Source organism: Nanhaiella sioensis (assembly GCF_046557775.1).
GTDB classification, from domain to species: Bacteria; Bacillota; Bacilli; order Bacillales; family SM2101; genus Nanhaiella; species Nanhaiella sioensis.
In genome coordinates this window covers 922,745-980,415 of sequence record NZ_JBKAEG010000001.1, presented here as the reverse complement: position 1 = coordinate 980,415, position 57,671 = coordinate 922,745, and the positions used below count along the sequence as shown (strand labels likewise).

Below are 57,671 nucleotides of genomic sequence, written 5' to 3'. Positions count from 1 at the left end.
AAACTGGGGATCAACAAAGGGGAACGTGTTGGAACGTTTGCGTGGAACCACCATCGCCATCTTGAAGCGTATTTTGGCATACCTGGGATTGGAGCTGTTCTTCATACAATTAATATTCGCCTAGCTCCTGAACATATTGTCTATATTATTAATCATGCGGAGGACAAAGTTTTATTAATTGATGAGGATTTGCTTCCGCTTATTGAAAAAATTAAAGATGAGCTTCCAACTGTTCGAGCTTATATCATTATGACAGATAAAGAAGACATTCCTGAAACAATACTTGAACCGGTTTTCCACTATGAAAAAATGCTTGCTGATGCTGACCCAACTTTTCCATTTGACAATAATATGGATGAAAATGACCCAGCAGGTATATGTTATACATCAGCAACAACAGGGAACCCAAAAGGTGTTGTTTATTCTCACAGGGCAATTGTTCTACACAGTTTTGCATTAGGATTGGCCGACAGTGCAGCAATTTCTGAGAGTGATGTATCATTAGCAGTTGTACCGATGTTTCATGCTAATGCTTGGGGATTACCTTTTGCGGGGGTATGGTTTGGAACAACCATGGTTATGCCAGGACCTTCTTTTACTCCAAAGATATTAGCACAATTAATGGAGTCAGAAAAAGTGACAATAGCAGCTGGTGTTCCTACGATTTGGTTAGGGTTATTACAGGTTCTTGAACAAGGAGACTACAATTTAAAGAGTGTAACTAGGATTTTATGTGGTGGTTCTGCTGCACCAAAAGGAATGATAAAAGCATTTGAATCAAAATATGGCATCCCATTTATTCATGCATATGGAATGACTGAAACGAGCCCACTTGTTGTTTTGTCTAGATTAAAAAGCTATCAAACTAACTTATCAGAGGAAGAGCGTTTAGAAATTCGGTCTAAGCAAGGTTATCTTGTGCCGGGTGTTGAAATGAAAGTGATCGGTAAAGATGGCGAAGTAACATGGAACGGAACAGAAATGGGTGAGCTCTGTTTACGAGGTCCGTGGGTAGCAGAAGAATATTATCATGATGATAGAAGTAAAGATGCATTTCGTGATGGCTGGCTCCATACAGGTGATGTAGTAACAGTGGACCAAGAAGGAGTAATTAAAATTGTAGATCGAACAAAGGATCTTATTAAAAGTGGTGGTGAATGGATTTCATCTGTAGATTTAGAAAATGCTTTAATGGCTCATGAGGAAGTTTTTGAGGCTGCTGTCATTGCAGTTCCTCATGAAAGATGGCAAGAGCGACCTATTGCTTGTGTTGTAATGAAGGATGGAAGAAATGCTGTAACGAAGGAAGAACTTTACGAGTATTTGCGCCCTCAGTTTGTCAAATGGTGGCTTCCAGATGATATCGTATTCATGAAAGAAATACCAAAGACATCCGTTGGAAAATTTTTAAAAAGAGCATTGAGAGAACAGTTAAAGGAGCATCTTCAAAAACGATAAACAAAAAATAATTTCAGAATATTTATTTTATTGTATAGTTTTGGTACAATTATAAAGAATAAATAAAAGGGGGATAATTATGACAACTCAAAGCTCTACTGAAGTAGTTCTATTAACAGTCGAAGGAAGAGTGGCAACACTAGAATTAAATCGTCCGAAAGTTTTAAATGCAATGGACGTGGAAATGATTTTTAGTATAGTAGAAAAGCTTCATGAAGTTGCTGACAGTGAGGCAGACATACTTGTTATTAAAGGAAGCGGGAAAGGTTTTTGTTCAGGCGGTGACATTAAATCAATGCTAGCAACTGCCGCATCAGCTGGACCAGAAGACTTCGAAAAAATGATGAACAAAATAAACGAAATGATGGAAACGCTTTATAAGTTGCCACTATTAACGATTAGTGCAATCCATGGTCCTGCAGCTGGATTAGGGTTAAGCTTTGCTTTAGCGAGTGATTACGTAATGGCTGAAGCTCATTCGATTGTTGCGATGAACTTTATCGGGATCGCCTTAGTTCCTGACGGTGGGGGACATTTCTTTATCGAAAGACGAGTAGGTGAACAAAAGGCGAAAAAAATTATTTGGGAAGGCGAAAAACTTCCTGTAGCTAAGGCACTTGAGCTAGGCCTGATCGATCAAGTTGTTGAAGGTAACTTCGAGGAAGCAGTTCAAGCTAAAGTTACTGAGTGGTTAAACAAACCTACCAAAACAATGTTAGAGACTAAAAGTATTTTTAAACAAATGCATTTACCTACATTAAAGAATATTCTTGAGTTAGAAAAGCAGGCCCAATTTAAAATGCGCCAAACGGCTGATCATCAAGAAGGTATCATCTCATTTATTGAGAAGAGAAAACCTCAATTTACAGGAAAATAATCATAAAATTGAAAACGATTTCATAAATAATTTACTTTCTAGTAAGTAAAAAAGCGCAAGTTTCACATTACATATCAATAGTGAGCTTGCGCTTTGGTTTTGTATAAAACTCTGAAATTGATAAAATAGTTGATTTGACCTGAAAGACAGCAAAATTGACCGTTAAAGTAGCGTAATTGACCGTTAAAATTGCTTGATTGACCTGTAAATCAGTACGTGTGGTCGATTAACATTGATTGTGAACGATATGCGTTCCTGTTACATATCACAACATCAACACCGGACTTATCTGTGGTAAATGCTATTAGCGGTGAAACAAAATTAGTTTTCCTTGTGAAGACGTACAGCGGTGCGTTTTATCTTGGTAGTTTGCTTCAACTAACAATTGTTCTCCTTTCAATTTTGCTTCTTTGTCACCGCTTGCTTCAAATGTCTTTTCTAGTAATTTCTCACCGCTTGCATCATATACTGTTAAAGTGTACACAATTCAACAACTCCTTATTAAATATTTACTATTATTCTTACATAATAATCGAAATTCTGCAAAAAATATGAAACTTATTAGTTTTTTTAATCGTAATTATAGTATCGAAAAATAGGAGGAGGTAGACTATGGGGTTAAAGCTAGAGAATGTGACAAAACGTTTCGGCAGTTTTTCAGCTGTTGATAAGTTAACAATTGATATTCCAGAGAAAGAAATGTTTGGCTTCTTAGGGGCGAATGGGGCTGGAAAAACGACAACCTTTCGAATGATTTTAGGATTGTTAGATGCTACTGAAGGAAACATTACTTGGGAAGGAAAACCAATTAATTATTCATCAAGCCATTTAGTTGGTTATTTGCCAGAAGAACGAGGACTCTACCCAAAATTGAAGGTTGTCGAGCAGATTGTTTACTTTGGTAGGCTACGAGGGATGGACAAAGCAAAGGTGGTAAAAGAATTAGATTACTGGCTTGAACGATTCAAGGTTCCAGAATACAAGAATAAAAAAGTTGAAGAGTTATCTAAAGGTAACCAGCAAAAAATTCAATTTATTTCAGCTGTTATACATAAACCTAAATTACTTATTTTGGATGAGCCATTTAGTGGCTTAGACCCAGTAAATGTTGAACAACTAAAAGAAGCTGTCATCGACTTGAAGAAGGAAGGTACTTCAATCGTTTTCTCAAGCCATAGAATGGAACATGTAGAGGAATTATGTGAGCATTTATGTATTATGCATCACGGTAAACCTGTCGTTCATGGTAGCTTAAAAGATATTAAAAGATCATTTGGTAAAAAGAATGTAATGATCGACGCTGACTTTGATTTATCTGACATTAAAACGTTACCTGGTGTAGTCAAAGCTAAGGATACGGCACTAGGGATGGAGCTGCAAATAGAAAATGAGAATGTTTCACAAAAAATTCTTGCGCAAATTAGCAATAAGGGCTTTATAAGAAAATTTATGCTAGAAGAACCTTCGTTAAATGATATTTTTATAGAAAAGGTAGGTGCTTCTTATCATGAATAAATTTTGGATTATTGTGTCAAATACCTACATGACTAAGTTAAAAACAAAATCGTTTATTATATCAACTCTTATCATAGGTTTAATAGTATTTGCTTTAGGAAATATGCAAAATATTATAGACTTTTTTAATAAACAAGATAAGGCAACAACGATTGCTGTAATTGACGAAACTGAGGAGTTATTTGAGCCTTTTAAAGCCCAGTTAGATGTTTTTAGTGAAGAGTTAACCGTTGAGAAATATAGTGGGACAGAAGAAGAAGCCACATTGAAGGTTGAAGAGGAAGATTATACTGGATTTATCATTCTTTCTTATAATGAAGCAAATTTACCTCAAGGAACCTTTAAGGCGATGAGTATAACTGATAATGATGTAAATACGAAGCTAGAACAAGCTTTACAGCAATTGAAAACAACGATTGCAACGAGTCAAATAGGACTTGAACCATCACAGGTGGAGAAATTATATGAACCAGTATTTTTCGAAAAAATAGCGCTTGCGGAGGATGCAAAAACAGAGGAAGAATTAATGCAAGCACGAGGCATTGTTTATGTGTTATTATTCTTTATTTATATCTCAGTCATCATGTATGCGAGCATGATAGCTACTGAAGTTGCTACAGAAAAAACTTCACGGGTAATGGAAATAATTATTTCGAGTGTTTCGCCTGTAACACAAATGTTTGGGAAGATTTTAGGTATTGCTCTTCTTAGCTTAACGCAGCTTGCAGCTATACTAGCAATAGGATACTTTTCATTATCAAGCAATGTAGATAATATTCAAAACAGTGGCGGGGTTTTAGAATTCTTTGGGTTTGCTAATATACCAGCATCTACGATTATATATGGTTTTGTATTTTTTATACTTGGTTATTTGTTATATTCAACACTTGCTGCAGTTCTAGGTTCGTTAGTGAGCAGGATTGAAGATGTACAGCAAATGATTATGCCAATGACGCTGTTAATCGTTGCAGCTTTTATGATCGCAATGTTTGGATTAGGAGTACCTGAAGCTCCCTTTATTACAGTCACATCTTATATACCATTTTTTACTCCGATGATTATGTTTCTACGTGTAGGCATGTTAAATCTTCCTTGGTGGGAAATTACCTTAAGTATCACACTGCTAGTAGGAACAATTGTAGCGTTAGCATTATTCGGAGCGAAAGTATATCGCGGTGGTGTATTAATGTACGGAAAATCAAGCTCGTTTAAAGATATTAAAAAGGCGTTACAATTAACAAAAAAATAACGGAAATCAATCTGTTATTATTCATGTTCGTTAAGCATAAAGCTTATAAACAATAATAAGGCCACTGAGACACTCTCAGTGGTCTATTTGTATAATAAAGCTTTTGAAATACCGATAAAGTACTCAGATTCACGAATAATATGATCTATTACTACAATTGCAGTTTGGTTTTCTTGGATGGGCTTGCTATGTCTTTGGAGGAACCTGCACAGTTTAATAAACTCTTCACTCTGCTGTAAGCAAAATTGTACTAGTTTCATAATGTCTTGATGGAGCTTAGCAGATATTTGATTACCTGAGCGTATGACAGTTTCAATAAACCTAACGATATGTTGATGTGTTTCTTTAAGTGTTTCTTCCCATACCTTTAACTGATCTACATATTCAGATTCTAGATCTTTAACAAGCTCTCTAATGACAACAGTATGTTCCTCCTCCTGGTGCTTCCAAAATTCAGCTTCATCAAGTATTCGTAAAGGCATTTGCTGCCCATAATAAAATTGCAAATAAGCTCCCCCTTTAATAAAAATATGTAATACTAATGGAAAATAGCATCCCTCATCAGTTAGATATAAACCTGCATGAATTGAATAGAATGTTACGCTAATTGGATAGAATAAGAAGTAAAATATAGAATGACATTTGAAGGCTGCTTCCACATTGTTGTGTTTTTTCGTATTAAGAAATAAATACGTAGTCAACTAGCGTTCGTGACATCTTTTCTGATGTGAAACGTGACTATGGTACTAATTCAATAACAATAGCAACAGAGTCTACGAAAACAGCCTATGTGAACGAAGTAGAATAACATCTAATCGTTATATCATTTGGCTTGAATTTAGACTTAGTAGAATGATAAAACATGATGATCTACATATACACAATGTATGTAACTACTACTTTGAAAATGCTTTTCAATAGACATTTATATAGATTTGCCAAGGAAAGCTTATGCATCTGTAGTAGTTCGTACTTAGCACGTGATGATATTGTATTAGGGCTGAAAATTGTTTGAGAAGAGGTATAGTGACAAAAAGGAGGCTCGATTACATTGAGCATCAACAACAAATACTCGTAACAATAACTATGAAATTACTTTTACTTAGAAAATAAACCTTCAAGTGATTGCATTTTTTTGTTATATGATCAATCAAGAAATGCTATATAAGCCTGTATAGAGCTAAGATAACGGTATACTTTCGTGATTTACGAAAAAGAGGGGTTTAACAGCAACATATGGTAAAATAAATAGAATTATAATAATAGTAACTAGTTGTTTAAAAGGAGCAAGTTTATATGGAGCAAATCAAATTTCTACATGCAGCAGATTTGCATTTGGATAGTCCTTTTGTTGGATTAAAAAAGCTTCCCACACAAATATTTCAACGAGTAATGGATAGTACATTTATTGCTTTAACAAATCTTGTTGATATAGCAATAAAAGAACAAGTAGATTTTGTTATTCTAGCAGGTGATATTTATGACCAAGGGGATCGAAGCATAAGAGCCCAAGCTCGATTGAGGAAAGAAATGGAAAGATTAAAAAAAGCACAAATAGAAGTATATATTGTGCACGGGAATCATGATTATACTAATGGATCATGGATAGATATAACGTGGCCTGAAAATGTACATATTTTTTCTGATGAAACAGTTGAATGTAAGACTTATAAAAAAGAAGGAAAAGAGCTTGTCAATTTATATGGGTTTAGTTATCGAAACAGATCTGTACGTAACAATATGACTGACCTGTATAACAAGCAAGGAGAAGTAAAATTTCATATTGGGATCCTACACGGCAGTTCTGAAGGACAAACAGAACATAATAATTACGCCCCGTTTACAGTTAGACAACTCATTGAAAAAGACTTTGATTATTGGGCATTAGGCCATATCCATCAACGTCAAGTTCTGTGTGATAACCCTCCAATTATATATCCGGGGAATACTCAAGGTAGGCATCGAAAGGAGCATGGTGAAAAAGGTTGTTATTTAGTGAACCTAGCTACAACAGACGTATCTTATTCTTTTCATCCAACTACAAATCTCATTTGGGATCAATTAGAAATTAACATAGCGCAACTTGAAACATTTGAGGAATTGTTAAACGTAAGCTATACAAAATTCGAAGAGATTCGATCAAGGAATAATGGCACTCTACTATCTATTGAGTTTATTGGATCAGGACCGCTTCATAAAGTATTGCAAAATGAAGCACAGTTAGAGGATTTCTTATCAATCATAGTTGATGGTGAAGAGGAAAGGCAAGATTTTGTCTGGGTTGACAAAACGATCGTTAATACTAGTGAAGGTATTGAGGATAAGAACATTGCGCAATCTCCTTTTCTTAAAGATTTAGTTACTATGATAAGCGAGTTCGAAGAATATGAAGAAGTTCTCAAACCGCTATTTTCTCACTCTCAAGCACGTAAATACCTTACAGAGTTTTCTGAAGAAGATATTCGTGAAATTCATAAAGAGGCTCAGAAGTTATTATTCAGAGAATTATATTAATCATGGAAATAAGCGGGTGATGAACATGAAAATTATCGGTATATACATTTATGGATATGGAAAGCTTGATCATATAGACTTACAGCCACTTGGTGATATCCAAGTTTTTTATGGGAAAAATGAGGCAGGAAAATCTACACTTCACTCATTTATTCATAGTATGTTATTTGGTTTTCCTACTAAGCAACAGAGTGAAAATCGATACAAGCCAAGATTAGGGAGCAATTATGGTGGTCGCCTTGTGCTTGAAACAGAGAAGTATGGTGTTGTAACTGTTGAAAGGTTATTAAGAAAAGGTGAAAGAGCTGTTACAGTGACGTTTTCTGATGGTACAAAGGCTGGAGAAGAAGCACTGCAAATGATTGTTCAAGGTATGGATAAATCAAACTATCAGTCGATATTTTCATTTAATATTCATGGCTTACAAAATATACATACAATGAAAACTGAGGATTTGGGTCGTTATTTATTTTCCTCTGGCGCTGTAGGAACGGATGCCATTCTTTCAGCTGAGCAGAAGCTTTCAAAAAAGATAGATGAGTATTTTAAGCCAAATGGTAGAAAACCGCTAATTAACGAGATGCTACCTCAACTAGCTGAACAGAATAAACAGCTTCTACAATGGCAGGAAAAAAGTAATCAATACAAAAATTTAATGAATCGAACGACAGTTATAAAGGAAGAATTACAAACAATAAAGGTAAATAAAAAAAGGATTGAACAAGAAACAGTAATCGCAAAAAAACTAACTGAGCTACAGCCATTGTTTGAAAAGAGAGCATTATATCGTACACAATTAGACAAGCTACCGACATATCATCCTTTTCCTGCTGATGGACTAGTCCGCTTTGAACAACTATATGCTGAAAAAAGAGCTTATGAAGCACAATATGATACTTTAATAGCAAAAAGAAGAGACCTTATTGAAGAGCAGCAAAATGAAGCGGTAGTTGAAAGCATGTTAATAGCCGAAGAAAAAGTTCAAGAGGTCAAGTCGAATTACAGCTTATTTCAAGCGATGTTGGAAAGACAAAATGAGTTATCTGTTCAAATTGATCAGCAGCAAAAAGAGTTACATTTTGAGTTTGCAAAGTTACCCTTTGATCTTGACGAAACAGATATTCTTCAAATCGATGCTGGTTTACTAAAAAAAGATCAACTTTCTACCCTTATAACAATTGAAGAAGAACTGGCTCATGACAAACGAGTGTTAGATGAGCGGTTTAATCGTGCAAAGGAAGATTTAGAAGAAAGCGAACAAAGGCTCATTGAATTTGAACAACAAACCTTACAGGATGAACAGCGTGACAAGTATGAGAAACAAATTGCACAGCATAGTTCACTGCAAGTGTTACAGCATGAACAGGAACATTTAGCAAAGAGTTATACTCGCTTAACTCGTAAAGTTGATACGATTAAATTTGTTGAAAAGAAGAAAAAACAACAGATAAATTTGGTCAGTTTTTTGAGTATCATGTTGCTTGTTGGGCTTGTTGGAGGAGCGATCTTTACTGGTAAATGGATCATGTTATTAGGTGGAATTATTATCCTATTTATCCCACTGTTACTTAGATTCAATTCGCCCTCCGAAAAAATATTGTTAAATGAGCTTGAGAAAGAAAAAGCTGAGATAATAAGTGCTATTGATGAAAATAAGCAACAACTTTTAAATTTGTCTAATGATCACCTTTCAGACTTAGAACGAATGTTAGTGAAAGATGACCATTATAGTCAATTACTTGAGATCGAAAAATTAGCAGTTGAACAACGTGGTAGAACATATGAAAAGATCGTTAAGAAATATACAGATTGGGAACAGGACAAGTTTGCATTTTCTAAGAAGTTGCATAATTTAGATTTAGGATTTCCTATTAAAGAGGATGTTTCAGCAAAGCAATTATATGAAATATTACTTATTATAGAGAAAATAAAAGAACTGATAATAGGAAAGCAATTGATAGCTGAAAAAAAACAATTGTTAGAACATGATATGAATGAATTTGATGCTAAAGTGGCTGAGTTAGCAGATTTATTCCAAATCAAAAAGAATGATAAAGATATGAGTGTAACGCTATTCAACATTGATAAGCGGTTAACGAAAGAAAAGGATAAAAAAAGGCTGTTGCGAGAAAAAGCAAATAGCATAAATTCATTAGACGATGAACTGCATGAGATTACGGCTAAAAAAAATCATTTGCACAATGATATTGTACATTTATTCCAACTTGCTGAAGTCCAAGATGAAGAGCAATTTCGTTTGAAAGAAAAGGCCTTTAAAGATAGTCAACAAATCTTAGAGAGACTAGCTATCGTTGAGGCTCAAATTTTAACTCAACGTGGAGATGAGTTAACTAATCAACTCCCTAGAGATGTAGCACCGTTACCAGTGCAGGTTGAGAAGTATGATAACGAGCTTAAAAGCATAATTATGAAAGAACAAAATTTTATTGAAGAACTCTCAGAATTAAAGGTCCTTCTTTCTCAACTTGAAGAAGGAGGAACATATGCTGAATTACTACATAAATTTGAGAGTGAAAAGTCACAGCTTCATGAGGGAGCGAAAAAATGGGCGAGCTATGCAATAGCAAAAAAAATTCTTACGAATACGATCGATCATTATCGTCATGTACGTCTACCCAATGTACTAAAAAACACGACAGCATATATGAAATTATTAACGAATGGAGAGTATATCGAAGTGTTGCCTCCAAATGAAAACAATAGCTTTTTATTAAAACGTAAGGATGGCCTTTTTTTCCAACCTAATGAAGTAAGTCAAGCAACTACCGAACAAATGTATGTAGCACTACGTCTAGCACTTGCAGAGCAAGTAGGGAAAGGAGAAAAGTTCCCGATTATTATTGACGATAGCTTCGTAAATTTTGATCGAGATCGGTTAGGGAAGTCAGTCGAGCTAATTAGAGATATAGCTAAAAAGCATCAGGTTTTATTTTTTACATGTCATGAATATATACTTGACTATTTTCATGAAAACGAAATTATCTTATTGGAAAATAAGACTGAAAGGATAGGTATATGAATTCAACACACGAATCCACATTTAAACGTGGTCCACTTTTGTTGTTAAGTATTAATTTATTTATTATTATGGTAGGGATTGGCTTAGTCATTCCAATATTACCTTTCTACGTAGAAGCATTCAATGCTAATGCTAGAGTATTAGGGATGCTTGTTGCTGTTTTTGCGTTTATGCAATTTTTATTTGCACCTCTTTGGGGGCGCCTCTCTGATAAAATTGGCAGAAAGCCTCTTATTACAATCGGCCTCTTTGGTTTTGCTGTAGCTGAATTTATATTTGCTTACGCAACAGGCTTGTGGATGCTATTCTTGTCTAGAATTCTTGCTGGAACATTTGGTTCTGCTCTTATGCCAACCGCAATGGCATATGTATCAGATGTAACAAGTGAAGACAAACGTGGTCAAGGAATGGGTATTCTCGGAGCCGCAATGGGCTTAGGTATTGTAGTTGGTCCTGGTATTGGGGGATGGTTAGCAGAATTTGATTTATCTTATCCATTTTTATTTGCTGGCATAGCAGCGACTATAGCAGGGGTTGTATCAATGCTTATCTTACCAGAATCGTATACGAAGGATATGCGAGCTCAAACTCAAACACAGGAAAAATCTTCTAACCACTTTGAGCTATTAGCTAAAGCGCTTGTCAGTCCTGTAGGTTTCCTATTAGTGCTCGTTTTTATCATGAGTTTTGGTTTAGCAAATTTCCAGTCAATCTTTGGGTATTATTCGATGGAACGGTATCAATACAGTCCAAGTGAAGTAGGAACGATTATTCTCATTGTAGGGTTAATTGGTACAATTGCACAGGGAGTTATAGTAGGTAAGTTAGTAAATCGCTTTGGAGATGAAAGAGTAGTAACAGGGTCGTTGTTGCTTAGTGCGATTGGCTTCGTAATCATGACATTTGCCAAGAGTTACAGCATGGTTATTTTGACAACTAGTATTTTCTTCCTTGGGAATTCAATTTTGCGTCCAGCACTAAACTCTCTTATTTCTAAGCTTGCTGGTAATAAACAAGGTATGGTCATGGGGTTAAATAATTCGTTTCTAAGCTTAGGAAATGTTGCAGGTCCGTTAATTGCAGGTAATTTGTTCGAGGCAAATATACATTTACCATATTTCTTTGGAGCATTGATCATGGTAATTGGGATGATTTCAATGAAAGTTTGGTTATATAATAAACAGCGGAAAGTTACTATTCACGTCGAGGATTAATGAATCATGATATAATGAAATGAACTTATATATAAGTGAATGAGGGGGAGTGAACACATGTCGTCGAAAGGAATTTTACATTTTGATGTTGGTGAGCAGGTTGATGTGTTTCTATTAATAAAATCTGCAACAAAAGGTATAGCTAGTAATGGAAAGCCATTTTTAACGTTAATCTTACAAGATAAAAGTGGTGATATTGAAGCAAAGCTGTGGGATGCTTCCACTGAAGATGAGGACGTATATGCAGGTGAAAATATTGTTAAAGTTGTTGGAGATATACATAATTACAGAGGAAGAAATCAATTAAAGCTTCGTAACATTCGTCCTGCGAATCAAAGTGATGGAGTTAAAATGTCTGATTTTATCGAGATAGCCCCTCTGTCAAAAGAGTCAATGATAGACAGTATAACCCAATTTATATTTGAAATGAAAAATCCAAATATCCAGCGGATTACTCGGCATCTATTAAAAAAATATCAACAATCTTTTTTAGAGTATCCAGCTGCTACAAAAAATCATCATGAGTTTGTCTCTGGACTTGCATATCATGTCGTTTCCATGCTCGATTTAGCCAAAGCAATTGCTAACCAATATCCTTCTCTAGATAAAGACTTGTTATATGCAGGTGTGATTTTACATGATTTAGGAAAGGTAATTGAATTATCTGGACCTATCTCAACAGTTTATACTGTAGAAGGTAATTTACTAGGTCATATTACAATCATGGTAAATGAAATAGGTAAAGCAGCTGATGAGCTCGGTATTGATGGTGAAGAAGTAATGGTACTCCAGCATTTGACTTTGAGCCATCATGGCAAAGCCGAATGGGGGAGTCCAAAGCCACCAATGATAAAGGAAGCAGAAATATTGCATTATATTGACAATATAGATGCCAAAATGAATATGCTGGACCGTGCACTAGAACGTGTGAAGCCAGGAGAGTTTAGCGAAAGGGTTTTTGCGCTTGACAATAGATCATTTTATAAGCCTACTTTTCACAAGTAGAGCTTAACACCTTAGCTCAAAACTAGCTGTTCACTATATCCACCTTCAATAGCAATAAACACTATATCTTGTCTATTGTAACAGTGATAAATGCTTGTCCCTATGCATATAATCAATAAAGAGTTGGAAGTACAGCTAGAGCGTGTACGAGCGTCTAGTTTAAATTTGTAGGCTCTTTATTGAAGTCCAATCGTTACTAATGTAACGATTCATTTGACAACAGTCATTGAATCTTGAGTTAAAGGCAGGGGATAAAGCATGTTTATCATTCCTTGGTGGGTATTTTTGGTCATCTTAGGGATTTTGTTTTCTGGGTATATGTCCTTTCATATTACGATGAAGGAGCGGAAAATAGAACAATCCTATATTGAGAGAGAAGGAAATGTGTACATGGAGAGAATGAAAAAAGAGCGTGAGAAGCGAAACATGAATCATGAGATCATTAATGAAGAAGAAGCAAAACGCTCGTAATTAATTACGAGCGTTTTGCTTTGTTATATAGTACATTTTGTTTATTACTCATTCGTTTTAAATATATCTTTTAAATCATCGTCTTTCACTTTTACTTTAGCAGCCTCTACGTCTTCTAACATTATCTTATCAACAAAATCTGGTTGACGCATTTTAGATTCGCGAATCTGCTGAGTAAGCTCATCTTTCATTTCATCAAGTGGTTTAACAGTTTCTGTTAACATGATAATATGAAATCCGTGTTCAGTTTGTACAATATCGCTTATTTCGCCTTCTTTTAACGCAAATGCAGCTTCTTCAAATTCAGGTACCATTTGTCCTTTTCCGAACCAACCTAAGTCTCCACCGTTTGCAGCAGAAGTATCAGTAGAGTACTCTTTCGCTAAGTCTTCAAATGATTCACCTTGATCAAGCTTGTCCTTCACTTCTTTTGCTGTTTCTTCATCAGTAACTAATATATGACTAGCTTTAATTTGCCCTTCCATGCTGTCATGTAACTGTTTAATTTCATCGTCAGTAACTTCGATTTCATCTTCACGCTCTGTTGCAGCTTTTTCTGATAATAGTCCTAACTTAATCGTTTCTTTAAGTTGCTCTTCATCTTGATAACCATATTGCTGAAGAAGCATTTCAAATTGTTCACCGTACTGATCTTTTATTGTTTGAAGTTGCTCGTTAATTTCCTCATCTGTAACTTCGTATTTGTCCTCTAAGACCTTAGTAAATACGATTTCTCTTAAAACATCTTCACCAACGCGATCCTTCATTACATCATAAAATTCATCTTTAGTAATATTTCCTGCACTTGTTTCTACGATCACTTCACTATCTCCAGCATTATTACATGCAGAAAGCGCAAATATACTTGCTGCTGCTGTGAATGCGATAAACATTTTCTTCATTAAAAACACTCCTATATCGGTAAATTAAATGATATCTAAGCCACAACAACTACTATAACATATTTTGAAATGAGAAAGAAATTATTTTATTTTTTAGTCCTTACAGAAATAGAAGATCTTGTATGGTAGTTTCATCATTAGTCGTTACTGTATTTAGAATTCAAACTCATAGTTCCAGTGATATTATAAACATCGGAAATGATAAGGAGATCTACTCCAAATATAGTGTTTGTATTTGTAAGGACCTTATCTAATAGCTGTTTTCGCAATGATTGTTGTTTTTCGTATTAAGAAATAAACCGTACGCAATTAGAGTTCGTGCCATCTTTTCTTCTGTATTACGATGACTAATAATTTAAAACCACTTTTTTATACTAAATTGATAAAAATAGCAACAAAGTTTACGAAAAGAGCTTAGCTAATAAATATTGTTTTTCGTGCTTAGATATAAAAACTGGATATCATGTCTTCATGACGATTGACACATAATTTTCGTTAACAGCTCTATGTAAGGCGGTTATCGAAAGAATTGCTGTTGATCGTAATAAGAGCTTAACGGTCGGGGTTCTTTTCTTCTCTAAAGACTAAAGAAATTAAATAGTATACATTAGTTACTCACATTGAAGTAAACAACAAAACTAATGCTAAGAGCTTTAGTAAAAGTTGGCTGCGCATTAATTGTTCCTTGTCGTAATTAGAACTCAAAAAGAATATAACTAACGTTGGTGTTATCTTTTTTCCTCTAAAGACTATAAAAATCATAAAGTACACAATAGTTAATCAAATACAAGTGAAAAAAGTCTATGAAAAGGGACTTAGTAAAAAGCAGCAAAAGCTGACAAAATAATTTGTCAGCTTTGTAGTGAAAACTATAAAAATTTTAAAGTCAACTTGATCGTTTAGTTAGGGTAATGAGTTATCAAGTGTACATGACCTCAACGTATGATGAAAGTAGCAGGATGGTTATAAGGACATTGATTGTTCGAAATACTTTTGGCTGGCGCTCTTCAGGAATCTCTTTTTGAATACATAAACTGTTTGTTAATTTATTAATATAATATAGGACAAATAAAGCGAAAGGAATAAAATATATTAGCAATTTGAGATTCCCTCCCTGGAATTTAATTGATGATGCTACATTTTGTATATGTTTATAACAATATCAAAAATTTAGCAAAAAAGATACCCTTATGCTTTGTTATTGTATTAAAGCTTTTGATCAACGGTCTTATACACACGTCATTATTTAGCTTTTTTCGTAAAATTTGTTGGTATTTTATATATTTTATAAAGCTAAATAGTGGTTTATACGATTGCATTAAGTTTAAGAAGAAAAGATGGCGTAAACACTAATTTTATTCGCGTTTATGTCTTAGTAAGAGGATCTTTTCGTAAAAGCTCAATAATTGTAAAAATAGAAAAGATGCCAAACGCTAGATGTATACGTGATTATATTTTATAAAGAAAAACAACAATCAATGCGAAAACAGCCATGTAAGAAAAGCTATAATTAACGATAACACGCTTTACTTACTGAAAATGAGTGAACTACTCTGTAAGTGAACTCTGAAAAATAGTGAAGAGCACCCATTTTTGTTGGATGCCCTTAAGAAAGCTATTGTAGTAAGTACCTGTAGAGTTAATTACTTTTTACTAAAATATCATATCCGTCTTCAATTTCTTCAATAACTGAGCGTTTAGGAGCACTTATAAATTGCTTTAAGCATATAAAGTCTGGTACACACAAACCTAAGTTAGCTGCTGCGATAATTGAAAAATAGTGGATATAGCTTGGGAACATCACAGCTAGAAGCAAGCATATGGATGTAAACATGACAAACGGTGTTAAAAACACCATTATAGACATTGGTTTAGATATCATATTGCAAAATCGCACCGTGAAAATGGGAATGATTGTAACCCATTTTAATTCAATTTTTACTTTCTTTCTCATAAGTATAAGAGGTATAGCATGCAAGCATTTATGAAATACTATGGTCATAAGTAATGCTATGATAAAATAAATAAATCTATCCCCATGCAACTTAGTTGAAGAGTAATATAAATTTAATGGTAAATAAAATAATATAAATGTACTTAACATGGTTAATAGTGAAATGAGTATGATTCGATGGAATCCAACATCTCGAGAAAAATTGATTGTTTTCCAACAATTCATATAATCACCTTCCGAACTATAAGATTGCAGTCCTAAATGAGTTATAATATAAAATCTATAATCTATAATCTACGAACTTACAAACATACTTTACGCTCATTTGTTGAAAAAATCAATAGCTGTTACAAAACTATCAATATTTATGCTTAGTCTAAGGTTTTAGTACTAAAAAGCATGTATAAAATAGATTTCATGTCTTCTATTCTTGTTTAAACGATGACTATTACGTAATCTTCTAATTTAGGAACCATAGCTACAAGGTTACGAATAAATTTTATGAAAAATAGTTGTTATAGAGAACTTATGAAAAGATGTTGGTACTCATGTATCTTTTTAGATATTATTGTATTAGAAATATGGAAAAATTAAAAGTAAATGCTATGGAAGGGAATAGTAGTATGGACGAATTTATTGGTCGAATAGAAAAGATAGAGTATTATCAAACACTGTTACTAAAAATGGTTGAAGAAGATCATATGCCATTTTATCAAATGGTCATCAAGGAACAATTATCAAAAGAAGATGTAGATGAAATTCTATCAATTTGTGAAAAATTGAGCATAAAACTTGAAGAACAAAAAGCGGAAGGCCTATTAGTATTTACCCCGCTTCTTATCGAATTTTCCAAAACAATCCAATTTAAAATGAATGTAAAAGATACAGTAACTGCTATGTTAAAACAACAAATGTACACTCCGTTGATGGAAGAATTTATGAAATTATTAAAATAGACTTTAGTTATCTTCAATAACTTCTTGTAGCTGATTGTGCTTTCTAATTTTTCCATCTACTTCAACAAATTCTTTTTCAATATTCTCAAAAGATTTTTCAAATATCCTCATGAAATCGTCTCCGTATATACTACGAATGATACACATTACATCAGTAAGTTCAGGGAATTTCCCGTATAAATCTTTTATTGGAAGTGCACCTTGAAAGGTAGAATGTCTTGTTGGATCATAACTCTCCATTAACTCTAATAATATTTCTTCTCCTTGACTAGTAATTTTTACATAGGTATTTCTTTTATCATTCTCTTTTTTGGAAAATTGCAATAAATTTCGTTCTTCCAATTTCTTAGAAAAGTTGAAGGCAGTTGAAACGTGCATGACTCCGAATTTTGCAATCTCTGAGATGGAGGCACCATTTAAATGGTAAGCAATCCATAGTATATGATGTTCATTAATATTTAAATCATATGGTTTGATCCAGTGTTGCCAATCCTTTTCGATAGTCTTCCATAGTGCTTTACCGAGTTGAGCCATTCTTTGGCTAAATAACATTGCTTCTTTCATAGAAAAATTATTTTCTTTCGTCACAACTAGTCACCTACTTTTCTTTGGATTTTTTATTACAATCTATTATGCCAATAAAATAAAAATTAATAAAGGATTAAATTTCGGAAATTTTAAAATAAACGAAATTTATTTAAATCAAAACACATAGTTATTCTTAAAACACCATAATATCAATTAAAGGGGGGACTGCATTGACAGTGTTAATCTTGTTATTGTTCGTTTTAAGTCTATTATTCTTTGTTGGCATGATAAATTATTTCTCACTAATTCAAAGAGCTGTCGCCTACCCACCTAAACAAATACTTCGTCAAAAAGCAGCTGTCCTAGGTGGAGGTGGATTTGTTTGTTTGCTATTAGCTCTATCAATCATTTACTTTAGATGATGAAACCCCGACCAAAGATCGGGGTTTTTATAAATTTCATTTTATAAAAGATTTTAGCGTTTAGAGCTGGTTCCTCTTATAAAAGTCGTTCATGAAATATGCTAAGGTTTCACAAGCTTCTAGTGGTACAGCGTTATACATTGATGCGCGACACCCTCCTACAGAGCGGTGTCCACTCAAACCGATAAAGCCTTTTTCTTTTGCCTCGACGAGAAATTTCTTTGTTAACTCTTCAGAAGGTAATGTAAATGTTACGTTCATTTTTGACCTACTATCCATCTTTGCATGAGGCTTATAAAACCCATTACTATCGTCAATACAACTGTATAGAAGAGAAGCTTTTTCATTATTAACTCTCTCTATTCCTTTCACACCACCGCTATTAGCTAACCACTCAAGAACAAGTGATAAAGTATATATAGCAAATGTAGGAGGAGTGTTATATAAGGAATTTTTGTCAGCATGCGTACGATAGTTTAGCATCGTAGGTAATTCATTAGTGCTGTTAGTGAGTAGCTCTTTTTTTAGAATGACAACCGTTACACCAGATGGTCCTAGATTTTTTTGTGCACCAGCATAAATCATCGAGAATTGCTCCACATTAATTTCATGGCTTAAAATATCACTAGACATATCGGCAATAAGCTCAACATTATTTAACTGTGGATATTCCGACCATTGGGTACCATAAATCGTATTATTTGAAGTAACATGTAAATAAGCAGCATTATCACTTATTTCTAAATCATTAATTGATGGAATGTGTTTGTATTGATTTTCTTTACTAGATGCAGATACATGGACATGCCCGATTTTTTTAGCTTCAGCTAAGGCTTTCTCAGACCAAGATCCTGTCAAAACATAGTTAGCAACTGTATTTTTGGAAAGTAAATTCATTGGAATCATTGTAAATTGAAGACTAGCCCCACCTTGAAGAAATAAAACTTCATATTCATCTGAGATGTTAAGTAATTGTTTTAGTAGAGTTTTCGCTTTTTCATGAACGGCGTCATATTCTTTACTACGATGACTAAGCTCCATCACAGACATCCCAGTTCCTTGGAAATTTACTAACTCTTGTTGAGCGATTTGTAGAACTTCTAGTGGTAGTGCAGATGGTCCAGCATTAAAGTTGTATGCACGCATCACGTAATATCCTCCTCAAAAATGTTTTGTTACGTTAATTGCTTAAATTGTTTATATAGTACCATGAAACGGTAATGAAGTAAGCTATTATTTTAAAGTTTTCGAAAATTAGCTAAGATTAGTTAACAAAATACAAACATAAAATTACATGAATTCAAAAGGGGAGAAATGTTTTTGTACCGTGAAAACAAGCCGTTTACTATTAGCCCTTATGACCACCCAGACATTTATCCAGGACCAAGACCACCTAGTTCATTTGTTTTTATGAATGGCAGAGTCCATAAAATTGAAGAATCAAATAATACTAAAATTGAACAACTTTCAGTTCATGTTGCAAATAATAGTCACCCACTAGGTTCATTTTTAACGGGCGATGGAGCGATACTTAATATTGGGGAATTGTTAGAGACAGAGGGAGTATGTGCGATCGATGATAGATTTCCAGTTGTTGCTTATGGATCAAACGTATGTATTGCACAACTTGTGTACAAATTTGGCTTAAATCAAAACTCGAAACAAATACTCATTTGTATGAAAGGTAGGATGCTTGATTCAGATATTGTTTTTGGCCCATTTTTAGCTCCTTACGGGGCATTACCAGCAGTAATTGCACCAAATCGTGGGGCACAAACGGAAATTTGGCTAACATTCATGGATAAGGATCAACTTGAACTTATGGATAGAACAGAAACCGGATATGAACTTAGAGAACATCTTAATAGAAAACTAACACTTCAAACAGGAGAAACGTTTGAAAAAGTGTATGCATATTATTATCCATATGCTCTGAAGTTAGATGGAACATATTATCGTTATAATGATATTCCAAGCATTTCTACTATTCCAGCAGTGTGGCAAGCGGATATGATAAACCGAATAAAAGATCTATACGATTTTACTGGAACAAGAGAAGAATTTATTCATCTATTAAGGTGGAATGATTCTTTTCATAGAACAGTAGAAGAGTTTCTTTCTCAGTATGAAGATTTCTTTGATCACGATGATTGGTTGAAAATATCAGAAATAACTCCAGTTCGTTCAATGATCAGAAAATTTAGCGACTAGTGTATATAATGGCTGCTTTGCATCGGTTGTTATTCACAGGATGAATGGGGTTTAAATACAATTTGAGAACAATATGACAAATTTATAGAATTGCATATCGTGTAATCTTGTAGATAAAAGCAGCAATATTTATGTAAGACTCTTTTCGCAAACTTTGTTGCAATTATCACCAAATTTGTACCATAGGAACTGGCTCTAGATGTTAGTTATCATGTTTCAGAACAAAAGAGGCCACGAACTCTAGTTGTATGAGTGTTTATTTCCAATAATAAAGACAATCAATGCGAAAACAGCGTTACACAATGAGCCTTTTTATAATAAAAACCATAATCTGTCCTAAATAGAATATCCTATATAGGGTAGATTATGGTAGCTAATTACCTCGTTAAATTGTAGAGGCTCTTTTCGTAAACTTTGTTGTTATTGTTACTAATAATGTCAGAATGCTGAGTTTTATGAGAACTCAATAATTTTTCTTAGTACGAAAAACAACAATCAATGTGAAAACAGCCATTGTAGAAAATACAACATATGTAATTAGCTCTGTCTAATTAGAAAGTTGTTTCCCTTTTTGACTTACTTAACAGACATCATTGTATGTTAGAGGCGATTGTACGTGCAATTTGTTGTAAATCCTCTTGACTATATTCATTTCCATGTGGCTTCCATGCTGCCCCAAAGCCGTCACCTTTTCCATAGCGAGGGATAATATGCATGTGGTAATGAAATACTGTTTGTCCTGCAATTTCACCGTTGTTGTTAAGCAGATTTAATCCGAGAGGTTGAAATTGTTCTTTAATCGAATTAGCTATCTTTGGGACTACTTCAAATATGTTTCTAGCAATGTCAGGTGTTAAATCAAAAATATTTTCTTTATGTACTTTCGGAATAACTAGTGTATGCCCTTTTGTGACTTGGCTAATATCAAGTATTGCTATAACGTGTTCATTCTCAAAAACTTTTGCGCTAGGAATTTCACCATTAATTATTTTGCAAAAAATGCAATCAGACATGTTCTTACCCCTCCATTAATTTTGTTGATCAGAGACAAGCAAGCGTATTTGTGGGTTAGCTGCACCCTAGAGGTCACTTTACCATTTCATAAAAGGTAAAAAGCACTTTCATATGCATTTGAGGATGGTCAAGTCGCTTGCACATTTCTTTATATTTTACCATATATTTGTTTGGAAATAGAAACAGGATACAACCTTTTAGGTTGCATCCTAATTTGAAGATGAGGGATATTGTGTTTTGCTTTGAATACGTTGTGAAAAAGCTAATGTGTCTTTCGTAAACACCTCATTTGTTTTATGAATGATGTGTTTAAAAGTGAGAATGATTGTTCAAGATGAGCATTCTAAGTGATTACACCCTACATTTAAGTAAGGGATCTTTAATTAGATGCAAAGACTAAATTGCCTTCTGTAAACACCTCATTATGAATGTAGTCTTTGAACGTCGTTAACTCACTTCGTTCAAGATGACCATCCCCTCTTTGACAAACGTCATTAAAAGCAACTAATAGGTCCAGTGTCTAACATAGAAAGTTGTCTTTCACAGACACCTCATTCCTTTAGATTGAATCACCACTAGAAAAGCGGGAGTTCAATTTCTTAGCTAACACTTTCCCTCTCTTCAAAATTTAGAATACCCAATGCTTAAAACAATATACACAAAAAATAATTTTTTATTTACTAGTAAAAAATGGATGGGAATGTATTTAAAGATGTTTTTAAAAGGCAGCACCATCACTCCAGTGCTTGTCGGGAATGCTCAAGGCACTTACGCTTTTATTATTTTCTAGCTCCAGCGCCTATTCCCTCGAGGTCACTTCGTCAAATCCCCTGAAGGCAAATAGCGCCTTCACGTGATTTCACTCCAGTGCTTGTCGGGAATGCTCAAGGCACTTCTGCTTTTATTATTTTCTAGCTCCAGCGCCTATTCCCTCGAGGTCACTTCGTCAAATCCCCTGAAGGCAAATAGCGCCTTCACGTGATTTCTCTCCAGTGCTTGTCGGGAATGCTCAAAGCACTTCTGCTTTATTATTGTTTCTTTTTCTTTTTGTTTGGTAAAATATACTTAAGTATAGTTAATTTTATAAACTTAAGGAGATGTACAATGGCATTACTTGAATTGAACGGTGTGACAGGCGGATATACGAAAAGACCTGTCATTAATGATGTATCTTTTGAGGTAAATAGTAATGAAATAGTTGGGTTAATCGGTTTAAATGGTGCTGGGAAAAGTACTACGATTAAACATATCATTGGGTTAATGGATGTGAGAAACGGAACAATTAAAATAAATGGAAAGACCATGATAGAAGACTCTGAAGAATATCGGGCGCAATATAGCTTCATTCCCGAAATGCCTATTTTATATGAAGAACTCACGTTAAGAGAACATCTAGAATTAACTGCGATGGCTTATGGTCTCACAAAGGAAACTTTTGAAGAGAGGCTAGTACCATTGCTAAAAGAATTTAGAATGGAAAAGAAGTTGAAGTGGTTTCCTGCACATTTTTCAAAAGGAATGAAGCAAAAGGTAATGATTATGTGTGCGTTTTTAGTTGAGCCGTCGCTCTATATTATTGATGAACCTTTTGTCGGATTAGATCCATTGGGCATCCAGTCACTATTAGAGTTAATGAATACGATGAAAGAAAATGGCGCAGGTATTTTAATGTCAACCCATATTTTAGCAACTGCTGAACGATACTGTGATTCATTTGTTATTTTACATAATGGTAAAGTACGAGCGAAAGGGACCTTGAATGAGCTGCGGAAAGAATTTCAAGCTCCAGATGCTACACTTGATGATCTTTATATCCAATTGACAAAGGAAGCAGAGTCAGATGAATGAGGCAAAAAAGATTTGGAATCAGCGATTTGCACAACATAGAAAAGAAACGGGGAGATACCTCCGTTATATATTTAATCAACATTTAGCATTTGTTTTAATTTTTAGCATTGGGGCAGGTGCTTATTATTATCAGCAGTGGCTTGAGACACTCTCACCCCATTTTCCGTATGCGATAGTCATGTCAATTATATTAGCTGTAGTAATCACGAAAAGCCCAATACAAACTTTTTTAAAGCAAGCAGACATTGTATTCCTATTACCAATGGAAACAAAGATGTCAGCATATTTTTATCGGTCATTTTTGTACAGCTTTACCTTACAAAGCTACATTGTTATTTTGGTCGTAGCAGGTCTTGCACCTCTATATTTAACGATGTCTGGAAGAGGAGCGACAAGCCTCCTTTTATTACTAGTGCTATTGTTAATATTAAAGGTTTGGAATATGTTAATAGAGTGGGCAGTACAATATTTTGTTGAAAAAGAAGTTCACATTGTTGATTTTATCATTCGTTTTCTCATTTCTTTTTCCTTTGTCTATTTTGTCATTATTAAAGCCAACTACCTTTATCCTGTTTTAATCATTGTTATTATGTTTGGTCTTTACTTTTATTTTAGAAAGCTAACATCTTCTAAACGATTGAAATGGGATCACTTAATTGAACTAGAATCGAAAAGGATGATGACGTTTTACCGCATTGCTAATTTGTTCACAGACGTTCCTCAATTGAAAATACAAGTTAAGAGACGAAAGTGGCTAGATTGGACATTGAAGAGGTTACCTTTTTCACAAGATGCTACTTTTACTCACTTATTCGCGAGGGCTTTTTTACGATCAAGTGATTATTTTGGTTTATTTATCCGATTACTTATTATAGGGATTCTTTTACTTGTAATGTTGCCTTTAAGCTATGGAATGCTCGTCATTGTTGTTTTATTTTTATATCTTACCGGTTTTCAACTTATGACCTTATGGCGACATTTTTCAATGAAAATTTGGCTTGGCTTGTATCCGATTCAAAAAGCGGTGAGGGAAAAAGCATTCTTACAACTGCTACATATATTGTTAATTATACAAGCTAGTATATTTGCTATCGTCATACTATTTATAGGTAAAGTATTTATTGCATTTTTAGCTTTCGTTTGTGGGATAGTTTTTAGTTATGTGTTTATAAATCTTTATGTTAAAAGTAGGCTGAAAAAGTTATAAATACGTCTAGGTTCAGAGGAGTACGATGAATGAACACATATGAGCGTAAAGTGTTAAATGAGCTAATTCAATGGCGTAAAAAAATGTTACAGCGACCACCAATTTTCACTAGGGTGACAAAAAAAGCCCAGTACAAAGTGAATCAAATGATCCCTGAGCAAGCTCATGAAATGATTACAGAAAGTATAAAAAAACTTGTCAAAGGAACGCTTGTTGGTTCAGATTTTACAACGAAAGGTCATGAGGTGTCTCATCTTACGTTACAAGAAAAAGATTTGTTAATTAAAGAAAAAATTAAGTCCTATAAACGTACAGCAGCAGTTGAAGGGGCTGGAACCGGCATGGGAGGGATATTGCTAGGTCTTGCTGATTTCCCTTTATTACTGTCTATTAAAATGAAGTTATTGTTTGAAATTGCTACATTATATGGGTATGATGTAAAAAAATATGAAGAGCGTTTATTTTTGTTATATTTATTTCAATTAGCGTTCTCAAGTGATAAGCATAGAAAAGAAACATTTATGATTATTGCGAACTGGAATGAGAAAAAAAATGAACTCATTGAATTGGATTGGAGAAAATTTCAGCAAGAATATCGAGACCATATTGATTTAATAAAAATGATGCAAATTGTCCCTGGAGTTGGAGCGGTCGTTGGGGCTTTTGCTAACTTTCAACTTCTTAACCAGCTAGGTGAAACTGCGATGAACGGATTTCGTTTACGTATACTAAATATTAATTGAATTTAGTAGTAAAAAAAAAGATAAAACCAGGTGGCATCTATACCATCTGGTTTTTTATTTTAGCTGTTTTTGCATTGATTGTAGTTTTTCATATTAAGAAGAAAACACGTACACAACTAGAGTTCGTGGCATCTTTTCTTTTGTACAACAATGACTAACAATATAAAACAACTTATTATAGTACTTATTTAGATAACAATAGCAACAATGGTTACGAGAAAAGCTTTATTTTTCTATGTGCATACATGAATAAATAATTAATGAAACTTAGGGATTATGATAAATCTTCGTCAGTGATGAAATAGGTTTTTAAATAAGAAGGTCGAGGGAAAAACGATTTGTAGTGATCAACGCCTTCCAGAGTTCCTCTTTTTTCATGAGTTTTTTCGTATGCGTTGGACTTTTGCCAATTTTGGTAGCTTTGTTTATTATGCCATACTGTAATAATGATATATGTATCGCTGTTCATTGGCCTTAAAATACGCATCGCAATAAACCCAGGTTCTTTGTCAATAAGACCGGGGCGCTTGCTAAATCTATATTCAAAGACAGGTCGTCCTTCCTCTGATACTGGAACGTGATTCATAACAACATAGCCTTTTAGTGGGAATCTACCTTCTGAATCTAGAACCTCATATTTTCGAGGTTCGTTAAAGACACAATTTCGGTTGGTTTCATGTAATAATAAAGTTTGATCTTCGTTTTGCATGAGAACGATTAGCTCGTTAGAAAACTCATCTTTTTTGGTTTTTAAATAATGATACGTACCATGTGTCAGATAAATTTTCATCATTCATCACCTCACTATCATTATAACAATTTCTCCCATTTTCCCAATCCATAAAATTGAAAAAATTGTTAACTTATTTAGAAAAGCGAAGTCGATTTTAATATAAATTCTTCCAACACCCTGTGAGCAACGGTGAATATCGTCATCAGTGACTCCCCTCGACAAGTTTGGAGCATCAAGTCATGAAGGACTTTTTGTCTTTATAGAATGAAGCGAAACGATTCGAGAGGCTTGGAGATCGAGGTATATTAGTAACAATATCCTAGGACAAGTGGGTAAGTATTAATTGTGTCATGCTGGACAAAGCGCTTATTCTTAGGCTCTTTACCCATTCATTGTTGTTTTGCGTATTAAGTTTCATACTTAACAACTAGATTTCCAGGTATCTTTTCTTGTTAAACGACATCTTGAGCACAACAAAATTTACGAAAAGAGCTTTTAAGAATAACAACAAACTTTACAAAAAGAGCTTAATCTTTTTACATATTGTGAAACATTTACATGAATAATAATTAATAGTTGCATGAATGAATAATTCAATATAGTATAGCTGTACTGTCGAGGTCGCTATCAAGTTGTCAGTTTTATCATGCGTCATTTGGAGGTGATGTTACGTGCTTAAAGTGATTGGTAAAGCAAGTGTAATTATATTTTTTACTTTTTTTGTCGGATTAGTTGCATATTTATTTATAATATATGCTGGAGATTATGTAGTTGATGAAAAAAAGCTTGTGATGAACTCTGCTTCAACATTAGTAAGTGATGAGGATGAGTTAATTGCAAAGCTTTTTATAGAGAACAGAGAATTGGTCTCTATCCAAGACATTCCTAAACATGTACAGCAGGCATTTATATCAGTGGAGGATGAACGTTTCTATAATCATCATGGAGTTGATTTAAGAGCCATTATGAGGGCATTATATAGAGATATTACTGAAGGAAAGAAGGTGGAGGGAGGAAGTACGATAACACAACAGCTCGCTAAAAACATCTTCCTTTCCAATGAAAAAACGTGGCTACGAAAAACAAAAGAAGTAATTATCGCCCTTAATTTAGAAAAAAAATATAGTAAACAAGAACTGCTAGAAATGTATTTGAACCAAATATATTTTGGGCACGGTGCTTATGGGATTGAAGCTGCTTCCCAATTATATTTTAACAAACATGTGTCTGAACTAACTGTAGAACAAGGAGCGTTATTAGCTGCGATACCAAAAGCTCCAACTAATTATTCCCCTATACTACAGCCAGAGAAAAGCTTTGATCGGAGAAATCTTGTTTTAAGTTTGATGGAAAGAAAAGGGTATATTACACCCGAGGATGCAGTTCGTTATCAAGGTAGAACGTTAGCGTTAGATATTAATCAAATGAATGAAAATATGTATTTATTATCTTATATAGATTTAGTAGTCAAGGAAGCGGAAGAAAGATATGGACTGACGAATAACGAATTATTAAAGGGTGGATACAAAATTACTGTGCCCTTAGATGCGACTGTACAACAAAAGGCTTATGAGTTCTTCCAAGACTCAAATAATTTTGCTGGTACAGATGAAAATGTGGAAGGCGCTTTTGTCTTAATGGATAATAAAACAGGGGGGATCATTGCTTGTATTGGTGGTCGTAACTATGTACAAAAGGGCTTGAATCGTGCAATCGTAAAAAGGCAGCCTGGTTCTACATTTAAGCCCATAGTCGTATACGGTCCTGCACTTGAGAAAGAAGAATTTGATCCTTACTCATTATTAGTTGATCAACTGCTACAATATGGTGATTATAAACCGCATAATTACAACGATGTTTATAAAGATAAAATAACGATGTATGATGCTATTATTGAATCTGCAAATGCTCCTGCAGTATGGGCGTTAAATAACTTAGGTATCGATTATGGAAAAGAATATTTAGAAAAAGCTGGAATTCCTATAAAAGATAAAGGTCTTGCAATGGCACTTGGAGGATTAGAGGAAGGAGTTTCTCCTATTGATTTAACAAAAGTTTACCGCGCATTTGCTGAAGGTGGTAAAGTCATTGAACCTCACTTTATAACAAAAATAGAAGACCGTAATAATCGGGTGATTGGTAAATTTAATAAAGAAGAAAAACGTGTATTTTCTAAGCAAACTGCTTGGTATATGACTCGCATGCTAGAGGGGGTCGTTCGCGAAGGAACAGCACAAATGGGAAAATACTCAGGGGCTTTAGCTGGAAAAACTGGTTCGACATCGTACGAGCCAGTTGAAGATGCGACAAAAGATGCGTGGTTTGTAGGGTATACACCTACAGTTGTTGGCGCATTGTGGATGGGGTATGACAAGACAGATAAATCTCATTATTTAACAAAAGGTAGTAGTCAGCCAACCCTATTATTTAAAAAAATTATAGAAGAGACATCTGAAAGTAAACATTTAGCTTTTCAAATTCCTGAGCAAGTAAAGGATCTAGAACAACCAATCCGATTAAAAGAGATAAATGATTTATTTGCACAACTCTCTTTCAAACCATATGGTTTTTTTTCTGTAAATCTAGAATGGACACCTGCCGAGGATAAAAGAATCAAGTATCGAATTTATGAAAAGAAAAATAATAAAGCAACACTTATAGGTACGGTTACAGGAAAAGGAAACTTTGCTATTTCATCTGTCAATATTTTTTCGATACCTAATTATCAGGTCGTTCCTTATAATCCGATTACAGGTGAAGAGGGGAGTCCCTCTAATAATGTTAAGCCACAATTCTTTACATTTGATGAGTAATCATGTTATTTATGGTCAATTTATTGACATTTTCAAATGTTATATATACAAGTATAGTATAAACAGTTATAGTTAATAGTGTTTTTGTACAACGATATTTTCGCATTCTTTGTTATATTTTGCGTAGTAAGAAATCCAATCAATTAGATTTTGAGGATCTTTCCTTCTAAAAAAGGAGAGAAGTTACATTCATACTACGCCTAGGTGTCCTTTTTAAGTTAATATGATAACAAAATTTATGATGAGGGCTTGTATAAATAAAACGATAGACTTGGCTACAGCCAAGTCTTCATATTGAATAAAAGAAAACGTTCACAAGATATACATACTACTATCAGTGTATTGTTTTGTATAATAATATGTATCATTTGATTGGAAATAAGAGTTCTTATATGATATTTAGGTGGAATAATGAAAGGATGGGCTTTATGGCAAACAACACAATTATAAATGATACGTTTTTGAAGGCATGTAGAGGTGAAAAGACAGATTACGTGCCTGTTTGGTACATGCGTCAAGCAGGGCGCTCACAACCAGAATACAGAAAGATAAAAGAAAAATACTCGCTTTTTGACATTACTCATCAACCAGAACTTTGTGCTTATGTGACGAGACTTCCAGTTGAGCAATATAATGTTGATGCAGCAATTTTATATAAAGATATTATGACCCCTCTTCCGGCAATGGGGGTTGACGTAGAAATTAAATCAGGTATTGGACCAGTTATATCGAATCCGATACGTTCATTAAACGATGTTGAAAATCTAGGGAAAATAAATCCGGAAGCTGATGTACCATATGTTCTTGATACAATTAAATTATTGACTACAGAACAATTAAATGTACCACTAATTAGTTTTTCGGGAGCACCATTTACACTTGCTAGCTATATGATTGAGGGAGGTCCGTCGAAAAATTACAATAAGACGAAAGCCTTTATGTATGCAGAACCAACTGCTTGGTTTGCCTTAATGGACAAGTTAGGAGACATGGTTATTACATATGTAAAATCACAAATTAATGCAGGTGCTAGTGCGATACAAATATTTGATTCATGGGTTGGAGCATTAAATGTTGCAGATTATCGTTATTTTATTAAACCAATAATGAATCGAATTTTTTCAGAACTAAGTGAAGAGCAAGTTCCATTAATTATGTTTGGTGTTGGTGCAAGCCATTTAGCTAAAGAATGGCATGATTTACCGTTAAATGTTGTAGGTTTAGATTGGCGACTTCCGATAAAAGAAGCTAGGTCTATAGGTATTCATAAACCAGTACAAGGAAACCTTGACCCAGCAATTTTACTCGCACCGTGGGATGTCATTGAAGAACGAACTAAAGCAATATTAGATCAAGGTATGGAGTTACCTGGTTATATTTTTAATCTCGGTCATGGGGTATTTCCGGAAGTTCAACCCGAAACTTTAAAACGTCTTACTGCATTTATCCATGATTATTCATTAAACAAGTAACAAAGATGTAGAAGGGGTATATTGGCTTAGAGATTAAAAGGGGGCAATAAAATTATGAAGAAACAAATGGGTTTGCTCGTTATGGCCTATGGGACACCATACAATGAGGAAGATATAGAAAGATATTATACTCATATCCGACGTGGAAGAAAACCAACTATAGATATGCTTGAGGATCTTAGAGAACGATATCAAGCAATTGGTGGAATTTCTCCACTCGCTAAAATTACCCAAGAACAAGCAGCTAAGCTTGCTTCACATTTAAATGATATTCAGCAGGAGATAGAATTTAAACCTTATCTTGGCTTAAAGCATATTGAGCCATTTGTTGAAGATGCTGTGAAACAAATGAAAGACGACGGAATTGAAGAAGCAGTTAGCATTGTTTTAGCGCCGCACTTTTCAACTTTCAGTGTTAAATCTTATAATGGTAGGGCTAAGGAAGCTGCTGATAAACTAGGTGGACCAAACATTCATGCAATTGAAAGTTGGTATGATGAGCCTAAATTTATCAATTATTGGGTGGAAAAGGTGACAGAAACTTATCATAAAATGTCTGATGAGCAACGGAATAATGCTGTACTTATTGTATCAGCTCATAGTTTACCTGAAAAAATCCTTGCTAATGGTGACCCTTACTTGCAGCAATTACAGCAAACAGCTGATTTAATTTCAACGAATGCGGAGATTTCTGACTATGTAATCGGCTGGCAGAGTGCTGGTAATACGCCTGAACCGTGGTTAGGACCAGACGTACAAGATTTAACTAGACAGCTGTATAAAGAACAAGGGTATAAGACATTCGTATATATACCTGTTGGGTTTGTCTCCGATCATTTGGAAGTATTATATGATAATGACATTGAATGTAAAATGGTTACTGATGAATTGAATGCAACATACTACCGTCCTAAAATGCCAAATACGAACTCAAATTTCATAGATGCAATGGCTTCAGTTGTGTTAAAAGAATTAGATAATAAAAAACTATAATAAAGAAGGCGATGTGCAAGTGAGTAATGTGAAGAGAAGGACTGTCGTAATTGGTGGTGGTATCACTGGAGTAACAACAGCATATTACTTGCAAAAGGAAGCAAGAGAGAAAGGGATTTCTTTAGCATGTACGTTAATAGAATCCTCCAATCATCTGGGAGGAAAGATTCAAACAGCCGAACGAGATGGCTTTGTTATTGAGAAGGGACCAGATTCTTTTTTAGAAAGAAAGAGAAGTGCATCAAGACTTGCAACAGAGGTGGGACTAGGGGATAAACTAGTAAATAATTCTACCGGACAATCTTTTGTACAAGTAAAAGGGAACTTACACCCGATGCCAGGCGGCTCCATTATGGGAATTCCTACACAAATTGCTCCATTTGTTACAACAGGGCTGTTTTCGCCATTCGGTAAAATTAGAGCAGCAGCTGATTTTGTATTACCTAAATCAAAAGTAGTTGGTGATCAATCATTAGGACAGTTTTTCCGCAGACGTTTAGGTGATGAAGTTGTAGAAAATTTAATAGAGCCATTACTGTCAGGTATATATGCAGGTGATATCGACAAACTGAGCTTATTATCAACTTTTCCGCAATTTTATCAAGTTGAACAAAAGCATGGTAGTTTAATAGTCGGAATGAAGAGTATGACACCGCGAAAAGCAAAAAATGCTGAAAAGGGTAAAGCAAAAGGAATGTTCTTAACTGTTTCAACTGGTTTACAATCATTAGTTGAAGCAGTTGAGGAGAAGTTAGATACTGGTTCAGTATTAAAGAACACAAGTGTGATCAAGTTAGAAAAGGTAAATGATGAATATATCGTTCATTTAAGTAATGGTGAGCAAATAATAGCTGATACGGTTGTTATTACAACACCACATGAAATTACCCAAAACATTCTTGCTGATTATTCGTTTTTTGACCAATTTAAGAATATGCCATCAACTTCAGTTGCTACAGTTGCACTTGCATTTCCGCAGTCGGCAATCAACAAAGACATAGATGGTACAGGGTTTGTTGTTTCAAGAAATAGTGATTATACCATCACTGCATGTACTTGGACACATAAGAAATGGCCACATACAACACCAAAAGGAAAAATCCTGTTACGGTGCTATGTAGGTAGAGCTGGAGATGAAGCAATTGTTGATCAAACGGATGACGAGATCATAAAGGTTGTTTTGGAAGACTTAAATAAAACAATGAATATTACTAGCGATCCAGAGTTTTCTATTATAACTCGATGGAAAAAATCAATGCCTCAATACACTGTTGGGCATAAAGAACGAGTGGAGAATGTGAAGGAAGTAATGGAGAAGGAATTACCCGGCGTATTTTTAGCAGGAAGCTCGTTCGAAGGCTTAGGTATCCCAGATTGTATAGATCAAGGAGAAGAGGCAGTTAAGAAAGTTTTAGAATATATCCAAACGCATTCAAAAGAACTAGTAGAGGTTAACTAATTATGAACTGCCCCCTGTCTAGTAGACAGCGGAAATAATAAAAAGTCACTTAAGCGGCTTTAGCTCTATATTCCATAGGGCTAAGGCCATTTAATCGTTTTTGGTACCTATCGTAATTATAAAAATGTATATAGTCTTCTATGGCTTGAGATAATTCTTCAAAATTCTCATATTTATTTAAATAATACTTCTCACATTTCAATGCTCCCCAAAAAGATTCCATCGGTCCATTATCAATGCATCGACCTACTCTGTGTCATCTTAGCGGCATCTATTTTTCGTTTAAACCCTTTAGATGTGTACTGAAATCCTCGATCACTATGTATTAGTGGATAATCCCCGTTCAGTTGGTCTATCGCTCGGTCAAGAGTATTAAACACAAGAAGGTTATTATTCGAATTCCCTAAAACATAACTAATAATTGAGCCATCATATAGATCGAGAATAGCACTTAAATAAGCTTTCTTTGATGCTCCATATTTAAATTCCGTTACGTCCGTTACCCATTTTTCATTCGGTTTTTCTGCCGTGAATTCGCGATTTAACACATTTTCTGCGACATGTTGAGGAGTAGAGCTCTTATAAGAATTTTTCTTTCTTCGAATGACAGACTGTATGCAGGCTACCTTCATTAGTCTATAAATACGTTTGTAATTAAAGTTCTCTTCAAATTTCCGATTGATATTTAACGTCATTCGACGATATCCATATATCCCATCGACCTTCTTATGTAGAACCATCATTTCTTTAATAATCTCTTCGTTCTGAAGTTCTTGTGCCGAAGGCTTCCGTTTTAGCCACTTATAGTAAGCACCTCTTGTAATACCTGCCACTTCACAAAGCAATAGAATACTCAGGCCTTTGCTTTCATTAAGTTCCTGAATGGCAATATACTTGTCTTCATATCGAATGCAGCTTACTTTCGCCTCCTTTCGATTTCCTCTAACTTTTTTAAGAATAAATTTTCCGCACGTAAGCGCTCATTTTCTCTTTCTAGCTTTTTCATCTGGAGTTCAATCTTCTCTTCTGGAGTTAGCTTTACTTCTTCTTTCTTTTTTCCACGTTTATCTTTAAGTCCTTCATCTCCACCATTTTCATACTTCTTAACCCATTGGTACACCTGTTGATAAGAGACCTTGTAGGTCTCAGCTGTTGTTTGATAATCTTTGCCATTCTCTAAACAGTCCATTACAATTTGTATCCGTTCTTCCCAAGTCGTATTTCTTCCGTTAGTCATAGTCCTTGTCCTTCCTTGTTTCGTATCTTTTAATTCACTATGACTATTATACTTGTAAACCCATTTCTCAAGGACGGAACAACTCGAAATTTCATATTTACGAACAACCTCACGTTGAGAGTATTCCCCTGACAAATAATCTTTAACTGCAGCTTCCTTTAATTCTTTGGAGTAGTTTTTCCATGTTTTAGAGTCAATTAACCCATCAATTCCACTTTTCTCAAATCGCTCTACCCATTTATAAATAGTATTTTTAGGAATTTGGTACATTGTTGTTAGCTCTTTTAGAGTGAAGTTTTCGTTGTTAAATGCCCTCACCACTTCATGTTTAAATTCAATAGAGAAAAATTTATTGGACATAAAAAAGCCCCCTTAAGGTAATCAGATTTTATTTTTTAATCTGTCTACCTTAAGGGGAGCATATCATTATAGTTAGCCTTTTTTTTAATATACCTCCTCGATTTTATAGGTGTTAAACAAAGGCTGTTTTCGCATTGATTGTTGCTTTTCGTTCTAAGGTTAAGCACGTATATATCTAGCGTTCGTGGCATCTTTTCTACTTTTATAATTATTGAATTCTCCTAAAACTCATCAAACTGTCCATTTTAGAAATAATAGCAACAAAGTTTATGAAAAGAGCCTAAACATACGAAGTAGCTACATACTCGATTCACTAAACAGCATATAAAAGAGCTTCTATTATCATCATTTGTATTTGAAATGACGGACACATATGACAGTTTACAACTGTCAAAATTCAATGTGTAAATCCTATCCTATCAAATCTATCGAGGCATTTTTATCAAAGAAGGATTTTGCAAAGAGTTTATAGAAATTGGTAGGAAACCATTTTTATACGAGGAGAAAGTAAATGAAGAACCTTTTATTAGAATCTCACTGCATATTTCCAACCAAGAATATAATGAAAACCGCAAACTTTTATGAAGAGAAAATGGGATTTAGAGTTGCTAATTATTTGAACTCTAATGAACCTCATATTTGTTTATATCGTGATACGACAGAGATTATCTTAACCAAATCTAATGGACAAAAAGTAATTCCGAATAGGGAATTATATGGTTACGGGTACGATGCTTACTTTATAACTAAAAATCAAGAAGAACTTCAAGAAGAAATGGTCAATTCTAATGTGAAGATTGTCCGTTCATTAGATAACACTGACTACAATAATAAAGAATTTGTAGTTGAAGATATAGATGGAAGATGGATAGCTTTTGGAATTAAAGTTGATTAAATGCTGGAATAAGATTAACAAAAATATAGGGAACCCTAATAATTGGGATTTTTTATATTTTTTTTATGCAATTATCAACATTGGAAATTAACAGAGCCTTCCAAATAAAATGGTCATTTTATTCTGATTTACTAAAACAAAAAACCGAAAATTAAGTTTCACACCCTGTTGTTGGGGAATTTTTATATAATAGACATATATTATATTTAGGGGTGAAAATCTATGAAAGAAAATTTAATAGCAAGATCACTATTTACTTTAGCTATTTGTATAGTAATAGGCAGTTGGTAATATCTAGTTCAATTTCCAGAGGTAATGAGAGAATAGCAAACTACATCTCTGATAGTAATTGGGGAATTTCTAATCAAATATCAGATCTACCGGAAAGACTAATTGCTTCAAATTCAATAAGTAGCACACAAAAGCAATTGTTACACTCGGACGAATTAGGTGAGTATTTAGGAATAAGAGATTCCCAGGTAAACCTGTTGCTCCCTGATTTTAATAACGATAGCCCGTTACCGTATGTGAAATTGGGAAATGAATATTACTTTCCTAAGTCGGGTATCGATAAATGGCTAACTGATCTTGATGCTTTCATCATTTCTAATGACCAATAACTTGGTCTTTTTTATATTCAAGTAAAATACTTATTTTTTTAAAATTATCTAAGTTAATCCTTTATAATAATATCGTAATTTCCTAACAAGCCACTCCAGTTGACAATTTTCAAAAATGCTGATTCTGTCGACAATTCATTTATTGTGTAAACAGTTGATGTATCATATTGATCTGATTTTCGCTGCCTTAAGTATTGTCATAAATGTAATGACAATATGCAAGTTTTATTGTAAAAATAACTACAAAAAAAGGACTTTATAAGCCCTTTTTTATTATTCAGTTAACTAAAGAATTACTATAATTCATCAACTAGCTCACCATCCGCATTATACAACTCTGCTACATCTCCACCATTGTTCCAAATATTGGCTCCAGTCCACTTTAAATACGTTGGTGATGACTCTTGAGCGTTTTTTCCACTTGTAATGTACACTGTAGAACCAACATTTAAAACATATCCACTAGGAAATTCGAAAGTCTGATTGCCTTCAACACTTACTAATGTCCATCCTGTCATATCAACATCTTCATTGCCAGCGTTACTAATTGTTACAATTTCCTTTTCTAGATCAACACTTACCAAATCGATATTTTGCGTAGTTAACTCATCTTCACTTTCTGTTGTTTCTTCTTCATTCTTTACTTTAAATGAATCATCTAGCACTCTAGAGAAAAATACTGCGAAATGAGCACGTTTAACTGTATTATCTGGCTTATATGTATTATCATCATATATTTGTGTTATTCCATTTGATGCTAATAAACTCACATACGGAAATAACTCATTTGAAACATCAGTTATTTCTCCTTCATATGTACCTTCTAATTTATATGCATTTACTAATGCTACTGCCATCTCACCTCGTGTTAATGCACTATAAGGGTAAAAATAATCTTCTTTTGCAAAAATCCCTTCATCTACAACTGTAGCAATTGCTTTAAAAGCTTCTTGATCTAGAAAATTAATATCACTGATTCCTGGATTTGGACGGTTTGATGTATCTAGACCTAAAGCACGAACAATCATTATAGCTGCTTGTACTCTTTTTACCTCATCATTTGGCTTAAATGTACCGTCAGAAAAGCCCTTAATAATGTTTTCACCACTCAAAAATTCAATTTCATTCTTAGCCCAAAAATCATCAGAAACATCACTAAAGCTTGTACTGGCTCTAACCGTCATGCCTGATAACAATACAGATATTAACAATGTAATAGTTAAAGTGAAAATTTTAAACTTTTGCATTTCCCATCGCCTCCTTCAACAATAGTGTTTTCTACAAAAAATTGGTATATCCTCTAAAGAAAGACATAAAATTACATTATATTTTTAAAAATAAACGAGGAGAATTAATACGAACGGGAGTAATAGATGGTTTCAAATTTATGAGGTAGATAATTATGATGAGGTATGGGTTGTCAAGGGACTTATATATCAAAATTTTAAAAGGTACTCTTAGAAGATAGATATGAGAAACAGGAGGTTTGATTTCTATTATGGAAAGAACCGTAAAATGTCTAAGCTTGTTGAATAATGTTAATATATTTGGGGTTATACAGAACGGCAGTTCTTTCATAGGGAAAAATGTGGTATAATAGAGAAAGATAGTATGTGAATAGGGCGGTCGGCTAATCCCCATGTCATGATAGTAAGGGGGTGACGCCAAATGACTGTATACGAAGCACTGATGGTAGCACTAGGATTTTCATCTTTAATTGTAGGACTAGTTGCATTGTTTGTGCACATGCAGTCAATGAATAAAAAATAGACCTCCCTTACGCTAGGGGCGAGGTCTATTTCTCTGTATTTAGCCGATCCCTGTGGAACGTCTATCTAAGGTCGAAGATGCGCTAACATCTTCGGTCTATTTAATATACTCTTTATTTATGTTCATCATACCATATTTTTTCTTTTGTAACAAACCATACTAAAACCCTTACCATTAACCCTCATGCCCCTTTCGAGCAGCTCTCATTTCATTCATTCGTTCAGTATTATTGTCTTTCGACTATAAATAATCACTTAAGTCTGCTATTATAGATGAGCTTAAATCTAATTAAAGGTGATAATATGACTGATAACAAAGAGATAGATTTAAATAAGGTATATGACTACAAAGATTTCCCCGATAAAGCTAGTGGTCGATGCGATAACTGTGACTCAACTAGATTTAAAAGTTCTGTAAAGGATTATATTTTCATATGTGAGTGTAATAAATGCGGATTGAAAAAGAGTATATAGGCCTATCCATTTGAAGGGTTTTTTACAATACAATTAATCTTGTATTTGAGTATATTCCTTAAATCCAACTTCAAAATCTACCTTAAAGGAGGAGTTTATGAGGAAAAAATTAATTGTAACATTATTATTCTTTGCCTTATTTTATATTTTTTGGTTCAGCTTATATCTTTATGAACACTATTATTTTGAAGATACCTTCAATGAATTAGTAGTCAACACATTTATTGAAGAACATGAAGATACATTAACAATTACAGTGGACTTTTCTAATAAACTTCCACCTTTTTCAAATAATGAGTTAATTATTCTTAATTCTAATCCGGATCATTATATTGTTGAGAAGAATTCTCTAGATACGAATTTAAAATTTAACAAACAGCAAAGTATTCAGAGCCCTGATATTTATATGAATATCCTAACACGGTCTCCTGACTCATTAAAAATCAGATATAAAATAGAAGGTAAGGAAATTGATGAATCAACTTTTGTTGTAACTATTAAGTCTAAATTCAAAGGAAAAACATTGTTTAAATACCTAGATAAACTTATTGTAGCCAATAGAATGTAGTATACAATTAGCTACTTTTTTGTTGTGTATAGTGCGTGATGTTATTCATTAGTTTCGATAGTTCATTCACCTATTTAACTCCTAACGGGGTTAGTGAACAAAAGAAGGGAAACCATATGTCAAGGTTTCCCTTTAGTTTATCTAAAGTATCAACATTAAAATTTAACGCAGCCTATTTTAAAAAAACCTTTTGAGATTAACTCTTTGTAGATGAACACCAACAACCCCTAAGATTATCAGCATTGAACCTATCAGGTGATAGCTGTAAAATGGCTCATTCAAAATAAATACGCCTGCAATAATACTTACAATAGTAGCTAGATTCATAAATACACCTGCTTGAGAGGCTTTCATTCGAGCATAAGCGTAGTTTTTTAACATAGCTCCAAGTAGAGAAGATATTATAGCTAGATACAAAATTGAAAACAAAAAGCTTGTATTTAATAACATGGAGTAATCTACCCTTTCAGGTGACAAAAATAGGAGGATATTAAAAATAACCATACCAATACCCATCATCGCAAAGGTGATTTCCATAGCTGTGAATTGTTTAGCAATTTCTCTGATTAATACTGTGTATAGTGCCATTGAAAGGGCGGATAAAACAATGAGTGTGATACCAACAAGATTTCCATCAGTTTCAAGTCCTTTCATTAAAGTAATGTATGTTACTCCACCGACAGATAGCATAATAGAAGTTTTTTGCGTAATGGTAGTTCGTTCCTTCAATAACACAGAAGCCAATATCATGACGATAATAGGAACAAGTGCTGTTATAACTCCCGCTTCACTTGAAGTTGTATACTTCATGCCATACGTTTGCAACAAAAATGCGAGTACTGGATGGATGGTTGAAAATAAAATAAGAGGAAGTATTGGTTTATTGTAATATTGAATTTTTACAGCATTGCTTAAAACAAGGAGTGCGATTACTAGAAAAGCAATCGTAAATCTTATCGATAAAATATTTAATGGAGTAGTCATGCTTACGACATTTTTTAAAAATAAAAAACTAAGGCCACCCAATACAGCACCTATTACTCCAGCTAAAATAGGACCAGCAGGTTTATCGTTCATAATCATTTCCCCCTAAGGTCGATAATAAAGATCAAAGGTGTCCTATCAATTAATATCAAAATAGTAATTTAGGATCGTGTTAAATTCGCTTGTTGAGTAAGCTTGTTTTGACTTCTGATCATCATTAGTTATAATGATGTGCTCATCAGTTACCGTTACTCGGCCATTAGGGGTTGCAATTGTAACGATTGTCTGCTGTGTGAATTTAGATTGTGTATTAGTTTGATTCCAATGACATATCTCATTAAAGAAGTCATATTCTCTTGGTGTTTTGCTAAAGCGGAATTGTGTATTCCATTCATTATTCATGTGCTTTTGTAAATCAAAAATATATCGTCAACAGACTGTATGCGGTACTTTCCACTAATATCCTCAACAATTTCTCCGGTTAATAGTATTGGTGAACGGACTGTATCCCCGCAGCCCACATCTACCAAATAATCACGTTCATTAATAGTTACTAAATTCGTTAAATGGCTATTTGCTTTATACCACTGATTTTTCCCAGTCGATATTGTTGCTGAAATCATCGTTACTTTGTAGTCGAGTTTCTCTAGTAGCCAATTAAATAAGCCATTTAATTCATAACAAAAGCCACCTCGTTCATTATTCACGATTTTATGATAGATATTAGTTAAATTAAGCTTTATGGGTACGCTGTTTATGACATCTAAATTTTCAAATGGAACTGTGTATAGGTGTTGTCGTTGTAAGCTTCTCAAGTCTTGTTCTTTTTCACCGGTGAGGGAGTGTATACCTATTCTTTGTAAATAATGATTCATGTTCATCTGTATTCCTCCTTTATTTACATTAGGCTGTTTTTCGTACAAATGGTGGTTTCCGTACGAAGCATACTACATGTAGTTAACAATGGTTTGTTACATCTATCTCGACTTTTTGAAAGCGAATGTGAACTGGATATAATGAACAACTTGCCTAATGCCTTAAATAGTAATGAAATGAGCCTTGCCTTAAGCATAACGTATAAACAATTGGAATAAATCGGTATTTATATTGAATGATTGCTACAAATTTAAGCCGATACGAAAAGGAACTTTCATACATCTACAGACTGAAGGTGTGAATACGTTTGCAGTTTTTAGAAAAAACTGTTTTTATAAAATTGATACCAAAAGTATTGATCAAGGTTTTGGCCTTGTGTTATAGTATTTTCATACTAAATGACTAAAATGTTCATTTGGTCAGTTGTGGAATGAGGTGTAGTAGTGGTTAAAGATCGAAAACAACTAATAATAGACGCAGCGACAAAATCTTTTTCTCTGTTTGGGTATAAAGCAACAACAATGGATCAAGTCGCAAAGCTAGCTAACGTTGGGAAAGGTACGATATATACATTCTTTAAAAATAAAGAAGAGTTATTTGACGAAATAACATCTTCATTAATTGCCGAAATGAAAGAGGCTGCAGAAGAAGCAATTGATCCAACATTACGTTTCTACGAGAATGCGCACAGAGCTTTATACAAAATATTGGAATTTAGAAAGAGACATCAACTGATGATCAAGTTAATTGAAGAGGAAAATCAGATTGGTACACCTGCAGTTCAAGAAGCTATGGTTAAACTCGAAGATGCTATTATTGGATTTATTAAACAGAAAATTATCGTTGCAATAGATAAAAAAGAAATGAGAAATTGTGATCCAGAAATGACTGCATTTATTTTTTTGAAATTGTATATTGCATTAATTTTTGATTGGGAAAAAAATCACGAACCTTTAGGTAAGGAACAAATATTACACTTATTCGAGCTCTATTTCTTAGAGGGATTATCAATTAGATGATCCTTAAATTTTTAGCATTATTGACCAAATGAACAAAACAGTCAAATGTTACTAGGGGGATACTATGAGAGGAATATCATTGTTAATTCAAGAACTAAAGGCGATGGTAACGAACAAGAAACTCATTGTTCCAATCATTGTGTTAATGTTTATTCCGCTGTTATATAGTGGGATGTTTTTATGGGCTTTCTGGGATCCATACGATCAAATGGATCGCTTACCTGTAGCAGTTGTAAATCAAGATACTGGAACAGAGTATAATGATGAAGAACTGCACATAGGAGATGATCTAGTAGATCAATTAAAAGATAATGAAGGTTTTGGATGGGATTTTGTCGATAAAAATGTAGCTCAAGAAGGGTTAGACAATCTAGATTATTATATGATGGTTGAAATTCCAGCAGATTTTTCTGAGCGTGCTACAACATTGTTAGAAGATACCCCTACCAAACTAGAGCTTAAATATATACCGAATGAAAGTTATAACTTTCTTGCTGGACAAATTGGAGAATCTGCAATTGAAAAAATTAAAGCTGAGCTAGCGAATGAAATTAGTGCAACATTCGCAGAAAGCTTATTTGACAATGTTGATGAATTAGCAGATGGTTTAACAGAGGCTAGTGATGGTGCAAGTAAGATTGATGATGGAGTTACCGAACTTAACGATGGTGCAATTACGTTGCAAGAAAATTTAGCAAGGCTAGCAAGCAATACAATTACATTTAAGGAAGGGTTACAAGCATCAAATAATGGTTCAAAAGAATTAGTTGATGGCGTAACAGCTTTAAAAGATGGATTTGAGGAAATGAAGACAGGCCAGGAAGAATTGCTAGCTGGAGCTCTTGAAGCTCAAACTGGTACAGAACAATTGTCAAATGGTTTGCAACAATCACTACAGGGAGTGGAAACAGCTCAGTCTTCTATTCCTCAATTAACAGATGGATCCTTACAGTTAAATGAAGGGACCCAACAGTTAATTGGATCAATAGAACAATGGAAGCAAGCAGCAGAACAAACTGCAGCTGGGTCAACCGAGTTGTCAAACGGTATTGAACAACTAAATGAAGTTATTCAACCAATGTTGGATTCGTTACCTGAAGAACAAAAGGAACAACTTAAAGTAACAATGGCGAGCTTAATAGATGGAAGTAAAGAAGTAAATGGTGGATTAGAACAGTTAAAGGTTGCTGCTGACGAAATCAATGGTGGTGCAACAGTACTTTCAACAGAAATGAATAAGCTTCATCAAGGACAACTTGCGTTACAAACTGGAATAATCGAGTTGGCTGAAGGGCAACAGCTACTAGTTGATGGTGCTACTAAACTGTTAGATGGTCAAGATCAACTTGTAGGAGGGCTTCAATTATTCGGAGAAAAGATTACAGAGGCACAAGTAGGTACTGGCAATTTACTAGACGGTAGTAATAAATTATCAGCTGGTATAGATGAATTAGCAACTGGCTCTTTGGCGCTAGAAGATGGAGCTAGTCAATTAGCAGATGGATCTATAGAATTAATTGATGGGTTTGGAGAGCTTTCTGACGGAACGAATGAACTTTCTACGAAATTAACTGATGCCTCCACAGAGACATCGGAAATATCAGGTAACGATGATATGTATAATATGTTCGCAGACCCAGTATCAGTCGAAGAAAAGAAAATGAATGAAGTACCAAACTATGGAACAGGGTTTGCGCCATACTTCTTAAGTTTAGGGTTGTTTGTGGGGGCATTGCTCTTGTCGATTGTATTTCCTTTACGTGAAACGGTCGCAGCCCCAAAAAATCCGTTTAGTTGGTTTATTAGTAAATTTGGAGTACTGGTTATAGTTGGTATAATTCAAGCGCTAATAGCCGATGCAGTGCTATTATATGGCTTAGGTCTTGAAGTGAAAAGTGTTTCATTATTTATCTTGTTTAGCATTCTAACTAGTGTCACCTTTATCACATTGATTCAGTTTTTAGTGACTTGCTTTAATGATCCAGGACGCTTCTTAGCAATAGTTATTTTAATTTTGCAATTAACAACTAGTGCCGGAACGTTCCCGTTAGAAGTAATTCCAGATGTATTACAACCGTTTAATACATTATTACCAATGACCTATACAGTTTCAGGGTTGAAGGCAGTAATATCAAGCGGTGATTATGGATTTATGTGGCAAAATGCAACAATCCTCTTAATGTTCATTGTATTGATGTCATTAGGAACGCTATTATATTTTGTAATGCAGTTTAAGCGTAAATATGGAGCAAATACTGCACAATCATAATGAACAAATCTTGGAATTTCAAGTGGAGAGTCTATTCAACTGATTCCTGAAATAAAGAAAAAATATTAGAGCATAGAACAAAGCCTGCTGATTGGTTATCAGCAGGCTATTATTTATAAATTTTATTATTTAACATGAAGACAATCGTTACAGATGTTACCATAGCATTCATGTTGTTCATCTATTTCTTTATTACAATCAGTACATTTTTTTGGTGGTAAGTTTTTGAAGAAGTCACTACTTTTCTCAATCATTTCGTATCCCCTCCGAATTATGTTATGTATATATTGTATTATAACAGTTTTGTTTAGTCAATAACTGTTTTGTAACAAAGCTTGTAAATAGGCAAAACTGATCGCATACATTCATCATAAATGGCTCTTAGGTGTATCCACGATATTTAACGAAGAACGGTTAGGTTCTAGCAGGTTCAAGTGAGCCAGTGTAATATTTAGGTGTAAAAGGGTACAATGAAATGAAATAGGAGTATTTTGAAAGGAAGAATGAAGATGAATATGACAGTAATTGGATATTGGGGTGGGTATCCTGCCGCAGGAGAAGCAACGTCAGGTTACTTAATTGAGCATGAAGGTTTTTCATTATTAGTTGATTGCGGAAGTGCGGTTCTATCACAACTTCAAAAATTTATTCAAATTGACCAACTAGATGCTGTTTTACTTTCTCACTATCATCATGATCATATTGCAGACATTGGCTCTCTACAATACGCTTTGTTAATTCACCGTTTTATGGGGAAAGAACTGAAGGAATTACCGATTTATGGACATTCACATGATCAAATAGAGTTTGATAGGCTATCGTATAAAAATATTTCAAGAGGAATTGCATATAACCCTGAAAAAAAATTACACATTGGACCTTTTTCCATTACCTTTATTCAAACAGTGCATCCAGTAAAGTGTTATGCAATGAGAATACAAGCAGGTGATCAATCAATAGTTTATACTGCTGACTCTAGTTTTGATAAGAAATTTATTTCATTTGCTCAACAAGCTGATTTATTTATTTGTGAAAGCAATTTATATGCAAATCAAAATGGAACGAACGCTGGACACATGACTAGTGAAGAAGCTGGTTATATCGCAAATAAAGCAAAAGTCAAGGAACTTTTACTAACACATCTTCCCCACTTTGGTGAGCATGAACAATTAATTAGGGAAGCTGAAAAACTATATCAAGGTAATGTAACTCTTGCAAAGACTGGCTATGTTTGGGGTTGAAATAGTTAAAAATAATGAAATGAAATAAATTTCAGAAATTTTTTATTTCGTTCCTTGAGTAAACTAGATTATTTCAATATAATAGAAGTGTATATTAATATGCCGAAAAAATGAATGGTTACTCATTCATTATAATAGGGAGGGAGTATTTTGAATTTAACTTCGCGCTTGTCAGAATCTGCACAGAAATACCCAGCAAAACCAGCTTATATTTTTCAAGATAAAGCTAGCACATATGCTGAGCTAGATAGTGCTGTGAATGCGTTTGCTAGTGGGTTAGACAAACTAGGTATTGGCAAAGGGGATCACATTGCACTTTTATTAGGTAATTCACCTTACTTTGTAATTTCGCTTTACGGTGCATTGAAGGTAGGAGCAACTATTATACCTATTAATCCTATTTATACTGCCGATGAAATTAGTTATATCGTTAATAATGGGGATGTTAAAGCGATTATTACCTTTGATGTTTTACTTCCACAAGTAGAACCTATGCTTCCTATCATGAAAGGTGTCGAGCATATCATTTATTGTGAAACACCACAAGGGAAAGAGGTGGGTGTTGATTCATCTGCAATTGTTACATCTGAAAAAATGAAATCGTTTTCAAAGATAATCTCATTAGGAAGCTTTACTTATGAAGGTCCAACATTAGCTGAAGATGATGTAGCGGTTATCCTTTATACATCAGGAACAACTGGGAAACCAAAAGGGGCAATGCTGACTCATAAAAATTTGTATAGTAATGCGATAGATGTTGCACAATATTTAAAATTAAGTGATACTGACCGTGTAATTACAACATTACCGATGTTTCATGTGTTTTGCCTAACTGTTGCACTGAATGCGCCACTTATGAATGGCGGAACGTTGATAATATTACCAAAGTTTAGTCCCGAAGAAGTATTTCGTGTTGCAAAGACATATGAAGCGACAGTTTTTGCAGGTGTCCCAACAATGTATAACTTTTTATTACAACATCCAGAGGGAAATAAAGAAGATTTAGCATCTTTACGTCTTTGTATTTCTGGTGGTGCATCAATGCCAGTAGCACTGTTAAAAGGTTTTGAACAAAAGTTTAATGTTATCGTTTCAGAGGGTTACGGTTTGTCCGAAGCTTCGCCAGTTACTGCATTTAATCCGCTAGATCGTCCAAGAAAACCAGGCTCTATTGGTACAAGTATTTTTAATATAGAAAATAAGGTAGTTGACGAAATGGGTGAGGAAGTTCCACCTGGACAAGTAGGTGAGCTTATTGTTCGTGGGCCAAATGTGATGAAAGGCTATTATAAAATGCCTGAAGAAACTGCTCATACGATTATGGATGGGTGGTTATACACTGGTGATTTGGCACGTATGGATGAAGAGGGGTATTTTTATATTGTAGATAGAAAAAAAGACATGGTACTAGTAGGTGGATATAATGTATATCCACGAGAAGTAGAAGAGGTTCTATATAATCATCCAGATATTATCGAGGCTGCGGTCATTGGTGTTCCAGACCCGAACTTTGGTGAGGCAGTAAAAAGCTTTGTAGTAACAACAAACAACCAACTTACTGAGAAAGAAGTCCTTGATTATTGTATAGAGCATCTAGCAAAATATAAAATCCCTACCTCAATAGAGTTTATAGAAGAGTTACCAAAAAACACAACAGGAAAAATATTAAGACGTGCTTTAAAACAGCAAGCAACAACAAGCTTATAATTGTAGCAACATAAGATATAGGCTAATTGTAACATATACAAATAGATCAACAGCATGAAGGTCAGAGCCCCAGTTTAGCTAGGGTCTGACCTTTTATTTGTAAAGCGCTTTCAAAAAATTCAAATAGAGATGGGGAATTACGCCGCACGCTGACGTCTAAAGCTTTTTTCGGCTTTTCCAGTTTGTAATTGCCACATATGCCAAAAGACATATGGAACGATTAAGATGAAGTTAATCATGCCCCATGTTTTTAATACTTCTGGATTATACCAAGAAGAGGAATCCATCGTCATAGGGAATATATCAAAACTTGCTCTTAAGAGCAGGTGTGCAGCTAGTGTATATACTCGAGCAGTAATATATAATTCTGGACGTCCTTTCATCAATGGGTATAGCTCTGCTGCAAGTAAAATAGTTAATGAACTCGCAAAATAGACAGGACTCTCAGCATAGACGAAGCAAGCGTTCCATGTTGTATAGAGAAAGTTCCAAGAAGCAGTCGTATAAGCTATAAGATCTCCATGTTTTTCAGTAGTAATCTTCCAAAACTTTGGAGCGAATGGTATGGTGACACATAAGAGAAACCCGGTTGCTGCATTAAAGTAATTACCCATAGTAGCATCTTTTATCGTTGCTTCCATAATATTTAAAAACAAGATGGCGTAGAAAAACCATAGAAATTGTTCTGATTTTAGAAAATTCCATATTTTACCTTTTTTATTTTCGTAAACGGCTATACGCGAAAAGCCAACGATGATGGTTGGTAAGATGACACTTAATATTTTCGCCCAGCGAAACCATCCTTCAACTCCACCTAGAATCCATAATGGGAATGTAAATAGAGATGCAATCCAAAAATAAGCTGCTAGTTTATAGTGTTTTCTGAAAAAAGCGACGATGAATATTAAAACAATAAAGTAAATAGGCATAGTAATTACGTGTGGCCAAATGGTAATATTCATAATCATCTCATCCTCTACGTTATTTAATTTTTAATATAAAATAATGTCATGAAAAAATTTGAATGATAACGTATCGAACGTTCGGTATACCATAATTATACTGCTAAAATTCTTTGCTATCAATGTGAAAAGTATCACAATTTCATGACATTTATACATATAAATAGTTTGTCAAAGCTCTTTTCTTAAACTCTGTTGCTATTGTTATCAAATTAGTACGATAACAAGTGGTTTTATATGTTGGGCATCGTCGTATGAAAGAAAAGGTACCACGAATGCTAGTTGACTACTTGTTTATTTCTTAATACGAAAAAACAACATGAAAACAGCATTACTAATAATGGACACTACGATGAGTTGTATAAGAACTTAATCATTTTAAATGTAGAAAAGATGCCACCAATGCTAGATGTATACGTGTTTATATTTTGTCAAACAGCGCATAAATCTATAAAAAACAAAATTTTCTGAATGATTTTTCTTTAAAAAAAGGAATTTATTCATTTCACTTAGAATTAGAACAATAACTATGAAAAAAAATGAAGTAGGTGATCTTATTAGTGTCGTAAAATTGCATGTTGAAAATCATATTGCAACTGTTACATTAAATCGTCCTGAGGCTCTTAATTGTTTTAATTACGATTTGCTATGTAGTCTAGAGAAAAAGATTGAAGAAATACATGCTAGTAGCGATATTAGAGTTGTTATTTTTACTGGGACAGGAGATAAGGCATTTTCAGTAGGGGCAGACTTAAAAGAGAGAAGAACATTATCTGACATAGAAGTAAAAAGAAATTTAACTAAAATCGGTCAATTATTCACAAACATTGATAAACTCCCTCAGCCGACAATAGCTGCAATAAATGGCTATGCATTTGGTGGTGGGCTCGAGTTAGCTCTTTCTTGTGATTTTCGTTTCGTTGTTGAAGGTACACAATTAGGCTTAACTGAAACGAGTTTAGCTATTATACCAGGTGCTGGCGGTACACAACGTCTACCTCGAATAATAGGAACAGAAAAAGCTCTAGAATTAATTTTGACAGCTAAGAGATTAAATTCTGCACAGGCTTTAACGTATGGTTTAGTTACTAAAGTTGTACCTAAAGATCATTTAATAGCCGAAAGTGTACAATTTGCTAATGAAATGCTGAAAAATGGCCCTGTTGCTTTACAACAAGCAAAATTTGCTATAAAGCAGGGGATGAATACTGATATACAAACAGGTCTGGAAATTGAAAGAAAAGCATATGAAGTAACAATTCCGACCGAAGATCGATTGGAAGCTCTACATGCATTTTCCGAGAAGCGACCTCCTAAATTTCACGGAAAATAATGAGTAATATTTTTTGATAATTAATAATATTCATATATTATTTAGTGTGACATTTATAGACGGTGTTCTTTGTTCAAATGGAACAGTTATTGCGTATTATGAAAAAAAATCTTGATGTTTTATATTATTCATGTATAATTTAATGCATAAAAGCACCGAAGCATAAAAGCATAAAAGTATAAAAGTGTAAAAGAAACAAATAAAACATAGAATAATAGTTTACAAGGGGGTTTTTAAAAGATGAAAAAAAGTTTGAAAGGTATACTCGGCAGTACTCTTGCTTCAGTATTAATTTTGAGTGGCTGTGGCACTGACGAAAGCGGTGGATCCAATACAGGGGATGCTGGAGAAACATATAAAATAGGTGTGACACAAATTGTAGAGCATGACTCATTAGATGCTGCGTTTGATGGATTTAAGCAAGCATTAGCAGATAAGGGATTAGAGGTTGAATATGACGTTCAAATTGCTCAAGGTGACCCTAATACGAGTAATTTAATAGCCGAGAAGTTAGTAGGAGATAATGTAGACTTAATTTTTGCTAACTCAACTCCAAGTGCTCAAGGTGTGTTAAATGAAACGAGTGAAATTCCAATCGTATTTACGTCTGTGACTGATCCGGTTGGTGCTGAGCTAGTAGAAGCAATGGATAAGCCTGGTACGAATATAACGGGTACAACTGATACACATCCAAATGCAGTACCCAATACAGTTGAATTTATCGACCAATATTTTGAAGGTAAACGTGTAGGGATGGTATACAACTCTGGAGAACAAAATTCCAATGCACAAGTTAAACTAGTGGAAGAAGCAATGAAAGGAACAGATCTTGAAATTGTCTCAGCATCTGTGTCAACATCTGCTGAGGTAAAGCAAGCGACTGAATCTCTCATTGGAAATGTTGATGTGATATACATTATTACAGATAACACTGTTGTTAGTGCGTTAGAATCAGTCATCATGGTATCAGAAGAAAATGATATTCCATTGTTTGTTGGTGAACTTGATTCGGTTGAAAATGGTGGATTTGCTGCTTACGGTTTTGACTACTTTGATATTGGCTATGAAGCCGGTGAGATGGCAGCACAAATATTAACAGGAGAAAAAACAACTTCAGAACTACCAGTACAGTATCCACAAAACTTAAAATTACAGATTAACAAAAAAGCAGCTGAAAATATGGGTATCGATATAAATAGCGAGTGGGATGATATCGCTGAATATTTAAATGAAGAGTAGTGAATAGATTACTATTGTGTTCCTTTCTTATATATAGAAGAAAGGAACATATTTTTCTGTTTGAAAGGTAAGCAAGTATAATATTTTTGAGAGAACTCATTCTTTGAATAATAATGATCGATGAACAGTTCCAGCGCCTATCACCTCGAGGTCAATTCGGCATTTTATCAAAATGAAAAAAAGGCCTTATTGCAAAACGCAGGCTCCAGTACTTGTCGGGGATGACCAGGCACTTGCGCTTTTCATAACAACTTATTGAAAAAATATATTTTTTAACTGGAAGGGTGAAAATACTATGCCTACAGCAATATTCGGAGCATTTGAGTCAGGTATTATTTATGCAATTATGGCATTAGGTGTATACTTATCATTTCGAATTTTAGACTTTCCAGACTTAACCGTTGATGGGAGTTTTGTAATTGGAGCAGCCGTAGCCGCAATTCTAATAGTAAATGGTATCAATCCTTTTATAGCTACAATCGCTTCTTTACTAGCGGGATTTATTGCTGGTTGTATCACTGGTTTGCTTCATACGAAAGGAAAAATAAATCCGCTGTTATCAGGGATTTTAATGATGATTGCATTATATTCTATTAATCTTCGTATAATGGGAAGATCAAATATACCGATGTTAAATGAAACAACAGTGGTTACAATTTTAACGGATTTTTGGAAGAGTTTAGGGTTTGATACAGGTGTAGTCAATGTGTTGAGAGCAATAGGGTATTCAGGGTATATACCAAAAACTTGGGCAATTGTTATTTTCATGATTATAATTACATTTGCCATTAAACTTATTTTAGATCGCTTTCTTCAAACGGAGATTGGACTTGCACTACGCGCCACTGGTGACAATAAAAATATGATTCGTAGCTTTTCAGCAAATACGAATGCTTTAACAGTAGTTGGACTAGGATTATCCAATGCCCTTGTCGCTTTTTCTGGTGCAGTTATTGCACAATATAATGGCTTTAGTGATGTCGGAATGGGAATAGGTATCATTATTATTGGCTTGGCCTCAGTTATTATTGGTGAAGCAATATTTGGTACGAAATCGATTATGCGAACGACATTTGCCGTGATCGGTGGTGCAATTATTTACCGCATTGTTGTAAGTATTGCTTTGCGTGTAGAATTTTTAGAACCAGGTGATTTGAAGTTAATTACTGCAGTCATAGTTGTCTGTGCATTAATTATTCCTAAAATATTTGAATCACGTAAAGACAAAAAACGCAAAAAGCAGCGATTACAAGCATTCGTAAATGATCACAAGCAACTAGCGAATAAAGAGGTGATATAGATGCTTGATTTTAACCATATCTTCAAAGTTTTTAACGAAGGAACGCTTGATGAAAAAATTGCATTAGATCACATAACGTTATCATTAAATAAAGGAGATTTCGTGACGGTCATAGGAAGTAATGGCGCAGGGAAATCAACGCTTATGAATGTTGTGTCAGGTAGGATTTACCCCGACATAGGTGAGGTTATAATTGATGGGCAACAAGTAACGAATCTACCAGAACATAAGCGAGCTCAATATATCGGCAGAGTATTTCAAGATCCAATGGCAGGTACTGCGCCGACGATGACGATTGAAGAGAATTTGGCAATGGCTTTTTCGAGAATAAAAAGAAGAACTTTACACAAGGGTGTAACAAAAAAGCGTAAGGTGTTTTTTAAAGAACAGCTTGAGACACTTCACTTGGGGCTAGAAGATCGCTTAAATGCAAAAGTAGGCTTATTATCAGGTGGTGAACGTCAAGCATTGTCTTTATTAATGGCTTCATTCACAGATCCAAAAATATTGTTATTAGACGAACATACAGCAGCATTAGATCCTGCTAGGGCAGAATTAATCACAAATTTAACTAAAGAAATTGTAGAAAAGAATAAGCTAACGACTTTGATGGTCACCCATAATATGCAACAAGCTCTAGACTTGGGCAACCGCTTAATTATGATGGATAAAGGCCAAATTATTTTTGAAGCTAGCGGAGTAGAGAAAAAGAAATTGACTGTAGAGCAATTATTAGAAGAGTTTCAGCGCATTCGTGGTTCAGGGTTTACAAGTGATCGGTCGGTTTTGTTGTAAAATAAGCGTTATATAGCAGACTTGATTAACATAAAAACCGGTGGGGAATTAACTCTCCACCGGTTTTACATATAGTCTGTTTTTGCATGGTTTGTTGTATGCGTACAAAGAAACAACTAGGAGAGATGTTCTGATATCTCCCACAAGCACTGAAGGCATGCCTTAATTAATAGTTCGCATTATTCTTTTGAATACACGCTCTTTGTCAAAACCTTCTCCCATACCAAAAATCTCAATGATGTTATTTTCATCGTCTAATAAATATGTATAGGCTGAATGAATAAATTGTCCATCACCAGGATCTCTATATAAGAATTCAAACGCTTCTGCAACTTTTTTTGTATCTTCCTCACTTCCACGAAGAAGGTACCATGGGCCACCTTGCTTTAATTCAAATGCTTTGCCATATTCCTGCAACACTTCTTTTGTATCGTAAGCGGGATCAATTGTAATAGTTATGAATTCGACTTTATTCCCAAAGACGCCTTCTTGTTCAAACTCTTCACGCAGTTGCTTCATTTTATAAGTTGTTACTGGACAAATATCTGGGCAATTTGTGTAAATAAATTCTAGTAGACGTACCTTTGGTTCCATTTCAGTAAATACAAATGGCTCTCCGTAAGCTGTTTCCATGGCAACGTCTTCCGGAAATTCCATTCCTGATTGTTTATAAACTGAAAAGTAGAATATTCCTGATGAAATACCGAGTACTAATAAGGTGACAAATGTAATGTAAAGCTTCTTCATGATTTCACTCCAATACGCCATTCGAATTTGACAATATAAATTAAGTCGATTCTATACATACTAATCATACATGAACATTGCATATTCATGTGTCTATATCCATGAATTTTGTATGACAAAAAAATTATCGCTAATTTTTGTACTAATTTTATCTGATTTTTCTTACAATTAGTAAGGAGGCAAGCTATACTTAGTACAAGGGGGAGAATCTAACATTCATGAGAAAAATTGTAGGTTGGACGTTAATTTCGTATGTGCTATTTGGTCTATTTATAGCTATGTATATTTTTTATTGGGCTGATACATCAATTCCGATACAGTATAGGGGTTCAGGAGCGGATCCTTCTACGTTCTTAAATGAACGTGAGCTTATGTTGAGTGAAGAGTATTCACAAATAAGAAATTTGTTATTTTTTCTCTCCTTACCATTCGAATGGATTATCTATTTATTTGTACTAGTGTTAGGAATATCATACAAATTCAATACTTGGGCGCAAATAACTTCAAAAAGAAAAATTGCACAAATTCCAATTTATGTATTTTGGTTATCTATTTTTGTTGGGGTTTTAACACTACCACTTAGTTGGATTAGCTTCACCTTTTCTAAAATGTACAATATTTCTACTCAATCTACATCAGGGTGGTTAAAAGACCGATTAATCGATTTCTGGCTTGATTTTGGATTTTTGGTCATGATCGCCTATGCTTTATTTTTTCTCATTACTAAAGCAAAGAAGCGATGGTGGTTTTATGCGTGGGTCTTGTCAATTCCATTTTCCTTATTTTTAATGTTTGTTCAACCAGTGATTATTGATCCGCTTTATAACGATTTTTACGAACTAAAAAATAAAGAGCTTGAAGCAGAAATTTTACAAATGGCAGAACAAGCGAATATCCCTGCTGATCACGTATTTGAGGTTAATATGTCCGAAAAAACAAATGCCTTGAATGCTTATGTCACTGGAATTGGGAATAACTCAAGAATTGTGTTATGGGATACTACATTAAATAGGCTTAATGAACAAGAGATTTTATTTATCATGGCTCATGAAATGGGACATTATGTGAAAAAGCATATTTATTTTGGGATAGCGGGTTATTTAATTCTCTCTCTTATTGGCTTATATTTAACTAGTAAAATTTTACATTTTTGTATTCATAGGTGGAAAGATATTCTACATATTCGTGATTTAAGCGAGCTACATTCACTTCCTTTGTTGTTACTTGTATTTTCTATGCTTACATTTTTAGCAAGCCCATTGGAAAACGTTGTTTCTAGATATCAGGAGCATACAGCAGATGTATACGCAATTGATATGACTAAGGACAATGAAGCTGCTATTCAAACTTTTCAAGAATTGTCACGTGCGGGACTTAGTCAAGTGAATCCTCCATTTATTGTGAAAATATTTAGGTATGGTCATCCAACTATACTAGAGAGAATTGCTTATATAGAGGAGCGAAAATAACTAAGAAACGTTAGAAAGCATAAATGTTTCAAAATTAAGTGTTTCTTATTCAGAGATGGTGAAAAGTGTCAGGTGAAGTACTTACTTCATCTGATATAATATTTTATTATAGAAAAATTGTGGAGCGCTTCTCTTCACTATAAAAACTGGGCTAAAGAAGCGTAGCAGGATGAACTTATATGAGGCTGTCATCGTTTTACAGAACAGAAGAAAAGATACCACATCTTTTTATAGTTCGTTAATAGTCAATGACTTTAAGCGCTTACATTTTTTATAAGAATTAACATGATTTTATATAAATATATAATTAAATAATATAAAATTAATATTAACAGTGTAAAATATTCTTATTGTTGTTGTGATTGAGCTATATTTATATAGAAAAACAAGGGGGAAATATGTTTGGAAATTGTAACTGAGAAGAGGAAAACGAGAGGAAGGTTTGTAAGAAATATGTTATTAATTGTACTAGCTTTAATTATTTTGTTCTTTTTGATTGTCCAAATCATTCCTGTTAAGAAAAATGAAAGTAACACTCTTCTGCGTGTAGGTGGAAAGCCAGATGTGATCGCTCACCGTGGAGGAGCTGGAATAGCTCCTGAAAATACATTAGAGGCATTCAAACTGTCTGATTCACTCGGAGTAGATATGTTAGAATTTGATGTGAGACTATCAAAAGATGGACAAGTAGTAGTAATGCATGATGAAACAATTGATCGAACAACTAATGGAGAGGGTAAAGTATCTGAATATTCTGTTGAAGAATTAAAATCGTTTGACGCTGGCTATCATTTTGTAGGTCCAGATGGCTCATTTCCTTATAGAGGTAAGGGCGTTACGATTCCAACTCTAACCGAAGTGTTCGAATCGTATAGTCATTTGCCTATGGTCATAGAAATTAAAGAAAATGATACGAAGTTAGCAGATGAATTTGCTGATATTATTTTTCAATATGGAATGGAAGATAAAGTGATTATAGGATCTTTCTTTGACGAAATAGCAAATTATTTTTACGATATTACTAATGGAGAAGTTGCTATAAGTACTGCAAGTGCTACTACGAAAAAATATGTCATTTTTCAAAAGCTATTTTTAGGAAATATTATTCCGTTAAAAGAACAAGCTCTACAATTACCTACTCACTCAAGTATTTTTGATCTTACTACGAAAAAATTAATTGATGCAGCACATGAAAGAAACATTGCTGTCCAATACTGGACAATTAATGATTTAGACATGGTAGAATATTTACTTGAACAAGGTGCTGATGGAATAATGACGGATTACCCAAATAAAGCTATTCATTTATTACGTCAAAAAGGAGTAGATAAATAAATATGGAGATTAATAGACAACCTACAGAGACAGCAAAACGACCTGTCCTTTATCATATTGGATTTATTGCTTTATGTTTGATCTCGGTCGCCATTTTTCTTATTATTGCTGAGGTCATACAACAGTCTGACGAAGTAGCCTTTGATACAGTGATTAGAGATATCTTTGTTCTAGAGTCACAGTCATTTGTATACCAATTATTTAAGGATATTACTTGGCTTGGAAATAAGCCTGGTGTCATCACGATGCTAGTTATAATGTTAGTATGGTTAATATGGAGATATCGGGATTTCAAAGGTATTATTTTACTCATAACGATGGTTATTTTGCAGAATGAGTTTAATAAAGTGCTTAAAGATTTTTATCAAAGGGAACGACCTTTGATCGATCCTGCGATCGATGCATTAGGCTACAGTTTTCCGAGCGGTCATGCAATGACTGGTTTGTTAGCATATGGACTTGCAACTTATTTAATTGTAGTGAATGTAACATCATTCAAAGCAAAGTTATTCGTTGGCATCTTTGGAAGTATTCTTATATTTTTAATCGGTCTAAGTCGCATTATACTGTCAGCGCATTACCCTACCGATGTTATTGCAGGCCATGCTTTAGGGATAGTTACCCTAATTATTTCGATATATTTGTATCAATGGATGAAGAAAAGAAACTTTAGTAAAAAAAATGATAAAGATACTCTTCAAGTAACGTAATCATCAAGAAAAATGATAGTGAGACGTATTAGAATAAAGGCTCCCTCATTAGCGTATGAGGGTGCCTCTATTTCATATCATACATATCCATTTCCATAGAAGAGTAGGAAATCTAGTTCATCGATAATTTCAAATCCAAATGTTTGAAAGACCCCTTACTTAAAAAACCTCATTATTACCCTCATTCATACCATTCTTTCATATCGTTGGTGGTTTAATAAAATTTGGCTGTACTCGTTTGTAATACAACAGCCTATAGCAAAAAAGACTTTGGATAAAAGTATTTTAAAACTTTTATCCAAAGTCTTTTTTTATGGAACGAATAAATGTTCCTTTTTTGCTGCACTCAAATTAAAATGACGGTCCTCTTAATATTCATATTATTAGTATAAATTATTCAGTTTTATAAGTCTGCAATTTTCTGGGATTTTTAGCTATATTTTCTATAAAGTAACTAAAAATTTGGTAATGGTCGTATGGAAAGGAGTCATTATATGAAAATTAGTACATGGAATACAAGCTTAAAAATTCGGTTAATTGGTGAAATGTTATTTAATTTGCTGTATTGGATGTATTTCCCGTTCATTACTTATTACTTCGGAAGTGCATTAGGAAATAATATTGCTGGTATTTTTATGACGATCCCCCCTTTAATAGGGATCATTGGAATTATCATTGGTGGGAATCTAGCTGATAGATTAGGTAGACGTGCTGCTATGTTATTAGGGACATCGATTAGAACAATAATGTTTTGTATTTTTGCTATATCAGATTCGTATTGGTTAAATTATTTAGCGTTTATTGGAATTGGCTTAGGAGGTACAATATACGGCCCAGCTAGTGATGCAATGGTAGCTGACTTAGTACCACAAGAAGCGAGGAAACAAGTGTTTGTAACTTTTATGACAGCTAATAATATTGGTGCAGTTATAGGGCCTGTATTAGGATCGTTTTTCTTTTTTAACTATCTTAGCGAATTGTTATGGGCTTGCACAATTGTGATGTTAGTTTACTCAATTATTGTTTATGTAAAGATAGACGAAACCATGCCAAATTACTCAAGAAAACGAATAAATGCAAATTCAATTTCCAGTGGATTTAAAGAAGCATGGAACGGGTATGGGGAGATTTTAAGCGATAAAGTCTTCTTGTTGTACATTCTGG

General features: G+C 34.1%; 52 protein-coding genes and 1 pseudogene (2 of these 53 running past the window's edge). 36 read left to right on the top strand and 17 right to left on the bottom strand.

The window, feature by feature from the left end; translation table 11 throughout:
* Together V1503_RS04560 and V1503_RS04555 are read left to right on the top strand one after the other, a co-directional pair.
* A protein-coding gene (locus V1503_RS04560; RefSeq protein WP_410625146.1) for a long-chain fatty acid--CoA ligase crosses the window boundary here: on the top strand, nt 1-1,458 show its 3' portion. 156 nt of this gene lie to the left of the window's left edge; only the last 1,458 of its 1,614 coding nucleotides appear in the window; the start codon falls outside the window, past its left edge; it ends in the stop codon at nt 1,456-1,458.
* Nucleotides 1,459-1,537: 79 nt separating this feature from the next.
* Nucleotides 1,538-2,335, top strand: coding sequence for an enoyl-CoA hydratase (locus tag V1503_RS04555; protein WP_410625144.1), 798 nt, complete (start codon nt 1,538-1,540; stop codon nt 2,333-2,335).
* Nucleotides 2,336-2,639: 304 nt separating this feature from the next.
* Here V1503_RS04555 and V1503_RS04550 read toward each other — a convergent pair whose 3' ends face one another.
* On the bottom strand, nt 2,640-2,819 hold the full coding sequence (locus V1503_RS04550) for a YhzD family protein (RefSeq protein ID WP_410625142.1): 180 nt from the start codon (nt 2,817-2,819) through the stop codon (nt 2,640-2,642).
* Nucleotides 2,820-2,947: 128 nt separating this feature from the next.
* Here V1503_RS04550 and V1503_RS04545 point away from each other — a divergent pair, with 128 nt between their 5' ends.
* Nucleotides 2,948-3,850, top strand: a complete 903-nt coding sequence (locus tag V1503_RS04545; protein WP_410625140.1) for an ABC transporter ATP-binding protein — start codon at nt 2,948-2,950, stop codon at nt 3,848-3,850.
* Nucleotides 3,843-5,099 (top strand): ABC transporter permease, encoded by a 1,257-nt coding sequence (locus V1503_RS04540; RefSeq protein ID WP_410625138.1) that lies wholly within the window; start codon nt 3,843-3,845, stop codon nt 5,097-5,099. The genes V1503_RS04545 and V1503_RS04540 overlap by 8 nt, the downstream gene beginning before the upstream one ends.
* An 83-nt stretch (nt 5,100-5,182) precedes the next feature.
* On the opposite strand, the gene V1503_RS04535 is transcribed toward V1503_RS04540, so the two are convergent.
* A complete protein-coding gene (locus V1503_RS04535) occupies nt 5,183-5,605 on the bottom strand; it encodes a DUF2935 domain-containing protein (protein WP_214483446.1) in 423 nt (140 codons plus the stop codon).
* Between the two features lie 790 nt (nt 5,606-6,395).
* Between V1503_RS04535 and V1503_RS04530 the strand changes: the two genes are divergently transcribed.
* The 5 genes from V1503_RS04530 to V1503_RS04510 all read left to right on the top strand — a co-directional run bounded on the left by V1503_RS04530 (nt 6,396) and on the right by V1503_RS04510 (nt 13,343).
* Nucleotides 6,396-7,613: a metallophosphoesterase family protein gene (locus V1503_RS04530; protein ID WP_410625135.1), complete on the top strand. Its 1,218-nt coding sequence runs from the start codon at nt 6,396-6,398 to the stop codon at nt 7,611-7,613.
* A gap of 25 nt (nt 7,614-7,638) precedes the next feature.
* On the top strand, nt 7,639-10,653 hold the full coding sequence (locus V1503_RS04525; RefSeq protein ID WP_410625133.1) for an AAA family ATPase: 3,015 nt from the start codon (nt 7,639-7,641) through the stop codon (nt 10,651-10,653).
* Nucleotides 10,650-11,867, top strand: coding sequence for an MFS transporter (locus V1503_RS04520; protein ID WP_214483449.1), 1,218 nt, complete (start codon nt 10,650-10,652; stop codon nt 11,865-11,867). Before V1503_RS04525 ends, V1503_RS04520 begins: the two co-directional genes overlap by 4 nt.
* Before the next feature lie 57 nt (nt 11,868-11,924).
* Nucleotides 11,925-12,872, top strand: coding sequence for a 3'-5' exoribonuclease YhaM (gene yhaM / locus V1503_RS04515; protein WP_214483450.1), 948 nt, complete (start codon nt 11,925-11,927; stop codon nt 12,870-12,872).
* Between the two features lie 258 nt (nt 12,873-13,130).
* Complete coding sequence (locus tag V1503_RS04510) at nt 13,131-13,343, top strand: sporulation YhaL family protein (RefSeq protein WP_320258116.1); 213 nt, start codon at nt 13,131-13,133, stop codon at nt 13,341-13,343.
* A gap of 44 nt (nt 13,344-13,387) precedes the next feature.
* Here the strand turns inward: V1503_RS04510 and V1503_RS04505 are convergent, their stop codons facing one another.
* From V1503_RS04505 to V1503_RS04495, 3 genes are all read right to left on the bottom strand, one after another.
* A complete protein-coding gene (locus V1503_RS04505) occupies nt 13,388-14,245 on the bottom strand; it encodes a peptidylprolyl isomerase (RefSeq protein WP_214483452.1) in 858 nt (285 codons plus the stop codon).
* A 919-nt stretch (nt 14,246-15,164) separates the two neighbouring features.
* Nucleotides 15,165-15,344 (bottom strand): hypothetical protein, encoded by a 180-nt coding sequence (locus V1503_RS04500; protein ID WP_250886716.1) that lies wholly within the window; start codon nt 15,342-15,344, stop codon nt 15,165-15,167.
* 540 nt (nt 15,345-15,884) lie between these two features.
* Entirely contained in the window at nt 15,885-16,424 is a 540-nt protein-coding gene (locus V1503_RS04495) for a DUF3267 domain-containing protein (RefSeq protein WP_214483453.1), read from the bottom strand.
* A 398-nt stretch (nt 16,425-16,822) separates the two neighbouring features.
* Between V1503_RS04495 and V1503_RS04490 the strand changes: the two genes are divergently transcribed.
* Nucleotides 16,823-17,155 carry a DUF1878 family protein gene (locus tag V1503_RS04490; RefSeq protein WP_214483462.1) on the top strand — a complete coding sequence of 111 codons (333 nt, stop codon included), beginning with the start codon at nt 16,823-16,825 and terminating at the stop codon, nt 17,153-17,155.
* A gap of 3 nt (nt 17,156-17,158) precedes the next feature.
* Here the strand turns inward: V1503_RS04490 and V1503_RS04485 are convergent, their stop codons facing one another.
* The gene (locus tag V1503_RS04485) at nt 17,159-17,743 is read right to left on the bottom strand and encodes an HTH-type transcriptional regulator Hpr (RefSeq protein ID WP_320258117.1); all 585 of its coding nucleotides are present in this window, start codon (nt 17,741-17,743) and stop codon (nt 17,159-17,161) included.
* Nucleotides 17,744-17,919: 176 nt separating this feature from the next.
* On the opposite strand from V1503_RS04485, the gene yhzF reads away from it, so the two are divergent.
* The gene (yhzF, locus tag V1503_RS04480) at nt 17,920-18,105 is read left to right on the top strand and encodes a membrane protein YhzF (RefSeq protein ID WP_483297259.1); all 186 of its coding nucleotides are present in this window, start codon (nt 17,920-17,922) and stop codon (nt 18,103-18,105) included.
* Between the two features lie 60 nt (nt 18,106-18,165).
* On the opposite strand, the gene serC is transcribed toward yhzF, so the two are convergent.
* Entirely contained in the window at nt 18,166-19,251 is a 1,086-nt protein-coding gene (serC, locus tag V1503_RS04475) for a 3-phosphoserine/phosphohydroxythreonine transaminase (RefSeq protein WP_410625127.1), read from the bottom strand.
* A gap of 174 nt (nt 19,252-19,425) precedes the next feature.
* Between serC and V1503_RS04470 the strand changes: the two genes are divergently transcribed.
* Nucleotides 19,426-20,316, top strand: a complete 891-nt coding sequence (locus V1503_RS04470) for a hypothetical protein (RefSeq protein WP_410625125.1) — start codon at nt 19,426-19,428, stop codon at nt 20,314-20,316.
* Between the two features lie 590 nt (nt 20,317-20,906).
* Here the strand turns inward: V1503_RS04470 and V1503_RS04465 are convergent.
* On the bottom strand, nt 20,907-21,329 hold the full coding sequence (locus V1503_RS04465; RefSeq protein ID WP_214484881.1) for an HIT family protein: 423 nt from the start codon (nt 21,327-21,329) through the stop codon (nt 20,907-20,909).
* A 1,105-nt stretch (nt 21,330-22,434) separates the two neighbouring features.
* Between V1503_RS04465 and V1503_RS04460 the strand changes: the two genes are divergently transcribed.
* The 3 genes from V1503_RS04460 to V1503_RS04450 are packed head-to-tail and all read left to right on the top strand — an operon-like array spanning nt 22,435 to nt 25,128.
* On the top strand, nt 22,435-23,178 hold the full coding sequence (locus V1503_RS04460) for an ABC transporter ATP-binding protein (protein WP_320258120.1): 744 nt from the start codon (nt 22,435-22,437) through the stop codon (nt 23,176-23,178).
* A complete protein-coding gene (locus V1503_RS04455; protein WP_410625122.1) occupies nt 23,171-24,385 on the top strand; it encodes an ABC transporter permease in 1,215 nt (404 codons plus the stop codon). Before V1503_RS04460 ends, V1503_RS04455 begins: the two co-directional genes overlap by 8 nt.
* Before the next feature lie 29 nt (nt 24,386-24,414).
* Nucleotides 24,415-25,128: an EcsC family protein gene (locus tag V1503_RS04450; protein ID WP_214484884.1), complete on the top strand. Its 714-nt coding sequence runs from the start codon at nt 24,415-24,417 to the stop codon at nt 25,126-25,128.
* A gap of 274 nt (nt 25,129-25,402) precedes the next feature.
* Here V1503_RS04450 and V1503_RS04445 read toward each other — a convergent pair whose 3' ends face one another.
* Nucleotides 25,403-25,921, bottom strand: a complete 519-nt coding sequence (locus tag V1503_RS04445; RefSeq protein WP_410625120.1) for an antibiotic biosynthesis monooxygenase family protein — start codon at nt 25,919-25,921, stop codon at nt 25,403-25,405.
* Between the two features lie 611 nt (nt 25,922-26,532).
* On the opposite strand from V1503_RS04445, the gene V1503_RS04440 reads away from it, so the two are divergent.
* From V1503_RS04440 to hemY, 4 genes are all read left to right on the top strand, one after another.
* A complete protein-coding gene (locus V1503_RS04440; protein WP_410625118.1) occupies nt 26,533-28,674 on the top strand; it encodes a transglycosylase domain-containing protein in 2,142 nt (713 codons plus the stop codon).
* A gap of 428 nt (nt 28,675-29,102) precedes the next feature.
* On the top strand, nt 29,103-30,146 hold the full coding sequence (hemE, locus tag V1503_RS04435; RefSeq protein WP_214482416.1) for a uroporphyrinogen decarboxylase: 1,044 nt from the start codon (nt 29,103-29,105) through the stop codon (nt 30,144-30,146).
* 51 nt (nt 30,147-30,197) lie between these two features.
* A complete protein-coding gene (gene hemH / locus V1503_RS04430; protein WP_410629382.1) occupies nt 30,198-31,139 on the top strand; it encodes a ferrochelatase in 942 nt (313 codons plus the stop codon).
* A gap of 28 nt (nt 31,140-31,167) precedes the next feature.
* On the top strand, nt 31,168-32,598 hold the full coding sequence (hemY, locus tag V1503_RS04425) for a protoporphyrinogen oxidase (RefSeq protein ID WP_410629381.1): 1,431 nt from the start codon (nt 31,168-31,170) through the stop codon (nt 32,596-32,598).
* 49 nt (nt 32,599-32,647) lie between these two features.
* On the opposite strand, the pseudogene V1503_RS04420 reads toward hemY, so the two are convergent.
* A pseudogene (locus V1503_RS04420) lies at nt 32,648-34,195 on the bottom strand (IS3 family transposase).
* Nucleotides 34,196-34,706: 511 nt separating this feature from the next.
* Here V1503_RS04420 and V1503_RS04415 point away from each other — a divergent pair.
* The gene (locus V1503_RS04415; protein WP_410625115.1) at nt 34,707-35,090 is read left to right on the top strand and encodes a VOC family protein; all 384 of its coding nucleotides are present in this window, start codon (nt 34,707-34,709) and stop codon (nt 35,088-35,090) included.
* 284 nt (nt 35,091-35,374) lie between these two features.
* Nucleotides 35,375-35,710, top strand: a complete 336-nt coding sequence (locus V1503_RS04410) for a helix-turn-helix domain-containing protein (RefSeq protein WP_410625113.1) — start codon at nt 35,375-35,377, stop codon at nt 35,708-35,710.
* A gap of 296 nt (nt 35,711-36,006) precedes the next feature.
* On the opposite strand, the gene V1503_RS04405 is transcribed toward V1503_RS04410, so the two are convergent.
* Nucleotides 36,007-36,957 (bottom strand): S-layer homology domain-containing protein, encoded by a 951-nt coding sequence (locus tag V1503_RS04405; protein ID WP_410625111.1) that lies wholly within the window; start codon nt 36,955-36,957, stop codon nt 36,007-36,009.
* Between the two features lie 421 nt (nt 36,958-37,378).
* On the opposite strand from V1503_RS04405, the gene V1503_RS04400 reads away from it, so the two are divergent.
* The 3 genes from V1503_RS04400 (at nt 37,379) to V1503_RS04395 (ending at nt 38,521) form a co-directional block, all read left to right on the top strand.
* Nucleotides 37,379-37,480: a putative holin-like toxin gene (locus tag V1503_RS04400; RefSeq protein ID WP_250886841.1), complete on the top strand. Its 102-nt coding sequence runs from the start codon at nt 37,379-37,381 to the stop codon at nt 37,478-37,480.
* A 302-nt stretch (nt 37,481-37,782) separates the two neighbouring features.
* Nucleotides 37,783-37,953, top strand: a complete 171-nt coding sequence (locus V1503_RS25160; RefSeq protein WP_496113359.1) for a DUF8096 family protein — start codon at nt 37,783-37,785, stop codon at nt 37,951-37,953.
* 97 nt (nt 37,954-38,050) lie between these two features.
* On the top strand, nt 38,051-38,521 hold the full coding sequence (locus V1503_RS04395; RefSeq protein WP_410625109.1) for a hypothetical protein: 471 nt from the start codon (nt 38,051-38,053) through the stop codon (nt 38,519-38,521).
* Nucleotides 38,522-38,698: 177 nt separating this feature from the next.
* Here the strand turns inward: V1503_RS04395 and V1503_RS04390 are convergent, their stop codons facing one another.
* The 3 genes from V1503_RS04390 to V1503_RS04380 are packed head-to-tail and all read right to left on the bottom strand — an operon-like array spanning nt 38,699 to nt 40,386.
* Entirely contained in the window at nt 38,699-39,598 is a 900-nt protein-coding gene (locus V1503_RS04390; RefSeq protein ID WP_410625107.1) for a DMT family transporter, read from the bottom strand.
* A 45-nt stretch (nt 39,599-39,643) separates the two neighbouring features.
* Nucleotides 39,644-39,907 carry an arylamine N-acetyltransferase gene (locus tag V1503_RS04385; protein ID WP_410625106.1) on the bottom strand — a complete coding sequence of 88 codons (264 nt, stop codon included), beginning with the start codon at nt 39,905-39,907 and terminating at the stop codon, nt 39,644-39,646.
* Nucleotides 39,904-40,386 carry an arylamine N-acetyltransferase family protein gene (locus V1503_RS04380; RefSeq protein WP_410625104.1) on the bottom strand — a complete coding sequence of 161 codons (483 nt, stop codon included), beginning with the start codon at nt 40,384-40,386 and terminating at the stop codon, nt 39,904-39,906. The genes V1503_RS04385 and V1503_RS04380 overlap by 4 nt, the downstream gene beginning before the upstream one ends.
* A 438-nt stretch (nt 40,387-40,824) precedes the next feature.
* On the opposite strand from V1503_RS04380, the gene V1503_RS04375 reads away from it, so the two are divergent.
* Together V1503_RS04375 and V1503_RS04370 are read left to right on the top strand one after the other, a co-directional pair.
* Complete coding sequence (locus V1503_RS04375; RefSeq protein WP_214482419.1) at nt 40,825-41,400, top strand: TetR/AcrR family transcriptional regulator; 576 nt, start codon at nt 40,825-40,827, stop codon at nt 41,398-41,400.
* Nucleotides 41,401-41,464: 64 nt separating this feature from the next.
* On the top strand, nt 41,465-43,669 hold the full coding sequence (locus V1503_RS04370; protein ID WP_410625101.1) for a YhgE/Pip family protein: 2,205 nt from the start codon (nt 41,465-41,467) through the stop codon (nt 43,667-43,669).
* A gap of 125 nt (nt 43,670-43,794) precedes the next feature.
* On the opposite strand, the gene yhfH is transcribed toward V1503_RS04370, so the two are convergent.
* Nucleotides 43,795-43,923, bottom strand: coding sequence for a protein YhfH (gene yhfH, locus V1503_RS04365; protein ID WP_214482421.1), 129 nt, complete (start codon nt 43,921-43,923; stop codon nt 43,795-43,797).
* Between the two features lie 255 nt (nt 43,924-44,178).
* On the opposite strand from yhfH, the gene V1503_RS04360 reads away from it, so the two are divergent.
* Nucleotides 44,179-44,910: an MBL fold metallo-hydrolase gene (locus V1503_RS04360; protein ID WP_410625099.1), complete on the top strand. Its 732-nt coding sequence runs from the start codon at nt 44,179-44,181 to the stop codon at nt 44,908-44,910.
* Nucleotides 44,911-45,060: 150 nt separating this feature from the next.
* Nucleotides 45,061-46,617 (top strand): fatty acid--CoA ligase family protein, encoded by a 1,557-nt coding sequence (locus tag V1503_RS04355; protein WP_410625097.1) that lies wholly within the window; start codon nt 45,061-45,063, stop codon nt 46,615-46,617.
* Nucleotides 46,618-46,754: 137 nt separating this feature from the next.
* Here V1503_RS04355 and V1503_RS04350 read toward each other — a convergent pair whose 3' ends face one another.
* Nucleotides 46,755-47,579, bottom strand: a complete 825-nt coding sequence (locus V1503_RS04350; protein WP_320258131.1) for a hypothetical protein — start codon at nt 47,577-47,579, stop codon at nt 46,755-46,757.
* A 556-nt stretch (nt 47,580-48,135) separates the two neighbouring features.
* On the opposite strand from V1503_RS04350, the gene V1503_RS04345 reads away from it, so the two are divergent.
* From V1503_RS04345 to V1503_RS04330, 4 genes are all read left to right on the top strand, one after another.
* Nucleotides 48,136-48,912 carry an enoyl-CoA hydratase-related protein gene (locus V1503_RS04345; RefSeq protein WP_410629380.1) on the top strand — a complete coding sequence of 259 codons (777 nt, stop codon included), beginning with the start codon at nt 48,136-48,138 and terminating at the stop codon, nt 48,910-48,912.
* Nucleotides 48,913-49,152: 240 nt separating this feature from the next.
* The gene (locus V1503_RS04340; protein ID WP_320258133.1) at nt 49,153-50,151 is read left to right on the top strand and encodes an ABC transporter substrate-binding protein; all 999 of its coding nucleotides are present in this window, start codon (nt 49,153-49,155) and stop codon (nt 50,149-50,151) included.
* A gap of 295 nt (nt 50,152-50,446) precedes the next feature.
* Nucleotides 50,447-51,451: an ABC transporter permease gene (locus V1503_RS04335; protein WP_410625095.1), complete on the top strand. Its 1,005-nt coding sequence runs from the start codon at nt 50,447-50,449 to the stop codon at nt 51,449-51,451.
* Nucleotides 51,452-52,246 carry an ABC transporter ATP-binding protein gene (locus V1503_RS04330; protein ID WP_410625093.1) on the top strand — a complete coding sequence of 265 codons (795 nt, stop codon included), beginning with the start codon at nt 51,452-51,454 and terminating at the stop codon, nt 52,244-52,246. It begins immediately after the preceding gene.
* Nucleotides 52,247-52,408: 162 nt separating this feature from the next.
* Here the strand turns inward: V1503_RS04330 and V1503_RS04325 are convergent, their stop codons facing one another.
* Nucleotides 52,409-52,993, bottom strand: a complete 585-nt coding sequence (locus V1503_RS04325; RefSeq protein ID WP_410625091.1) for an SCO family protein — start codon at nt 52,991-52,993, stop codon at nt 52,409-52,411.
* 218 nt (nt 52,994-53,211) lie between these two features.
* Here V1503_RS04325 and V1503_RS04320 point away from each other — a divergent pair, with 218 nt between their 5' ends.
* From V1503_RS04320 to V1503_RS04305, 4 genes are all read left to right on the top strand, one after another.
* Nucleotides 53,212-54,462, top strand: coding sequence for a M48 family metallopeptidase (locus tag V1503_RS04320; RefSeq protein ID WP_320258136.1), 1,251 nt, complete (start codon nt 53,212-53,214; stop codon nt 54,460-54,462).
* 402 nt (nt 54,463-54,864) lie between these two features.
* Entirely contained in the window at nt 54,865-55,797 is a 933-nt protein-coding gene (locus V1503_RS04315) for a glycerophosphodiester phosphodiesterase family protein (RefSeq protein WP_214482430.1), read from the top strand.
* Between the two features lie 2 nt (nt 55,798-55,799).
* Nucleotides 55,800-56,507 (top strand): phosphatase PAP2 family protein, encoded by a 708-nt coding sequence (locus V1503_RS04310; protein ID WP_410625088.1) that lies wholly within the window; start codon nt 55,800-55,802, stop codon nt 56,505-56,507.
* Nucleotides 56,508-57,001: 494 nt separating this feature from the next.
* Nucleotides 57,002-57,671: the 5' portion of an MDR family MFS transporter gene (locus V1503_RS04305; RefSeq protein WP_410625086.1), read on the top strand. The gene runs 590 nt beyond the window's last position; 670 of the gene's 1,260 nt are visible here — the first part of the coding sequence; it begins with the start codon at nt 57,002-57,004; the stop codon falls past the right edge of the window.

Coding starts and splice junctions, on each gene's coding strand:
- V1503_RS04525 (WP_410625133.1), top strand. CDS start 7,639: ATGAAAATTATCGGTATATACATTTATGGATATGGAAAGCTTGATCAT.
- V1503_RS04445 (WP_410625120.1), bottom strand. CDS start 25,921: ATGATGAAAATTTATCTGACACATGGTACGTATCATTATTTAAAAACC.
- V1503_RS04555 (WP_410625144.1), top strand. CDS start 1,538: ATGACAACTCAAAGCTCTACTGAAGTAGTTCTATTAACAGTCGAAGGA.
- V1503_RS04385 (WP_410625106.1), bottom strand. CDS start 39,907: ATGAATAATGAATGGAATACACAATTCCGCTTTAGCAAAACACCAAGA.
- V1503_RS04520 (WP_214483449.1), top strand. CDS start 10,650: ATGAATTCAACACACGAATCCACATTTAAACGTGGTCCACTTTTGTTG.
- V1503_RS04380 (WP_410625104.1), bottom strand. CDS start 40,386: ATGAACATGAATCATTATTTACAAAGAATAGGTATACACTCCCTCACC.
- V1503_RS04505 (WP_214483452.1), bottom strand. CDS start 14,245: ATGAAGAAAATGTTTATCGCATTCACAGCAGCAGCAAGTATATTTGCG.
- V1503_RS04400 (WP_250886841.1), top strand. CDS start 37,379: ATGACTGTATACGAAGCACTGATGGTAGCACTAGGATTTTCATCTTTA.
- V1503_RS04460 (WP_320258120.1), top strand. CDS start 22,435: ATGGCATTACTTGAATTGAACGGTGTGACAGGCGGATATACGAAAAGA.
- V1503_RS04370 (WP_410625101.1), top strand. CDS start 41,465: ATGAGAGGAATATCATTGTTAATTCAAGAACTAAAGGCGATGGTAACG.
- V1503_RS04360 (WP_410625099.1), top strand. CDS start 44,179: ATGAATATGACAGTAATTGGATATTGGGGTGGGTATCCTGCCGCAGGA.
- V1503_RS04395 (WP_410625109.1), top strand. CDS start 38,051: ATGAGGAAAAAATTAATTGTAACATTATTATTCTTTGCCTTATTTTAT.
- yhaM (WP_214483450.1), top strand. CDS start 11,925: ATGTCGTCGAAAGGAATTTTACATTTTGATGTTGGTGAGCAGGTTGAT.
- V1503_RS04350 (WP_320258131.1), bottom strand. CDS start 47,579: ATGAATATTACCATTTGGCCACACGTAATTACTATGCCTATTTACTTT.
- V1503_RS04495 (WP_214483453.1), bottom strand. CDS start 16,424: ATGAATTGTTGGAAAACAATCAATTTTTCTCGAGATGTTGGATTCCAT.
- V1503_RS04330 (WP_410625093.1), top strand. CDS start 51,452: ATGCTTGATTTTAACCATATCTTCAAAGTTTTTAACGAAGGAACGCTT.
- V1503_RS04335 (WP_410625095.1), top strand. CDS start 50,447: ATGCCTACAGCAATATTCGGAGCATTTGAGTCAGGTATTATTTATGCA.
- V1503_RS04490 (WP_214483462.1), top strand. CDS start 16,823: ATGGACGAATTTATTGGTCGAATAGAAAAGATAGAGTATTATCAAACA.
- V1503_RS04310 (WP_410625088.1), top strand. CDS start 55,800: ATGGAGATTAATAGACAACCTACAGAGACAGCAAAACGACCTGTCCTT.
- V1503_RS04455 (WP_410625122.1), top strand. CDS start 23,171: ATGAATGAGGCAAAAAAGATTTGGAATCAGCGATTTGCACAACATAGA.
- V1503_RS04510 (WP_320258116.1), top strand. CDS start 13,131: ATGTTTATCATTCCTTGGTGGGTATTTTTGGTCATCTTAGGGATTTTG.
- V1503_RS04545 (WP_410625140.1), top strand. CDS start 2,948: ATGGGGTTAAAGCTAGAGAATGTGACAAAACGTTTCGGCAGTTTTTCA.
- V1503_RS04325 (WP_410625091.1), bottom strand. CDS start 52,993: ATGAAGAAGCTTTACATTACATTTGTCACCTTATTAGTACTCGGTATT.
- hemE (WP_214482416.1), top strand. CDS start 29,103: ATGGCAAACAACACAATTATAAATGATACGTTTTTGAAGGCATGTAGA.
- yhfH (WP_214482421.1), bottom strand. CDS start 43,923: ATGATTGAGAAAAGTAGTGACTTCTTCAAAAACTTACCACCAAAAAAA.
- V1503_RS25160 (WP_496113359.1), top strand. CDS start 37,783: ATGACTGATAACAAAGAGATAGATTTAAATAAGGTATATGACTACAAA.
- V1503_RS04405 (WP_410625111.1), bottom strand. CDS start 36,957: ATGCAAAAGTTTAAAATTTTCACTTTAACTATTACATTGTTAATATCT.
- V1503_RS04390 (WP_410625107.1), bottom strand. CDS start 39,598: ATGAACGATAAACCTGCTGGTCCTATTTTAGCTGGAGTAATAGGTGCT.
- V1503_RS04415 (WP_410625115.1), top strand. CDS start 34,707: ATGAAGAACCTTTTATTAGAATCTCACTGCATATTTCCAACCAAGAAT.
- V1503_RS04320 (WP_320258136.1), top strand. CDS start 53,212: ATGAGAAAAATTGTAGGTTGGACGTTAATTTCGTATGTGCTATTTGGT.
- V1503_RS04465 (WP_214484881.1), bottom strand. CDS start 21,329: ATGTCTGATTGCATTTTTTGCAAAATAATTAATGGTGAAATTCCTAGC.
- serC (WP_410625127.1), bottom strand. CDS start 19,251: ATGCGTGCATACAACTTTAATGCTGGACCATCTGCACTACCACTAGAA.
- V1503_RS04340 (WP_320258133.1), top strand. CDS start 49,153: ATGAAAAAAAGTTTGAAAGGTATACTCGGCAGTACTCTTGCTTCAGTA.
- V1503_RS04450 (WP_214484884.1), top strand. CDS start 24,415: ATGAACACATATGAGCGTAAAGTGTTAAATGAGCTAATTCAATGGCGT.
- V1503_RS04540 (WP_410625138.1), top strand. CDS start 3,843: ATGAATAAATTTTGGATTATTGTGTCAAATACCTACATGACTAAGTTA.
- V1503_RS04530 (WP_410625135.1), top strand. CDS start 6,396: ATGGAGCAAATCAAATTTCTACATGCAGCAGATTTGCATTTGGATAGT.